We start from the raw sequence: 41312 nt of genomic DNA on the forward strand, positions 1-41312 counted from the left end.
CGGCTGCGGCCCTTTCCCAGTCCGTGTAACGCTGCCAGTGATAACGATGGGCCGAACCGGAGTACTCCTCGTACTCGCCCGGCAACCAGGTCATGCGGGGCTCCACGTTCGGGGTGAGACCGGTGATCACCGCCTGCCTGGCCGCCTTGCCTTTCCGGCGCCACGGCGGGGTCACCAGGGGCGCGGGCAGGGACTCCGGGGGTGCTTGCGGCATCCGGGCCACGGCTTCGGGTCCGAGCACGTGGGCCGCGAGCGCGGGATCGGCCAGTTTGAGATCGGCGAGCAACTGCGCGGCCGTCCCCGTTTTACCGGCCGCTGCCGCGGCTGACAACCGCCGCAGCGCGTCGGCGGGGTCGGTGTTCAGCAGTTCGAGCGCGGCCTCGTGATATTCGTGGGTGTAACCGGCCAGCAGCAGTTCGAAGGCTTTGGGGCGATCCAGCACCGCGAGCAGCCTCAGCAGGTCCTTCACCGGCTTCCGGTCGAACGCGGCGACCGCATGCGGCACCAAGGCGGGCCCCACCCGCTCGGCCAGAGTCCACAAGGTGCTCGGGTCACGCAGGTTGCGCGAGATGCCCGGTTTGGCCCGCAGCAACTTTTTGAGCTGTTCGTGAGAATCCAGAGAGTGCAGCAGCATGGCCCACAGGCATTCGTAGGGAGCCATGGCTTCGTTGGCGAGCAGGCGTTCGATGGCTTCGTCGACCCAGTCCTGACGGTGCGGCATCAGGTACGACACGATGACCCGGCAAGCGTCGTGGTCGCGACGCCGGGCGAGCACCCGTTCGGCTTCGTCGTACTCGGCCTCGGAGGCCACCGCGAGCAACGCACGCACCCGTTTGGCCGGTCTTTCATAGGCCCACGGGCGGAACTGCCAGCGTCCGAACGGCGGCGCGTGCGGCTCCACCACTCGCAGTTCATGGTTGACCTGGTTGCCAGGCGCATACTTGTCCCAATGGGCGTGGACCGCCACCGCGCCGAGCGCGGCGATCGCGTCGGCGGCGAAGACAAGCCCGTGCTCGACTACCAGGCCGTCCGCGATTTCGGCCTCGCACTCCCCTTGGCCCGGCAACAGGGAGACCAGCGCCGCCGCGCCGACCGCATCCGGCTTGCCCGAGCGAAAGTCCTGAACAGCGCTGACGCGCTCCGGCGCGCTGCGCGGGTTGGCCAGCGCGAAGTCCACAATGGACTCTCTCTCGGCACATCTGGCCCGCAGGACCGCGTCAGTCCCCCTCTCCACCCTCGGCACCGTGGGGCCGCCACGGCGGGCATGCACCAGATCCTGGTACTCGACGGGGATATCGAAACTTCTTTCGACAGCCATGCACACGCCTCACAATCCGGATCGCGTCGCGGCCCACCTTAGCCGCCCGGCATGACGGTCGGTTGCCGGGCTTCGCAGGATGGTCAGGCTCGACGATCATTCATGGTGGGCACCAGACGAGATTGCTTGCCGGCATCATGAACCGGCGCATTGGCCGCTCTCGGCCTACCTGGCCGCGCGAATGGTCCGTTCGCTCGGCTTAATTGTACCCGAAAGTGTGTAAAACATCAGTTCGATACGCCGGTAGACTGTGGACATGGCGGATTGACTCCGGAGCACGTGTCCTCGCTGAGTGACACGGCGGGGCTGGATGCGTTGCGGGAGGCGGAGTTCCGGCGGCGCCGGATCTACCGGGATGAGTTGGTGCTGGTGGCCGAAACGAGGCCCGGGGTATCGCGACCAGCCGGGGTCTCCATCACCACACGGTCGCGCTGCTACGAGACATCCTCAACCTCAACTCCAAAGAGGCACAGCGGATGGCTGGGCACGCCGAAGCGTTGTGCGGCACGGTCACGCCTACGGGCGCCCGCTCAAACTCGACCGTGGTACTCCGTCTCGATCCAGGACACGATCGCCGGCCGCGAGACCGGATCACGAAGCCACTGGTAGTAGGCCTGCCGGGTGATACCCAGCACTCTGCACGTCACCGCGGCCGGCACCCGCACGGAGGCGCCGGCCACGAGGCCAAGCCTCATACATCAGGTGCCGACCAAACCCTGGGCAGACCTCGGCCATATTAACCAGGGTCGAGCCCGGGCAAGCAGGAAACCACGCCTGCCTTCGCCAAACCGGCTCAGCGATCTCCGGCGGCCCTCTCAGCCGCTTTTTCGGCCCGCCATTCCTCGTCGGTGGCGCCGCGGCGCCAGTAACCGGAGATCGAGAGCAGGTCCTTACGCATTCCGCGTTCGTCGAGCAGATGGCGGCGCAGTTCACGGACGAAACCGGCCTCGCCGTGCACGAACGCCTGCACGGTACCGGGGAGGAATTCCATTTCCCGCACGGCGCGGACCAGACCGGAGCCCGCCGATCGGTGCAGCCAGCGAATCTGCGCGTCCGCTTTGGTGGCCAGGACCTGTTCCTCCGAAGCGTCGGCGACCTCGATGAACGCATAGGCCGGAACGCCGGGCCGCAACGCTTCCAGGGACGCCGCGATGGCGGGAAGGGCGGATTCGTCGCCCGCGAACAGGTGCCAGTCGGCCTCGTCACCGGGGGCGTAAGCCCCGCCGGGACCGGAAATCAGCAGTTCGTCGCCGGGCTTCGCGGTCGCCGCCCACGGGCCCGCCACGCCCTGGTCACCGTGGTGCACGAAGTCGATGGACAGTTCACCCGCGTGGCGATCGTACTGCCGCACCGTGTAGCTGCGCATCTTCGGCCACTGCTCCCGCGGCAGCTCGGCGCGGATCGTGCCGAGGTCCAACGGCTCCGAATAGGCCACGCCCGGCACCAGGAAGTGCACTTTGACGTAGGCATCGGTGAACTCGTTGGGCGTGAACGACGCCAAGCCGTCGCCCCCGGCCACGATTCTGATCATGTGCGGCGTCAGCCGCTCCGTGCGCAGGACCCGCAAACGGGTCACCGGCCTGGCCTTTCCCGGCATGCGAACTCCTGTCGACTCCTGTGCCGTCCCGGACACCTCGTGAGTAAGGCTACCCTAAGAGTCTGCGAAAGTCGCGCAGGGCGGAGATCAACGCGTTACCACCCCTTCACGCGAAGAAGTTGCGAAGAAGCCCCGGTTGAACACGGGTCAGCCATGTAAGTTTCACCATCGCGACCGAAACCACCTGCCGGTTCGGGGTGGCACGTTGAACCGGGACACCGGCGCCATCACCATCGTCGCCCGTGCCGCGAACAGGAAGCAGTGGAGCGATGCGAGAGGAAAACCCGGGGGTGACCCACCGCCGGATACCCGCCAAAAGCGATCACATGATCGCTACCAGTCGGTCGGCAGACCGGCAACCCGGTGACGGCCGGGTGAAACTTGCAGTGCGGTTTTGTGCGGGATCGGACGAGACCTTCGCCAAACGTTCTGCCGCGTCCTTTGCACGATAGGCTGTAAAAGCACGGTCACAAACCGTGTATTTCGTATGAATATTTTTCGTGTTGGAGGTGGGCGTGACCACTGTTGAGCTGCCCGACACCCGGCCCACCCTGGCCGATGTCGCGCGCACTGCCGGCGTGTCGTCGGCAACGGCATCCCGGGTGCTCAACGGGTTTCCGCGAGTTCGGCCCGAAACCCGCAAGCAGGTCGAGTCCGCGATGGCGGAGCTGGGTTATGTGCGACGACGCGCGGCCAGGATGACCAGCACACCACCACGGACGCGTTCCGTGGCGTTCGTGGTGTGCGAGGAAGGGCTGCGATTGTTCGCCGACCCGTATTTCGCGCGCGTGGTGTTCGGCGCGACCCGCGAGCTGACCGCGGCGGGCATGCAACTCGTCCTGTTGACCGTTCCGTCCACAAAGGACTATCAGGCGTCCGCGGTGCACTACCTCAGCAGCGGGCACGTCGACGGCGCGTTGTGCGTGAGCATGCACGGCAGGCGCCCGCTCGACCTGGAAAACGTGGGCATTCCCGTGGTACTGGGCGGAAGGCCCGTCTTCGGTGAAGGCGAAGGCCGTTTCTCCTACGTCGACGCCGACAACTGCGGCGGAGCGCAGACCGCGGTGCAGTACCTGATCCAGAAGGGGCGGCGCACCATCGGCACCGTCGCCGGTCCCCGCGACATGCCCGCCGGTGCGGACCGGCTCAAGGGTTACCGGCAGGTCATGGCCGCGGCCGACCGGTCCGACCACGGGCTCGTGGTCTTCGGTGACTTCGGCCAGGCCTCGGGCGAGCACGCGACGAGGAGGCTGCTGGAACGAAGACCGGACGTGGACGCCATCTTCGCCGCTTCGGACCTGATGGCCCTCGGTGTACTGCGCGCGCTGCGCCGCGCCGGGCGCAAGGTTCCCGACGACGTGGCGGTGGTCGGCTTCGACGATTCCCCCATCGGCAGGCACACCGATCCGCCGTTGACCACGATCCGCCAGCCCATCGAGGAAATGGGCGCGCGGATGACGCGGGAACTCCTGGCCATGATCGCCGGAAGCCCCGCCCCTCCGCGTTGCGTCATCCTCGACACCGACCTGGTGATCCGCGACTCCGCCTGAACCCGTTCACCGGCCTTCCCCAGCAAGGAGCGTGACCGGCGCGGGCCTCGTCGCCGACAGTGCGGTGAGCACGCTGGTCACGCTCACGGTCAGGACGGTGCCCGCCAGAATGAGCAGGAACGGCACCCACGGCACGAAGAACACCTGCGTGCCGCTCATCCGGTTCATCGCCCGCCCGATCCCGGTGAGCGGGCCCGCCGCCGCGAGCGTGCCGAGCCCCACGCCGATCGCGGCGACCACGCCGGATTCCACGAGCGCCATCCGCACCACCTGACCGCGGTACAGACCGGAGGCGCGGGCCGCCGCGAACTCGGCCCGCCGCTGGGCACCCGCGATCACGATCGCGTTGATCACCGCGACCACCGCGTACCCGCCGGAAAGGCCCAACAGGACGGCCATGATCCGGGTGTTCATGGCCTCCTGGGCCGAGGCCGAGGCCTCGAGCCAGTCGGCGATGGTCGTCACTCGGGCCCCGGCGGTGCGGTAGGTGGCGGCGACGGCCGTGGCATCGGCGCCGGGCACGAGACGCACCAGCGTCTCCGTCGAGGCGCCGTCGTCGGAAGAAGCAGCCACCTCGCGAGGGATGAGCACACCCGGGCCGCCGTTCACCTGATCCGGCAGGATCGCGGCAACCCGCAGTCGCAGATCACGTCCGCCGACAGTGGCCTGGACCAGGTCTCCGAGTGAATCGTCATGGCTCTCGGTCATGGCCATCGTCATTCCGCGCAGGTCGGCGAGCGACGATGGCGTGAGCGGATGGACCTTCGCGTAGGACTCCGGGTCGACCGCGAGCGCCCGGACGTTCTTGGTCTTGGCCTTTTGTTTGGCGTCGTAGCTCGTGATCGTCATCGTCACGGGCGTCTCCGCCGACGCCACGGCGACGCCTGGCACGTCGTGCGGCACCGGCCCGGCCGACTCCACCACGAGGTCGGCCGCCGTGTTCTGTGCTTGGGCGGCCCGCGATGCCGCCGAGATCGTCCCCAGCGTCCCGGAAAGGCTCAGCACGAGCGCGACCAGGACGAGCAGCGGCGCGGCGGTGGAGGCGCTACGCCGCACACCGTCGCGTAGGTTCGCCTGGGCGAGCATCCCCAGCGTCGAACGGCGCAGGAAAAGACCGAGTACCCGGCCTGCCAACGGAACCACCAGCGGGCTCAGCACACTCAGCCCCACCGCCGCGGCGATCGCCCCGTTGACGGCCAACGGTATCGCGGCTTCGTCGGACGAGGCCGGTGTGAGGATCACCAAGGCGAGGGCGCCCCCGAGAAATAGAATTCCGGAGAACCAGCGGGGACCGGTCATCACCTTGGCCGCCTCGCCCAGATCCCGTAGTGCCTCCAGCGGTAGTACCTTGGACGCTCGCCGCGCCGCGGCGAGCACACCGAGCACGGCGATCCCCACGCCGATACCGGCCGAGACCGCCAGGATCCAGCCCTGCCAGCGCACCGAGAAGTCCGGGGGCAGGAAGTCCAGGCCGACCAGCAACGCCGCCTGCCACCGCTGGACCACGAGGCCGGCCGGCACCCCCGCGAGCGTCCCGATCAGGCCGAGCAGTATCGCTTCGGACAGCAGCAGGCGCCGGACCTGGCCACGGCCGGCGCCGGTCAGGCGCAACAGTGCGAGGTCGCGACGCCGCTGCGCGACGGTGAACGCGAAGGTGGAGGCGACGATGAAGACCGCCAGGAAAGTCGCGATCGCGAGCATCATCGCCAGCAGGGCGACCGCGGCCGAATAGCCGTCGCGCAGCCGCTCCGCGTCCTGGAGCGAGAGGCCCGGCGGCAGTACCGGGGACGCGGCGGAGACCAGGATCAGCAGCGAGGACTGGACCAGTGCCACGCCAAGGGTCACGATCAGGACGGCACCGGCGAACAGGCTGCGGCGCTCACGAAAGGTCGCCAGGGACAGCTGGAACATCGCTCAGACCCCCGTGCCGTTCTCGATCCGCGCAAGGCGGGCGGCGACTTCGTGCGCGGTGGAGCGGGCGATCTGGTCGACGACGCGGCCGTCCGAGAGGAAGACCACCGAGTCCGCGCTCGCCGCGGCGGCCGGATCGTGGGTGACCATCACGATGGTCTGCCCGGCCTCGACCAGGTTCCGCATCAGTCCCAGTACCGTCCGCGCCGCCTTCGAATCGAGCGCGCCGGTGGGTTCGTCGGCGAACAGCACGGCGGGCCGGGTGATCATGGCGCGTGCGATGGCCACCCGCTGCTGCTGGCCACCGGAAAGCTCGCGAGGACGGTGCCGCGCCCGGTCGCCGAGGCCGACGCTCGCCAGCACCGCACGAACGTCCTTTGTGGACACCCGCCGCCCACCGAGGCGGAGCGGGAGCGCGACGTTCTGTTCGGCGGTGAGCGAACCGATCAGGTTGAAGCTCTGGAACACGAACCCGATGTCCCGCCTGCGGAGCGCGGTGAGCTCGGCATCCCCGGCCGCGGTGATGTCCGTGGTGGTGTCACGGCCCGCCAGCAGAATCTGGCCGCTGGTGCACCGCTCCAGCCCGGCGGCGCAGTGCAACAGGGTCGACTTTCCCGAGCCCGACGGGCCCATCACGGCCGTCCACGATCCGGCGGCGAAGCCGAGGCTGACCCCGTCGAGCGCCCGGATTCGTTCCCCCTTGGTGCCGTATTCCCTGGTCACCGCCCGCAGCGCGACCGCTGTCGCGCTGCGTACCGAGATTGCCTTCGTCATGGCGGAAAGCTCACCAGCCGGGTGCGGCGGGGTCACCGGTACAGCCCCCCGGATCCCGGGTGGGGCCCGCCCTACCCGGCCACGGCGGCGAGCAGGTCGTCCACGGCGTCGAGGCGGTGTGCGCTGACCACCGCGTCGCAGTAGGGCCACACGGCCGCCATTCCACCGGCCAGTGGCCGGTATCCGGGCTTGGCGGTCCGTGGGTTGACCCACACGATCCGGTACGCCAGGCGGGACAGACGGGCCATCTGCGCACCGAGCACGGCCGGATCGCCGGTTTCCCAGCCGTCCGAGACGATCACCACGACCGCGCCGCGGGCCATCCCCCGCGCGCCGTGGACATCGAGGAACTCGCGGAGGGTTTCGCCGATCCTGGTGCCCCCGGACCAGTCCGGTGCCTGGTCACCGGCCCGCCGCAGCGCGGTGACCGGGTCGGTGGCCAGCGCACGGGTGAGCCGGGTCAGCCGGGTGGCGAAGGTGAACACCTCGGCGCGCGCGCCGCCAGCCGCGCACACCAGCAGTTGCAGCATGGCGCGCGCCTGCGCCTGCATCGAACCCGAAATGTCGCACAGCACAACGAGTTTCCGCGGTTTCTCGCGGGGCACCCACCGGCGCAGCGCCGCCGGTTCACCACCGGACCGGCGGGCCCGCCGCAGCGTCTCGCGCAGGTCCACACGACGGCCGGACGCCGAGGGCCGTTTGCGCCGGGACCGGCGCATCGGCGTGACCAGCCGGAATCTCCGCATCAGCTCGATCAACCGGGCGAGTTCGCCGGCGTCCAGATCCGCGAATTCCCGCGCGGCCAGTCTTTCCACGCCACTCGCCAGCTCCCCCACCTCGCGGCGGGAGCTCTCCGCTCCGGTGTCCGGGCCCGGCGCGCCGACTGCGGCGGGGGCGGCTCGCGCGGCCGCGTAGGCGAGGTTCTGCTGCTCCCCGAAAACGGTGATGAACACCTGGGTGAGCGTGGCGATCTGGTCAGGTGAGGAGACGAGCGTGGCCAGCGCGCACCAGTACAGCTCCTCCGGGCGTGTGGGCGAGAGCAGGGTGATCGCACGCGCGAAACGGGCCGATCGGTCGGCACCGACGGCCAGACCCTGTGCTCGCAACGCCTCGCCGAAGCGTGCCGCGAGCGTGGCGAGGTCACTCACCGGCGACCTCGGCCAGTGACCCCTCCGCGCGTGCCCGGTCCTCCTCGTACTTGAGTACCGCGCTCATCGTCAGGCGCGCGGAGTCGGCGTCCAATGTGGACACACCGAGCGCGTGGAGCGCCCCCGCCCAGTTGATCGCCTCCGCGACGCCGGGAGGCTTGTACAGTTCGAGCCCGCGTAACCGCCCTACCGACCGAGCCACGCGGCTCGCCAGCCAGTCCGCGACGCCCGGCACGCGCAGCCGGATGATCGCGGCGACCCGTTCGGTGTCCGGGTGCGTGATCCAGTGGTAGAGGCAACGCCGTTTCAGCGCGTCGTGCAACTCGCGGGTGCGGTTGGAGGTCAGGACGGTCAGCGGCCGGAACCGCGCTCGCCGCGTGCCCAGTTCCGGGATCGTCACCGTCGCTTCCGCGAGCAGTTCGAGCAGGAACGCCTCGAACTCGTCGTCGGCGCGGTCCACCTCGTCGATGAGCAGCACCGCCGGTCCGGGCCCGGGGTACTCGATCGCCGACAACAACGGCCGGGCCAGCAGGTAGTCCTCGCTGAACAGGTCGGCCTCCGAGGGTTTTTCGCCTCGGGCCTCGGCGAGCCGGATGCCGAGCAACTGCCGGGGATAGTTCCACTCGTAGAGCGCGTCCGCCGACGACAGCCCTTCGTAGCACTGCAACCGGATCAGCTCCGTGTCGAGCGCGCGGGCCAGTGATTTCGCCGCCTCGGTCTTGCCGACGCCGGGCTCTCCTTCGAGCAGGATCGGCTGGGCCATCGCGACCGCGAGGAACAGCGCGGTCGCCAGGGCCTCGTCGGTCAGGTAGCCGACCGTCTCCAGGCGCCCGGCCAGTTCCGCGGGCGTGGCGACCCCGCTCACGGTGTCTCCGGGGCCGGACGGGTCCCGATCAGTTCGGCGAACACCGAAACCGCGATCTCGGCCGGGGTCCGGGCGCCGATGTCCAGGCCCGCCGGGGTGTGCAGCCGACTTCTGTCCTCTTCGGACACTCCGAGTGCCGCCAGCACGGCCGCGCCACGGCGTCTGCTCGCGATCAGGCCGATGTACCGGACACCGGCCGAAAGCGCCGCGCGCAGCACGGTGTCCTCGTCGCGTCCGTGGGTCGCGACCACGACCGCCTCGGTGTCCTCGGGCAGATCCACGTCCGTGCCGGTGACGCGACCGGCCCGCACGTCGTAGCCCAGTTCACGGCCGACCGAGGTGATCGCCCGCGCCACCGGGGAAGCGCCGAAGACCACCACCATCGCCGGCGGCAACTGCGCCTCCAGGAAGATCTCCAGCGCGCCTCCCGACAGGCATGGATTCCCGACGGTGAGCACTCCTTCCTCGCACCGCTCTCGCGTGGCGTCGGGGGTGATCCGCAGCAACAACGGCACCGCCGAATGCCCGCTGCCGAGCAACCGCACCCCCTGCGAGCGCACGGTCTCCTCCGCGCAGTCACCGCCGACGAACCCCTCGATCGTCCCGTCGGGCAGTACCAGCGCGCAGTCGCCGGGCTTCGCGCTGGTGGGCCGTTGCGCACGCACGACCGTCGCGAGCACGAACGGCCTGCGACCGGCCCGCAACGAGTCGGCGTGCGCGAGCAGTTCCGTACTGGCCATCAGACCCCGCCCTGTCAAGAGAGTGCCAGATCCGTCCGAAGTGGACTTCCTTGGACCGCGCACCACACGGCCGCCGGGGTCAGCGGCATGTCCGCGTGCCGCACGCCGTAGGGCTTGAGCGCGTCGAGCACCGCGTTGACCACGGCGGCGGGCGAGCCCACCGTCGCCGACTCGCCGATCCCCTTCGCGCCGATCGGATGGTGCGGTGACGGCGTGCAGGTTTCGCCGAGTTCCCACGACGGGCACTCCATCGAGGTCGGCAGCAGATAGTCCATAAAGGACCCACCCAGATGGTTGCCGTCCTCGTCGAACGCCATCACCTGCATCAGTGCCATCCCGACGCCGTCGGCGAGGCCGCCGTGCACCTGCCCTTCGACGATCATCGGGTTGATCCGCACCCCGCAGTCGTCCACCGCGACGAACCGCCGCACCTTGACCTGGCCGGTCTCCGCGTCCACGTCGACCACGCAGAGGTAGGCACCGAACGGGTAGGTCAGGTTCGGCGGGTTGTACACACAGGCGGCATCGAGGTGCCCTTCCACCCCCTCGGGCAGTTCGAGACTCGAATGTGCCGCCATCGCGATGTCCTGAATGGACTTCCCGGCCTCCGGGTCGCCTTTGACGAACCAGCGGCCCTTCTCCCATTCCAGGTCGACCGGGTTCACTTCGAGCATCGCGGAGGCGACGATCCTCGCTCGCTCACGCACCCGCCGCGCCACCACGGCGGTCGCCGCGCCGGACACCGGCGTCGAGCGCGACCCGTAGGTCCCGAGCCCGAACGGTGTCTGGTCGGTGTCGCCGTGCACCACGTCGATGTCGTCCGGTGAGATGCCGAGTTCTTCGGCCACGATCTGGGCGAAGGTCGTCTCGTGTCCCTGTCCCTGGCTCTGGCAGGACAGCCGCAGGACGGCCTTTCCGGTCGGGTGCACGCGCAGTTCGGCACCATCGGCCATGCCGAGGCCGAGAATGTCCATGTGCTTGCGTGGCCCCGCGCCGACGGCCTCGGTGAAGAACGCCACGCCGATGCCCATGAGATCCTTGCTGCGGCCCGAGGCGTTCAGCTCTCGCCGCTGCGCCTGTTCCGAGCGCAACTCGTCGTAGCCCGCCTTCTCCAGTGCCAGCCGCAACGTCCGGGGGTAGTCACCGGAGTCGTACTCCCAGCCCGTCTTGCTGTGATAAGGGAACTGCTCCGGCCGCAGAAGGTTCCGCATCCTCAGCTCGGCCGGATCCATGCCGAGGTCGTAGGCGAGCACGTCGACCATGCGCTCCACGAGATAGACCGCTTCGGTGATCCGGAACGAGCAGGCGTAGGCGACGCCACCGGGCGCCTTGTTCGTGTAGACGCCGGTGACCGAACAGTGCGCGGCCTCGATGTCGTAGGAGCCGGTGAACACGCCGAAAAACCCGGCGGGGAACTTCGTCGGCTGCGCGGTGCCGTTGAACGCCCCGTGATCGGCCAGCACGCGGACCCGGATGCCGAGGATCTTACCGTCCGATGTGGACGCTATCTCGCCGTGCATGTGATAGTCACGGGCGAAGGACGTGCTCATCAGGTTTTCGGAGCGGTCCTCCACCCACTTCACCGGCTTGCCCGTCACGATCGACCCGACCACCGCGCAGACGTAACCCGGATAGATGCCGACCTTGTTGCCGAACCCGCCGCCGATGTCCGGCGACACCACGCGGATCTTGTGTTCGGGCAGCCCGGCGACCAGCGCGTAGATCGTGCGGTGCGCGTGCGGTGCCTGCGTCGTGGTCCACACGGTGAGCTTGCCGGTGATCGGGTCCATGTCGGCGATCGCGCCACAGGTCTCCATCGGTGCCGGATGCACCCGTGGGTACAGCATGTCCTGTTCGGCGACCACGTCCGCGGCGGCGAACACCTCGTCGGTGCGCTCGCGATCACCGCTTTCCCAGTCGAAGATGTGGTTGTCCGTGCGGCCTTCCAGGTCGTCGCGGATCACCGGGGCGTCCGCGTCCAGCGCCTTGCGGGCGTCCACCACGGGTGGCAACGGTTCGTAGTCGACGTCGATCAGTTCGAGCGCGTCCCGCGCCGAATACCGGTCCTCGGCGATGACGAACGCCACCTCCTGGCCCTGGAACCGCACCTTGTCGGTGGCCAGCACGGCCTGCACGTCATGCGAGAGCGTGGGCATCCAGGCCAGGCCGAGCCCGGCGAGGGTCTCGCCGGTGATCACGGCCCTGACCTTCGGGTGCGCCTCCGCCGACGTCGTGTCGATCGAGGTGATTTTCGCGTGGGCGAACGGGCTGCGCAGCACCGCGCCGTGCAGCATCCCGGACAAGGTGATGTCGTCCACGTAGTTGCCGTGGCCCCGGATGAATCGCGCGTCTTCCTTGCGATGCATCCTGCCGTAGCCCACCGGCGTCCCAGCCTGCTGGGCGTGTTCTTCGATCGCGGTCACGCCGGCACCTCACTCTCAGAGGTTTCGGAGGTCTCAGAGGAAACCTCGGCCCTGGCCGCCTCGTGTTCGGCGGCCCAGCGGACCGAGCGCACGATGTTCTCGTAGCCGGTGCACCGGCAGATCTGTCCGGAGATCGCCTCGCGAATGTCCTCTTCGGACGGATCGGGATTGTGGTCGATCAGCCACCGCGCGGTCATCATCATGCCGGGCGTGCAGAATCCACATTGGAGTCCGTGGCACTGGATGAAACCCTGCTGCACGGCGTCCAGTCCGTCGGAGTCCGCGAGCCCTTCCACGGTCCGGACCCGGTGCCCGTCCGCCATCACCGCGAGCACCGTGCACGACTTCACCGGCACCTCGTCCAGCCACACCACGCACGTGCCGCAGTTGGACGTGTCACATCCCCAGTGCGTGCCGGTCAGGCCCAGCGTGTCACGAAGGAAGTGCACCAGCAGCAGCCGCGGCTCGATGTCCCGCCGATACTCCCGGCCGTTCACGGTCACGCTGATTTCCATGCTCACCCCTCCGTTCCCGCGTCCGTTCCGTGCTGTCCCCGCCAGCGTTGCCTGGCTTGCCGTAACGCCCGGGTGGTGAGTGTCGCGGCGAGGTGCCGCTTGTAGCCGGCCGGGCCGCGCTGGTCCGCGACCGGCTCGCAGTGCTCGGCGGCGATCGCGCCGGCTCGCTCGAACCGCTCGTCCGTAGCCGGGCCACCGACGAGGAACTCTTCGGCCTCCGGCGCGTGGAATCCCCGTGCCCCCACCGCGGTCAGGCCGATCCCGGCCTCGGCAACCTGGTCACCGTCCAGCCGTAGCTCCGCGCCCGCGGCGGCCACCGCCCAGTCCCCCGCGCGCCGTTCGACCTTCTGGTAGGCCGACGCCGACGAGCGGATCGGCACGCGAAGCGCGACCAGGATCTCGTCGTCGCCGACCACCGTCTCGTACGGCCCGGTGAAGAACTCGCGGACCGGCACGACCCGTTGCCCGTCGGCGCCTTGGATCACCGCCTCGCCGCGAAGGGCCGTGAAGACCGCCGACAGGTCCTCGGACGGATCGGCCTGGCACAGCGAACCGCCGACCGTGCCACGGTTGCGGACGACCGGATCGGCGATCAGGCGCTCGGCGTCGTGGAAGATCGGGAAATGCTCACCGGCCACCGCCGAGGCGAGCAGGTCGGCGTGCCGGACCATCGCCCCGATGGTCAGCGTGTTCTCCTGGATACCGATCGTGGCCAACTCGGCGAGGTCGTTGATGTCGATCAGGGCCTGCGGCTGGGCGAGACGCAGCTTCATCATCGGGATGAGACTGTGGCCGCCTGCCACCAGCCTGCTTTCGGGCCCATACCGGCTGAGCAGGCTCAGTGCGTGCTCGACACTGGTCGCCTTCTCGTACTGGAACTGCGCGGGAACCTGCATCTTTCACAAGCTGCCGCCGTACCGGCGAGGGGACAACGGCTGGTTAACCCTTCCCTTATGGGCCCTGGTCACCGAACCCGCAGGACCCGGTGAACCGGAAGAGATGGACGAGAATTCTCTGCGCTACTCTTCGCCGTCCAGACTCGCGCGACCGGCACCGAGATGGACCGGTCAGAGGCACTGAGCGCGGTTCGAGCCCGTCGGCGTGTGAGACAAGAGAAAGGAGTTCACGATGCCCACCCCCGGTTTCCCGCCCCACACCCTCGATGACGACGGATGCCCGATCTGGATCACCGAACTGGCCAACGACGATCCGAACCACACCCTGCACGTGGTCCGCGGCCTCGAACCGGCCGCCGCACTGGAGGCCGTCGGCGCCAAACCCCACTTGTTCCAGCCCTGCGAACTGCCCGAGCGGAAGCCGGACGAGTGGAGCTCACTTCCTGCCGCGGCACTCGGGATCACACCAGGCGACTGCGCCGCGCTGCTCGCGGGACGCGTCGGGGAATGGACTTTCGTCTACGACGACGCCGGAGCCACGGCCGGCGATGAGACGGTGGTGCTTTCTTTGTCCGAAGACGGACGTACCGCGGCGACCAGCACCTACACCATCAACGCGGACGCCAGCCTCACTTACGCCGTCAACGGCGAACAACTCGCCTGGATCGACGTCGACAGCCTCGACCTCGAAACCGATCTCGCGGACCTGCCCGACGAACTACGCGCCGCCTTCGAAGCGGCCGGCGTCGTGGAGGACGAGGATCTCGAACCCGGGCAAGCCGACTACGACATCACCATGCGCGCCATCTGCGCCTTGGCGGGCCTGCAGACGACCCTCGAAGACCTGCGCAAGCTCCCCCTGCTGGGCACACCGCTCGGGTGAGTTCGTGCCCCTGCGCCGACCAGCGAAAACGCTGGTACCCGCGCAGCTGTCGGCAACTGTGCCGATCGTTACCAATCCGACCACAGCCACGGCGGAAATGGATCTATACAAGCAGATTGGCTGCGGAGAGTCTCCGCCTGCTTTTGGCCGGATTGGTAAGCTGGAGGGTCATGACCCTGGGCCAGCTCAGTGCCTTCGTGATGGTCGCCCGGCTCGGCTCGGTGACCGACGCGGCGCGGGCGCTGGGGGTCAGTGAACCCGCGGTGTCACAGGCGCTGGGAGCGCTGCGGCAGCACCACGGCGACAAGCTGATCGTGCGCACCGCCGAGGGCATGACCCTCACCCCGGGCGGAAGCAGGCTCCTGCCGATCGCGTCCCAGATGATCGCTCTCGGCGCCGATGCCGACGCCGCGGTCCGCGAGGCCAACGGCGTCGCGGAGCGGCTCCAGATCGCGGTCACCAGCACCATCGGCGAGTTCGTCGCGAACCCGCTTCTGGCGGCGTTCAGCACGCGGTCCGGACAGGCCGTCGACGCCTCCGCCGGGCTCGCGCGCGTCGCCGAAATGCCGGTACTGGTGAGCAACCGGCTCGCCGACGCCGCGCTGGGCCCGTGCCTGCCGGGCGCGCTGGAGTCCACCCCGGTCTTCCGCTGCACGCTGGTCGCGGTGGGCTCGCCGCGCGACCGCCACCGTGGTCCCCCCGCACGGTGGCGGTGGCTGGTCGGTCCCTCGGGTGCCGATGCCGAGAGCGATGTCGCGCAGATCCTGCACCGGCTGGGCGTGCCCGATTCCGAAATCAGCGTGTTCCCCAACCAGACCGCCGCCTGGGCCGCCGCGGCCGGCGGAGAGGGGGTGTCGATCGCGGTCGAGCACCTGGTCGCGCCGCAGTTGCGGCGCCACGAACTCGCGATCGTGCCGACTCCCACCACCCCGGCGACGGTCTGCTGGCATCTCACCACCCTGCCCAGGGATCGCCGGTCGGTCGCGGCCGGATCCCTGCTGCATTTCCTGGGCACACCGGCCGCGATGCAGGTCATGCGCTCGCCGGGCAGCGGCGTGCCGCCCTCGCGGTTCCGGCCCCCGGTCTACGTCACGATCTGGAGCTGAGCGTCCGGGTCAGCCGTGCCGCAACCAGATCTCCTCGGCGCGACGGCCGGCCTCCGGGTCGAAGTAGTCGCCGGTCTCGAGGTTCTCCAGCAACGTCGGGTGTTCCGGCACCCAGCCCAGCAATGCCTGGGTGTGCTCGCTGGAGACGGGCACGTCGAGAGAGAAAAACCTGGCCAGGAAAGGGTTTCCGAGATGCTCGGCGGCCTGCTCGAGGGTCAGTGAGACAGTGGGAATGCCGAGTGACCGCGCGATCCGCTCGGCGATGCTCCTGATCGTGACAGCGCTTTCTCCGACGCCGTGCAGCACGCTTCCGGCGGGAGCTTTTTCCAACGCCAGGCGGAAAACCCGGGCGGCGTCCAGACGGTGGACGGCGGGCCAGCGGTTGGCGCCGTCACCGATGTAGGCCGAGACACCCGCCCTGCGCGCGGCCGCGATGAGAGCCGGGATGAACCCGTGGTCACCCGGGCCGTGCACGGTCGGTGCGAGCCGCACGACGCCGGCTCGGACTCCGCGATCCGCGAAGGCCAGACAGGCGCGCTCGCCCGCGATGCGAAAGGCGGCGACCGAATCCGGATCCGGCGCCTCCCGCTCGCTGCCGACCCGGCCCGCCCTGGTGACCAACGTGCCCGACGTGCTGACGAACGGTTTGCCGGACCCGGCCAGCGCCTGGCCGAGAGCCTCGATCGCGGCGCGGTCGCGACGCGCGAGGCCGTCCGGATCGGCGAAGTCGCCGCCGTAGGCCATGTGCAGGACACCGTCGGCGGCTTCGGCGCCGCGGCGCAGACCGTCGAGATCATCCAGGGATCCGCGATGTGGTGTGGCACCCAGCGCCTCCAGCTTGGCGGCGGCGGCATCCGAGCGGGCAAGGCCGGTGACGGTGTGGCCCGCCGCGACGAGCTCGGAGACGACGGCGGGGCCGGTCTGGCCCGTGCCCCCGGTGACGAAGACATGCATGGAACGCTCCCGTTTTACGCCAGTTGATGGCACTACTTAGCGCCAGTGACTGACTCTACGCGTAGTGTCAGTCACTGGCGCAAGGTGAGGCCAGTCACTGGCGCAACACGGTAAGGTCGGGGGGTGCCACGGAGCGGAGCAGAAGCGCGCCGCCGCCTTCGGCAGGCGGCGCTGGAGTTGTACCGGGAACGCGGGTTCGACCAGACCACAGCGGCGGAGATCGCCACCCGGGCCGGGGTCAACGAGCGCACCTTCTTCCGGCACTTCCCGGACAAGCGCGAGGTGCTCTTCGATGGCGAAGCCGACTTACGCGCCGGCCTGATGCGGGCGGTCATTGAAGCGCCCGAGAGGCTGGAGCCGTTCGAGGTACTGCTGTGTGCCTTCCGGAAATCCGCGCGGAACCTGGAGGAAAGCCGCCCGTTCTCCGAACCGAGATGGAAGATCATCGCCGTGACGCCGGCGCTCCGCGAACGCGAGTTGGCCAAGCACGCGTGGCTCACTGAAGCCGTGGCGGAGGCGCTGCGGCAGCGCGGCGCCGGTGCCGGATTGGCCGACCTCGCCGCCCGGACCGGTTGGGCCGCCTATCAGCACGCGGTCCAAGCCTGGATCGACGACCCTTCGAAGAGCTTGGACGCGCACCTCATCCGCGCCTTCGACAATCTCCACGCACTCTCCGCGACCGTCCTTTCCGGACAGAAGCGGGAGCGGGAAGTCAGTTCATGACCACGGAAGCGGCGACCGCGGGCAGCACCGAGGGGTCGCCCTCCAGTTCCATGACCTGAAGCGACCGGCCGGGGAACTGGCGAACCACGGACCGTCCATCCCCCGATACGGAAAGGTCGATCCCGTCGACCACCGCGTGCCGCCCCGGTGACGGCTCGGTAGTCCCGGTGGGCGACCGTTGCGGCACCGAGACACCTCTGGACGCCGTGACGACCACACAGTTCGGCATCTTGCCGGCGACGCTGCCGGCGATTGCGCCCGCGCCGGCGCCGGAACCGGTGGGACACAGGGTCACCGTGTCCTGGGAGGCCGTGCCACGCCTGGTTGCCACGCTCAGCCCGGCGGGAACCCGCAACGAATGGATCAAGGTCGGTACCGGGGCCGGCGCGAGGCGCACGGTATCCGCGAAGACCAGCAGCTGATCGGGAGTCACGTACTTCACCTCAGCGCTGACGGCGACCCATTTACCCGGCGTCAACGGCCAGCTGACCTGTGTCGTGGAGTTTCCCAACCACCGCAAGGACGCCCGGGTACCGTTGACCGAGACGGTGGTCGGCGGAGTGTCGTAGCCCGTTTCGGGATCGTTGTCGGAGGTGACGACCGTGTACTCCAGGCCGCCCCAGTCATAGGCCGCCAACGTACCGCGTTCGCTGATCGTCCAGCTGGTGAGCTGGGCATCGCCGGCCTTGACGACGGTGAACGGCAGCGAGGACGCCGGCACCACGAGGGGATCGGACGGCGGGGCGGCCGCCTGCACCTGCGGCGCGGGCGCGGGGGAACCGTGCTGGCGCGCCAGCCCGAGCCCGACCGAGAGCCCCGCGGTGATGACCACGACGGCGGCCGCCGCGCCGACCACGCGCCGACGGGTCCGCACCCGCCGGTACCGCCGCTCGGCACCGGAGAAGACCTCTCCGGGTTCCGGCGCCAGAGGTTCGCGTGCACGCAGGATCTCTCGCAGGTCGTCCAGTTCGACCATGGTCACGCCACCTCCAGTTCGTTCCTCAAGCGGATCCGCAGGGCGGACAGGCCCCGGGAAATGTGGCTGCGGACCGTGCCCACCGCGCAGCCCAGCACGGCCGCGATCTCGTTGTCGTCACGGTCCTCGTAGAACCGCAGCACGATCGCCGCCTGCTGGGCGCGGGACAGGCCGGAAAGCAGCCCCGCCAGCTGGTCGTGGTCGGCGATGCGGGTGGCGGGATCGGCGGTGGCGGGCTCGGCGACCCAGCTCGTGTCCGCTATCGGCCGAACTGAGCGCTGATACCAGCGACGCCGCCAGGACAGATAACCGTTGACGACCATTTTGCGCAGATAGAGGTCGGGGCGGTCCGCGGCCGAAACACGTGACCAGCGCAGATGCGCGCGCACCAGCGCGTCCTGCACGATGTCCTGCGCCAGGTCACGATCCCCGGTCAGCACGGCCGCGAACCGCACCAGCCCCGGCAGTTGTTCTCGGGAGAACTCCTCGAACTGCACATCAACAGGATGCGCGGACCCCCGGATGAGTTGCGCTGTCGTCCCGGCTTTTTGTTTCGAAACTTCTCCGGCGGGTCCGGGGAAGGGAAAGCGCTTTCAGCATCCCGGGCGATAACCTCGGCAATATGGCCGGCAACAGACCTTCGGTGAGGGCACCCGCGCCGGGGCCGCCGCGCCTTGCCGCCCGCACAGACCGTGCCGTACAGTTGTTTCACAAATTTCTGAACACTCTGTACGGGGGCCTGAACGATGATGGCTGGGAAGGTCGACTTCACCGGCGTGCAGTCCACGATGCTCGTCACCTTGTTCCTCAGGGCGCTGGACGCCAAGGACCCGCATCCCGTCCTAGGCGACCGCTTCGCCGCCGACGCCGTGGACCGGATCGCCTACGACTGGTCCAAGCTCGACAAGCCGAACATGGCCCGCAACCGGTTTCCCGTCGTGCTGAGGGCCACGCGGTTCGACGAGTGGACCATCGACTTCCTGCGCCGCCACCCCGACGCGACCGTGCTGCACCTGGCCTGCGGTCTGGACAGCCGGGCGTTCCGGCTCGACCTGCCCGCCGGGGTGCGCTGGTTCGACGTCGACCTGCCCGACGTCATCGCCCTTCGCCGCCGGCTCTACCAGGAGACCGACGGCTACCACATGATCGCCGCGTCGGTGACCGATGAGGCGTGGCTGGCCGAAATCCCCGCCGGCCGGCCGACCCTGATCATCGCCGAAGGCCTGCTGATGTACCTGCACGAAGCCGAAGTACGGCAACTGCTCCGGCGACTCACCGACCGCTTCCCGAGCGGTGAGCTCATCTTCGACAGCGTGTTGCCCTGGGCCGCCAAAATGACCCATCTACTGAAGAAATACCTGAGCCGTTGGTACCCCTACCCGGCCTACTGGACGGCCATCCGCGGCGGCTCGGACATCGAGCGCTGGGACCCGCGGCTGCGTCACCGCGACAACGTCGCCGTGATGACCGCCTACCAGCAGATCCCCAACCCCGGCCTGCGCCGGTTCTACCGTGTGAGCAGCCGGATCGGCTGGTTCAGGGACAGCCTGCGCATCTTCCGCGCCGAGTTCTGAACGGCCGACGCGTCACGACTTGACTTGAAGCGCTTCAAGTCCCGCACACTGGCCGCATGGCAACGACCGGCAACGCCGAGGACACCGCTCACCTCACGATCCAGGAGGTATCGAGACTGAGCGGGTTGTCCGAGCCGACTCTGCGGTACTACGAGAAAATCGGCTTGATCGACGCCGTCGACCGCGACGCGACCAGCGGCCACCGCCGCTACGGTCCGGCCGTCGTGGAGAAGGTCGAAGCACTGGCCTGCCTGCGTTCGAGCGGGATGAGCGTGAAAGACATGCGCGCCTACCTCCGTCACCTGGACACGCGCGATGCCTCGCAGCTACACGAACTGTTCCAACGCAACGCCGAGCGTGTGGCCGGGGAGATCGAGCGATTGCGGGTCCGGCTGCGTTACCTGCGACTCAAGGCCGACATGTGGGCCGCACGGGACCGTGACGACGCCTCGGCCGAGCATCGCGCCATCACCGAAATCATGCCGGTCATTCTCGAAATGCGTTGACGACCTCGAGGGCGAGAAGACATGACAACGAAATCCCCACACGACGACCTCGTGCTCGTGACCGGAGGCAACGGCTTCGCCGGATCGCACATGGTCGCTCGGCTCCTGGACGGGGGCTACCGAGTGCGCACGACAATCCGCTCACTCGACCGGCGCGCGGAGGTCCGGGCGATGGTGTCCGACCCCGCCGGCAGGCTCGACATTGTCAGCGCCGACCTGTCCATGGACAGGGGATGGGCGGACGCCGTCGACGGGTGCGCCTACGTCATCCACGTCGCGTCACCGTTCCCGGCCACCCAGCCGGACAACGCCGACGACCTGATCGTCCCGGCGCGCGACGGTGCGCTCCGTGTCCTGCGCGCAGCGCGTGACGGCGGTGTGAAGCGGGTCGTGCTGACGTCCTCGTTCGCCGCGGTGGGGTACAGCCGCAAGCCCGGCGACGAGTACGACGAGACCGACTGGACCGACCCGGCCGACGACAACACGCCCTATGTACGGTCGAAGACGATCGCGGAACGATCGGCCTGGGATTTCGTCCGGAGCGAGGGCGGCGACCTGGAACTTTCGGTGATCAACCCGAGCGGGATCTTCGGCCCGCCGCTCGGACCGCACCTCTCCGCGTCGACCGGCCTGGTCAAAGCGATGCTGGACGGTTCGATGCCGGTTGTGCCGCCGCTGTACTTCGTCGTGGTGGATGTCCGCGACGTCGCGGACATCCACCTGCGGGCCATGACCCATCCCGCCGCCGCGGGGCAACGGTTCCTCGCCGGCGGCGAAACGATCAGCTTCCTCCGCCTGGCCCGGATACTGGCCAAGCATCTCGGTGCTGCCGCGGCCAAGGTCCCGACCGTCGAACTGACCCCCGAGCAGGTGCGCGAAGCGGCCCGGTCGAATCCGGCCCTGCGTGATTCGGTCGGCCAACTGGGCCGGATACCCGTCCTGCACACCGAAAAGGCCCGCAACGTACTCGGATGGGCGCCCCGCGACACGGAAGCCACGATCGTCGACACCGCGCGCAGCCTGATCCGCCTCGGCCTCGTCGCACCCTGACCAGCCAGGCAACCGATCAACCCGTGCCTTCGGGCTGGAGTTCAGAGCCTGCGACGGTCTTCTCGATCGTCTCGAAGATGTCCGCGTCGGTTTCTTGTTGCCACGGGGGCAGATCGTCCCAGTCGGCCACGTAAGCCGGCTTCGGATCGGGAATACGCCGGTAGATCTGGGCGATCCAGCACAACGCCACGAACCGGCCCTTCTGGGCGCGAGTCAGTTTCGCCGTGCTACCACCGGAAATCTCGACGAACTGCCGCACCTGCTCGCACACTGCCGCGGCACTCGCCCGCTCCCACTCCGACGTTTGGGACCACGGCACGATGTAGCTCGCCTTGGGCTCACCGGGATAGTGCCGCTTGACACCCGCGATCCAGGCCTCACGAAAGATCCGCCCGGGTTCCTCGGACAACGATGACAACACGCACTCCTTCGCTTCACTCTGCCGCAACGGCCTTGAGCCGGGCAATCTGCTGATCGAGATGGCGAACATGGCCGTCCACCAAGAACGGCTTGAGCTGGGGCCGAAGACCGTGCAGCTTCCGGCCGAGGTAGCCGGCCGATCCAGTTTGTAACGCGGCGTCGAGCGCAGCGTTGCCGTACATGACAATCTGGTCGGCATCGCGACGCTGGATCCCGACTCCTGTCAGCCCGGTGAGAACGCCACCACGACGGCGAGCCGAGAGGCCGGACTTCAGAGCACCGGTGAGTGCCGGTTCCGCCAGCTCCGGCCGTTGCAGATCGACGTAGCACATTCCACGGTTCTCGGCGAGCCGTGAACTCCCGAAACGAAGCCAGCCACCGGTATGCGCCGGCTGGCTGCTTCCCGCAACCTCGTCTGCCCTGTCCAAAGCCCGTTCGCAGCCGCCCAAATCTCCGATCCCGGCATAGGTTTCGGCCTGTACCGCGGCGACCCAATGCCGGGTAGCCAGGCCCGGATCACCTCGTTCCGCAAGGCCCGCCGCCGCGTCGAGAAGTGGCACGGCCGCGTCGAATCGCCGTTCGTAGACCGCGACGTAAGCATGGCGGGTCATCGCGCACGCCCAAAGATCGAAGGTGCTGGCCTCCTTGCTCGCGTTGGCGGCCAGCGAATAACAGGAGGCGGCGTCGGTGTACTGATCGCCGTCGAAGAAGATCTCCCCACACAGCTGGAAGAGGTCTCCGGCCAACGCGCACAGGCGCTGGCGCACGGCCGGGGATTGGGGTGACCGCAAGGCGTTCGTGAGCGCATCGAGTTGTCCGCGAACCAGAGGGAAGGTCAGGCGCTTGGACTTCGACTGCGCGAACGTATGCCAGAGCCGCACGTTCAACCGCTCGTACTCGTCGATCGTGGCCCGATCGAGGCTCGCTGGACGTTCCGCGGCCGCGGCCAGACGATCATGATCAAGCTGATCGATCGCCGGGACGGCCAGCAAGCTGCCGGACAGACTCAACAGGCGCAGTACTTCGCGGCGGTTCATGTCCTCACCCCTGTCCTCCGGAGCCAGGGCTCCCTCCGCATCGGCGGCGACAAGCGCGCCCGGCAGCTTGAACCACAGGAGTTGAGTGGGCACGTGAAGGACACGCGCCCACTGTATGAGCTTGGTGAGATCCTGGGGTGGCGCACCATTCTCCATCCGGCTGAGCTGCGTCTGGGTGAGCCCGCACCACCCGGCCACCACACCTTGCGGCAAGGGACGGCCGTGCCAGGGGTGGTAGCGGTACGCCTGAACCACCCGGCCCATATGCCAGGCGTCGAGCGCGTCCCGCATCCGGTCTGTCTGCCAGAACTCATGCGGTACCTGCGGCGCACCGATCAGGACGTTCCGGCGCCGCTCCTGGCAGGCCCCACACAGCCGACCTCGATGGTCATGAGCAAGCCGCGTCCCACAGCGGCAGTAGTCCACGGACCCGCGCATTTCCGTCCCCTGATGAAACTTACAGTGAGTAGTAATCCACTAGCTCATTGTGCATCAAGCTTAGGCCTCACTGCTGCAGCGACATATGCATCCGACGCATGGTTTCCAGTCGAAACCCGTGATAGCCGCCTTCCATCGGCGCACCGAAGCTTCTCGCATGCACCCGAGGCACCCCACGCCCGGTGCCAGCCGACACGAATTCCGTAACGAGGAAGGGAGCGCCCATGCACAAGCTGGTCGTATTCGCACTGCTGATGCTGAGCCCACCCACACTCTTCGGCGTCGCGTTGCTCTGCCGTGTCCTCTTGAAGCGGCGAACCGAAAGCCGCGTGGAGCAGGAATCCAGGAACCTATGACCAACTATCACCTTGACGATGACCCCCGCACCTACCTGTACCAGAAGATGGCCGAACACCTGGCCCAGCGGATCGCCGCCGGAGACCTCCCCCCGAACACACCGCTTCCGGCCGAGCGCCGCTTGGCCAAGAGTTACGGTGTCTCGCTCGGTACCGCCCGGCACGCTACGCGGATTCTCCGGTCTCGCGGCCTGGTCGTGACGCTGCGCTGCAAAGGCACGTTCATCGCCCAGCGGGACGCCTGAGCCTCACGCGGCGAGGCGGCGGACGACCGCGTCGGCCAGGAGGCGGCCTCGGGATGTCAGGATCGCGCGGTCGCCGACGAGGCTCAGCAAGCCGTCATCGGCGGCGACCCGGGCTTCCCGCTCACCGTCCGCTTCGAGCGCCTCCAACGGCAGTCCCTCGGCGAGCCGCAGTTCGAGCATGATCCGCTCCAGCCTCACGTCGGCGGGCGTCAGTACCTCACGACCGGCCTCCGGGGACTGGCCCTCGGCGAGCAACGCGGCGTAGCGGGCCGGGTGCTTCACGTTCCACCAGCGGACGCCCGCGAGGTGGCTGTGCGCGCCCGGGCCCGCGCCCCACCAGTCGCCGCCGAGCCAGTAGCCGAGGTTGTGCCGGCACCGCGCTTCCGGCGAGGAAGCCCAGTTCGATACCTCGTACCAGGTCAGGCCCGCCCCCCTCAAAGTCCGGTCGATCAGTTCGTAGTCGGCCGCGAGCACGTCGTCGTCCGGGGCGGGCAGTTCGCCGCGTCGCACCCTGCGCGCCAAAGCGGTGCCGTCCTCCACGATCAGTGAGTACGCCGACACGTGATCGACTCCCGCGTCGAGCACCGTCTCCAGTGAGGCGCGCAGATCCCCGGTCCGCTCCCCCGGCGTGCCGTAGATGAGATCGAGATTCACGTGATCGAACCCGGCCGCGCGGGCCTCGCGGGCCGCGGCCGGTGGCCGGCCCGGGGTGTGCACCCGGTCGAGCACCTTCAGCACGTGCGGCGCCGCCGACTGCATGCCCAGCGACACCCTCGTGTAGCCGGCGTCACGGATTCCCGCGAAGAACTCCGGTGAGGTCGACTCCGGGTTGGACTCGGTGGTCACCTCCGCGCCGGGCGCCAGCCCGAAGGAGTCACGGACCGCGTCCAGAACCTCACCCAGCCCGCCCGCGCCCAGCAGCGACGGCGTCCCGCCGCCGACGAAGACCGTCTCGGCGGGCCGGTTCCCGGCCGTGCGCACGCCGAATTCCAGCTCGCGCTTCAGCGCCTCCAGCCACGTCCGGGTGGACGCGTCCGCGCCCAGTTCCTTGGCGGTGTAGGTATTGAAGTCGCAATAGCCGCACCGCGTCGCGCAGAACGGCACATGCACATAAACCCCGAACACCCCTCAAGTGTCCCCGATGCTCCCCATTACCAGAGAACCGCGTGGGTTCCCAGGATCTGGGCGAGGCTGGACCACATCATGAGCATTTGGCACGCTCTGAAACGTGACTTGTGCCGGTGTCCCGCTCGTCGTGCGTCGCCACGTCGACTACCGGCGCGTCGCGAGCGCGCTCTGCCGCCGCGACGGCTGACTCCGCCCCACCCCCATCCGCCACCGGGGTCGCGCGATGCTCCCTGCCTTCGGCACGTCGCACGCGCACCCGGGACGAGCAGCAAACCCGGAGGACACTCATGGCCCCGCCCGCGCGCGAAACCCGCGCCCACGCCCCGCGCGCCCAACAGCGCAGGGGCGAAGGGCAATGGGCGCTCGGCTACCGCGAGCCGCTCAACCCCAACGAACGCTCGAAGAAGGACGACCACCCGCTCAACGTCCGCGCCCGCATCGAGAACATCTACGCGCCGCAGGGCTTCGACGCGATCGACCCGGGCGATCTGCGTGGCCGGTTCCGCTGGTACGGCCTCTACACCCAGCGCAAGCCCGGCATCGACGGCGGCCGCACCGCAACCCTGGACCCGGAAGAACTCGACGACGAGTACTTCATGCTGCGGGTACGGATCGACGGTGGCGCCCTCACCACCGAACAGCTTTCGCTGATCGGTGAGATCTCGAACACCTACGCGCGCGACACCGCGGACGTCACCGACCGGCAGAACATCCAGTACCACTGGATCCGCATCGAGGACATGCCCGAGATCTGGGAGAAACTCGAAGGCGCGGGTCTGACCACGATGACCGCCTGCGGGGACAGCCCGCGCGTCATCCTGGGCTCCCCGCTGGCCGGTATCGCCGCCGACGAGGTGATCGACGGCACCCCGGCGATCGACGAGATCAAGCGCCGCTACCTCGGCAAACCCGAGTACGCGAACCTGCCGCGCAAGTTCAAGACCGCGATCTCGGGGCTGCCGGACGTGGCACACGAGGTGCACGACGTGGCCTTCGTCGGCGTGCGGCACCCGGACCACGGCCCCGGCTTCGACCTGCAGGTGGGCGGTGGCCTGTCCACCAACCCGATGCTCGCGCAGCGCCTGGGCGCCTGGGTTCCCCTGGCTGAGGTGCCCGAGGTCTGGGCGGCCGTGATCAGCGTGTTCCGCGACTACGGTTACCGGCGGCTGCGCTCGCGGGCGCGGCTGAAGTTCCTGGTCAAGGACTGGGGTGCGGAGAAGTTCCGCCAGGTGCTGGAGGAGGAGTACCTCGGCAGGCCTCTGGTCGACGGGCCCGCGCCCGAGGTGCCGGAGCGGCAGCACGATCACGTCGGGGTGCATCGGCAGAAGGACGGCCGGTTCTCCGTCGGCGTGGCACCGGTCGCCGGCCGGGTCACCGGGTCGACCCTGGTCGCGCTGGCCAAGGCGGCCGAGCGCGCCGGCTCGTCCCGGGTACGGCTGACCCCGCTCCAGAAGATCCTGATCCTCGACGTGCCGGAATCCGAACTGGCCGGCCTGCGCGCCGAGCTGGACGACCTCGGCCTGCCCAGCGACGTGAGCCCGTGGCGACGCGGGGTGATGGCCTGCACCGGGATCGAGTTCTGCAAGCTCGCCATCGTGGAGACCAAGGCTCGCGCCCGTGACCTGGTCTCCGAGCTGGAACGGCGGCTCGCCGACGTCCAGTCCGAAGTGGACAATCCGGTGACCGTGCACCTCAACGGCTGCCCGAACTCGTGTGCCCGGATCCAGACCGCCGACATCGGGCTCAAGGGCCAGATCGTCACCGACGCCGACGGCAACCAGGTCGAGGGTTTCCAGGTGCACCTCGGCGGCGGCCTCGGCCTCGACGCCGGGTTCGGCCGCAAACTGCGGGGCCACAAGGTGATCGGAGACGAACTGGTCGACTACGTGGAGCGCGTGGTGCGCGCCTACCTGGCCCAGCGCGAAGAAGGCGAGCGGTTCCCGCAATGGGTGGCACGGGCCGCGGAGGACGATCTGCGATGAAACCATCTGCGCTGACACGCGGCTGTCAAGCCGACCATAACGCGCGCCCCGGCGAAGCCCCGCTATCGGGGCGGCAGGACGCCGTTCGTGGCTACGCGACCCGAACTCGTCAGCAGCGCCCAGGCGATCCGATCGCGGTCGCGCGCAGACTCGCGGAGGAACAGCGATGAGCGAGCGTGCCACGCCGTTTTACTGCCCCTTCTGCGGCGACGAAGATCTCCGTCCGGCCGAGGACTCCGGATGGCTGTGCTTTTCCTGCCGGAGGGTGTTCACCGTGACGTTTTCCGGCCTTCGGCCACCGGAGGGAGCGAAATGAGTGTCGGTTCGAAGATCACGCGGGATGCGACGGAACTGAAAGCACTGGCGGAACGGGCTTCCGAGGAACTCGCGGAGGCGAGCGCGATCGAAGCCCTGCGCTGGACGGTGGAAACCTTCGGCGACGACTTCATCGTCGCCTCCAACATGCAGGATGCCGTGCTCATCGACCTGGTCACCGGTATCAAGTCCGATGTGGACGTGCTGTTCCTGGAGACCGGTTACCACTTCGCGGAAACCATCGGCACCCGGGACGCGGTCGCCACGGTCTATCCGGACATCCGCGTGATCAACGCGGTCCCCCGGCAGACCGTCGCCGAACAGGACGCCGAATACGGGCCGAGGCTCTACGAGCGCGACCCGAACCTCTGCTGCCAACTGCGTAAGGTGGTTCCGCTCCGGGAGACCCTGGCGCGGTATCCGGCGTGGGTGACCGGGGTGCGCCGGGTCGACGCGCCGACCAGGGCCGGCACGCCGATCGTCGGATGGGACGAGCGCAACGGCCTGGTCAAGATCAACCCGATCGCGCCGTGGACCGACGAGGAGTTCCGCGCCTACATCGACGAGCACGGTGTCCTGGAGAACACGCTGGTGTCCGAGGGTTACCTGTCCATCGGCTGCGCGCCGTGCACGGCGAAGGTGGCGCCGGGCGCGGACCCGCGCAGCGGCCGCTGGGCGGGTCAGGCGAAGACCGAATGCGGGTTGCACGGCTGATGCGAACGAGATGGGGAACGAGATGACGACTGTTGCCGAGGTGGCCGCGACCGACAACCTGACCGCGCTGGAGTCGGAGGCCATCCACATCTTCCGGGAGGTGGCCGGCGAGTTCGACCGGCCGGTGATCCTGTTCTCCGGTGGCAAGGACTCCACGCTGTTGCTGCACCTGGCGATCAAGGCGTTCTGGCCGGCGCCGGTGCCGTTCCCGCTGCTCCACGTGGACACCGGGCACAACTTCGACGAGGTCATCGCCTTCCGTGACGAAGTGGTGGCGCGCCACGGGCTGCGGCTGATCGTGGCGAACGTCCAGGACTGGATCGACGACGGGCGCCTGACCGAACGCCCCGACGGCACCCGGAACCCGTTGCAGACCCAGCCTTTGCTGGACACGATCGCCGAGCACCGGTTCGACGCGGTGTTCGGTGGCGGCCGGCGCGACGAGGAGCGGGCACGGGCGAAGGAACGGATTTTCAGTCTGCGCAACGCCTTCGGGCAGTGGGACCCGCGCCGTCAGCGACCCGAGTTGTGGAGCCTCTACAACGGCAGGCACCGGCCCGGCGAGCACGTGCGCGTCTTCCCGCTGTCCAACTGGACGGAGGCCGACGTGTGGAACTACATCGCCCGTGAGCGGGTGGACCTGCCGTCGATCTACTACGCGCATCGGCGCGAGGTCTACCGCCGCGACGGCATGTTACTCACCGAGGGTCCTTGGGGCGGCCCGCGTGAAGGCGAGCAGGTGCGGGAACTGAACGTGCGCTACCGCACCGTGGGCGACGGTTCCTGCACCGGCGCCGTGGAGTCCACGGCGTCCACTGTGGACGAAGTGATCGCGGAGGTGCTGGCCAGCAGGCTCACCGAGCGGGGCGCCACCCGCGCGGACGACCGGTTGTCCGAGGCCGCGATGGAGGACCGCAAACGGGAGGGATACTTCTGATGTCGAGCCTCCTGCGACTCGCCACGGCGGGCAGCGTGGACGACGGCAAGTCCACTTTGGTCGGACGACTGCTCTACGACACCAAGTCCGTGCTGGCCGACCAGCTCGACGCGGTGACCCGCGCCAGCGTCGACCGCGGGCTGTCCACCCCCGACCTGTCACTGCTGGTGGACGGCCTGCGTTCCGAGCGCGAACAGGGCATCACCATCGACGTGGCGTACCGCTACTTCGCCACGCCCAAACGGTCCTTCGTGCTGGCCGACACTCCCGGTCACGTGCAGTACACGCGGAACACCGTCACCGGAGCCTCCACCGCCCAGCTCGCCATCCTGCTGGTCGACGCGCGCAAGGGCGTCGTGGAACAGACCCGGCGGCACGCCGCCGTGCTCGCGCTGCTGGGCGTGCCACGCCTCGTGCTGGCGGTGAACAAGGTCGACCTCGTCGACTACGACGAGGAGACGTTCCGGGTCATCGCCAAGGAGTTCGCCGCCCACGCCACCTCACTCGGCTATCCGCGGGGGTCGGTGCTGAGCATCCCGGTCTCGGCGCTGGTCGGTGACAACGTGGTGGAGCGCTCGGCCGAAACCCCGTGGTACAGCGGGCCGACCCTGCTGGAACACCTGGAATCCGTGCCGGCCGCCCCGGATCCGCACGACGCGCCCTTCCGGTTCCCGGTGCAGTACGTGATCCGTCCCCGCACCCCCGAGCACCCCGACTACCGCGGCTACGCGGGGCAGGTCGCGGCAGGCACGGTGCGCCGTGGTGACGAGGTGCTCGTCCTGCCCGCCGGGCTGCGGAGCACGGTGGAACGCATCGACACCGCGGACGGCGAGCTGGCCGAGGCCGCGGCCGGGCGTTCGGTGACGCTCCTGCTGACCGACGATCTCGACATCGGCCGGGGTGATCTCATCGTGGCGGCCGGTCAGGCCCCGGTACCGACCGACGAGCTCGACGCGACGCTGGCCTGGCTGTCGGAGAAGCCCCTGCGGCCCGGCGCGCGCGTGCTGGTCAAGCACGGCACCCGCACCGTGCCTGCCTTCGTCGAGGAACTGACCTCTCGCTTCGACGAGCAGAAACTGTCCAGTGTGGACTATCCGGAAACGTTGTCCCTCAACGAGATCGGCCGCGTACGGGTCCGGACCGCCGAACCGCTTCCGGTGGACGACTACACGATCAACCGGCGCACCGGCGCCTTCCTGGTGATCGACTCCGCCGACGGCACCACCCTGGCCGCCGGGCTCGTCGGCGCACCACTGGCCATCCTGCAGCCCGATCAGGACGTGGATCGCGCGACCGGCACCGCGCCTGGAGTAGCCGGAGGCACCGAGCGCGGTTCAAGCCCGCCGGCGTCTGAGGCATGAGGCGAGCACCGATGCCGCCACCCGGTCCTGCTCTCGTCACGGTCGCGCACGGCAGCCGTGATCCGCGGTCGTCGGCGGCGATCCGAGCACTGGTGGACCGGATTCCCGGCGCGCGAGTGTCCTTTCTGGATCTTTCGCGTCCGCTGCTGACCGACGAGCTGCGGGCCGTTCACGCCGAGGGCCACACCTCGGCCGTGGTGGTACCTCTGCTGCTCGGCAGCGCCTACCACGCCCGCGTCGACCTGCCCGCCCTCGTGACTCAGGCACCACGCGGCCTCGAAGTGTCCATTTCGGACATCCTGGGACACGGACCGGTGCTGGAGGAGGTCGCCCTCGACCGGCTCGCCGCCACCGGGGCCGACCTCGATGACGCGTCGCTCGGCGTGGTCGTGGCCGCCGTCGGATCGTCGCATGCGCCGGCCAACGCGGCCGTCGCCAGGCTCGCGCGCCGATGGGAGGCACGGCACGGTTTCCTGACCGCGCCGGCCTTCGCCGGTCGCACGGCAGGCGACCGGCCCGACGTCCTCGCGGCCGTCGCGAGGCTGCGTGCCCGGGGCGCCCGGAAGATCGCCGTGGCGTCCTGGTTCCTCGCCCCCGGTCTCCTGCCCGACCAGGTGGCCGCCGAAGCCGACCGGGCCGCCCAAGCGCCCGTCGCCGCGCCACTGGCGCCGGACGCGCGCATCGCGGCCCTGGTTTCGCGCCGCTACTCCGAAGCCGTCCGAACGTCGGTCGCGGCTCGAAGTGCGTGAACGACGATGCGCCCGTTGCCCCCGCGTTGCCCGATCGCTTCACGGTCGCGGCGGATCGCCGTAGCGTGGGCGAGGTGAAGGTCAGGTTCGGAGTCGGGCTCGGCGCGGAAACCGGCCCCGCCGAGTTCGCCCGCATCGTCGACCTCCTGGAGGAGGCCGGCGTCGATTCCCTGTGGCTGTCCGAGCACGTCTACGGCCCTTCCGTCGAGCCGTTCATCGGGATGGCGCACGCGCTCTCCCGCACGCGGCGCCTCAAGGCCGGCACCTCCGTGGCCGTGCTACCGGGACGGCATCCGGTGCTCGTCGCCAAACAACTGGCTTCGCTGGCCGCGCTCGCGCCCAAGCGTGTGCTGCCGGTCTTCGGCCTTCGGCCCGCCCGGCGCGCCGAACGCGAGGTTTTCGAGGTGCCGGACGGACGCCGCGCCGACGTGTTCGACGAGTCGCTGAGGCTGCTGCGGACGTTGCTGTCCCAGGAGACCGTGGACTTCGCGGGTGAGTTCTACAAGATCGACGGCGCCGGGGTCGGCCCGCTCCCCCGCGTCCCGATGGACATCTGGCTGGGCGGCAGCGCCCCGGCCGCGCTGAGGCGGATCGGGCGACTCGCCGACGGCTGGCTCGGCAGCTTTCTGCCCGCCGAGGACGCCCGCCGCGCCCGGCAGAGCATCGAGGCGGCCGCGGAGGAGGCAGGCCGCGAGATCGAGCCCGACCACTACGGGATCACTCTGCTGCTGGCCGAAGGCGGTATCACGCCGGAACTCGCCGGGGTCGCGCGGCAACGGCGGCCGGGAGTGGACCCGACACGGCTCATCGCGGACAGCTGGCCCAGCCTGCGCCGTCTGCTCGACGGCTACCTCGCCGTGGGACTGACCAAGTTCGTGATCCATCACCGCGGTCCCGGCACCTTCGACGAGTTCCTCGACCGTTTCAGCACGGAACTGCTGCCCCTTCAGAACTGACGCACTTCCGGTCGTGGCAGGGTGTGCCCATGACCGACGAACTGGTGCACTACTCGGTGACCAACGGCGCGGCGACGATCACGCTCGACTCGCCGCACAACCGCAACGCGCTGTCCGCTCAGCTCCGCCGCGAACTGCGCGACAGCCTGCTCCGCGCCCGCGACGACGACGGCGTCCGGGTGATCGTGCTGACCCACACCGGTCCGGTGTTCTGCGCCGGAATGGACCTCAAGGAGGCTCGCGGCGCCGAGGCGGGCGCGCAGGGGGTCAACGAGTTCCCCGAAATCCTGGAACGGATCTGGGCCAGTCCCAAGCCGGTGGTCGCACGCCTGGCGGGCCCCGCACGCGCCGGCGGGGTCGGCATGGTGGCGGCCGCGGACATCGTGGTCGCCGTCCGCGAGGCCACGTTCGCCTTCTCGGAGGTGCGCATCGGCGTGGTGCCCGCCGTCATTTCCCTGACCGTGCTGCCCCGCATCACGCCACGCGCCGCCCAGGAACTCTTCCTCACCGGAAACGTGTTCGACGCCGAGAAGGCCGCCCGGATCGGATTGATCACCTCCGCCGTCGACGCCGCCGAACTGGACGACGAGGTCGACCGCTACGTGCGCGCCCTGGCGCTCGGCGGCCCGCGGGCGCTCGCCGCCACGAAGGAACTCCTGGCCGGCCCCCGGCACGCGGGCCCCTCCAAGGAGGGTTTCGCCGAGATGAACGAACTCTCCGCAGGGTTCTTCGCCTCGGAGGAAGGTCAGGAGGGCATCACCGCCTTCGCCCAGAAACGCAAGCCCAGCTGGGTGCCGGCGGAATAGCCGGGCGCCGGAGGAGAGGGCTCAGTCTTCGGGCAGAGCGACGGTCAGGCGGCGGCTGTCGGCACGGTCGCCGCCTGGGGCCAGTGCGCGCTCGGCATCGGAGAGCACGCCGCGGATCGCGAGGTAGGCCTTCGGATCGGCCTGCTTGAGCAGGTCCGAACCGCCCCAGATCAGCACGTGTTCCCCCGAGGGGAGCCACGACAGGTCGGTCAGGCAGTCGTAGAGCGCGTCCAGGTTGTGCCCGAAGTAGTCGGGAAACGACAGTGCGGTGGCAATGGCGTCCATTGTGGACGTCTTGTCCACCGGGTGACCGTCCACCAGGTGTGCGTACGCGCCGCGAGCGTGGGCCTGTTCGGCGGCGGTCTTCTTCGTGTACTCCATGTGCCTTCTATTTCGTCGGGTCGACCGCGACAAAGGTCTGGTAGTGATCACCGGTGTAGTACAGCTCCGTCCCGTCACCGGTGATCAACCGTCTCGGTCCCCGGTCTGCGCTGCCCGGTGCCGGCACTGTGTACTCATGGTAGTAACCGGCGGGCTTGGAGGGCAGACGTTTCTCGCGATTGTCGAACACGGTCCCGTCATTGCGGGGATACGGGAACGGGCCGCCTGCCTCGATCAGCCGCCAGGTGCGCGCCGCCTCGGGGGGCAGGGCGGACAACGCCTGGGTAGGTATCACCGGTGCGGCGGAGTGCCCGGTGACGTCCTTGATGAGCCACCCGCCGAGCACGAGCACGATCAGCCCGGCCAGCGCGGCGGTGATCCGCCTTCTGCTCGTCGCCTGTCTCACCGTGCCGGGTAGTCCTCGTCCCGGCCGGGCCGGAACCAGGCGGCCACCTGGTCGACGATCCGGTCGATCAACCACGCCGCGCCCAGGCACGCCGGCCCGAGCACGGCGATAACCAGGACGAACTGGAGCGGGAACCACAACTGCGCGAGCCAAAGCTCGGCCTTGTCCCACCAGTTGGCCACTCCGTCGAACACGGATCACAGCGTACGCCCCCGGCGGCGAGGTAGTTTGCAGGCATGTTCGCCGTCTACGCGCAAGAACCGAACCGGGACAAGCCACTCGACTCGCTGGTCGTCGGAGAACGCCCGGAGCCCGAAGTGCCCGACGGCTGGGTCAAGGTCTCCGTCAAAGCGGCCAGCCTCAACATGCACGACATCTGGACGCTGCGGGGCGTCGGGATCAAGGAAGACCAGTTCCCGATGATCCTCGGCTGCGACGGTGCGGGCGTGCTCGACGACGGCACCGAGGTCGTGCTGCACTCGGTGGTCAACGCGGCGGGCTGGCAGGGCGACGACACCCTGGACCCGCGGCGGACCCTGCTCACCGAGAAGCACCAGGGCACCTTCGCCGACTTCGTCGTGGTGCCCTCGCGCAACGTGCTGCCCAAGCCGGCCGGCCTTTCCTTCTCGGAGGCGGCGACGATGGGCACGGCATGGCTGACCGCGTACCGGATGCTGTTCGTCAAGTCCGGCCTGCGGCCTGGCCAGACCTTGCTCGTCCAGGGCTCGTCGGGCGGCGTTTCGACCGCGCTGATCCAACTCGGCCGCGCGTCCGGATTCCGGGTGTGGGCGACAGGGCGCAGCGAGGAGAAGCGGGCTCTGGCCGAAGAACTGGGGGCGCACCAGACCTTCGAGCCGGGCGCACGCCTGCCCGAACGGGTGGACGCGGTGTTCGAGACCGTCGGCAAGGCGACCTGGTCGCACTCGGTGAAATCGCTCAAACCGGGCGGGATCATCGTCGTCTCCGGTGCGACCAGCGGCGGGGATCCGGGCGCCGAACTCCAGCGTGTGTTCTTCCTTCAACTGCGCGTGACCGGTTCGACCATGGGAACCCGTGACGAACTGGCGGATCTCCTCTCCTACGTGGCGCTGACGGGGATTCGTCCGCAGATCGGAGCCGAGCTCCCGCTGGCCGAGGCCGCCGAAGGCTTCCGGAACATGCTGGACGGAGCCACCGCCGGCAAAATCGTTTTCACCCGCTAACCAGCCCTGACCTGGGAGAACTCCGTTCGGTACGCCGTCGACACCGCTTCGTGATCAACAAACCCCTCGGAAAGCGAGATATCCTCGCTAATCTGGGTACATGACCGCAATGGAGCGGGAAACGACGGTTCAGCTGGGCTCTCCAGCTGCCGCCGGCCCGGACGCGGTCCGGGTCGGCCAGCGAACCTTTGCCGGCAGCCGAACGAGGGTGCTCGAAGCCGGGCCCCGGGGGCGCCGCGCGAAGACAAGACTGATTCTCCTGCACGGTTACTGCGACAGTGCGGACACCTGGCGGCCCGCGCTGGCGGAGCTCGCGGCCTCCGGCGTCTCCGTCCTCGCGGTCGATCTCCCGGGATTCGGCGAGGCCGAACCGCTACGCCCTGGGTCCATGCTTCCGCAGCTCGACGCCTTTGTCGACGCGGTGCTCAAGGAACAGCGCGGTTACGGAAAGGTCGTCCTCGCGGGCAACTCGTTGGGCGGCACGATGAGCCTGCGCGCGGCGCAATCCCCCCGGATTCCGATCGCCGGGGTCGTGTCGATCGCCGCGCCCGGTTTCGTCGACTCGTGGCTCGTGCGCACCATCGGCCGGTACCCCCTGCCGCTCCGCCTGTGCGCGTCCCTTCCCCTGCCGGTGCCGTCCTTCGTGGTCCGGTCCATCGCCGAATACGTCGTGCCGAGGTTGCTCTACGCCGACCACGGCGTCGCCGCGGCCGACCAGGTACAGCGGTTCACCAGCCTCTTCCCCGACTACCGGTCGGCGACCAGCAGGCTGGACCAGGCACGGCAGCTGGTCGAGGAGCTCGCCGAGGCCTACCAGGGGCTCGACAGGCTCCAGGTGCCGTTACTGGTCGTCGCGTGTGGCAAGGACAGACTGGTGACGCCGGCGTCCGGTGAACGGCTGCACGCCCTGGTGCCGCACAGCCGTCTCCTCATCCGTGACGAATGGGGCCACTGCCCGCAGCTCGACGACCCGGCGGGGCTCGCCGAGATGATCACCTACTTCACCGCGGGCATCGGGCGGACGGCCCGGCGCCGCGCCGGTAAGCCGGTCGCCATTCCCAACGCCGCCGCCGGCTGAACAGTCAGACTGCCGTCACCGGAGCCGTCGTGCCGCACGGTCCATCGCGGCGGTGGCTTCGGCGCGCAGGTTTTCGAAGATCTCCGCGGCCGGGCCCGACGGTGCCAGCGCATAGGTCTGGCCCGCCCACAGGTTCGGCCCTTCCGGATCCCCGGCCGCGCCCGCCGCCGCTCGCACCGGTTTGGTCAGGTAATGGACCTGCGGGTACGCGGACGGCGCGGCCGCCGAGTGCTCGCGGGAAAACCGGTTGACCAGCCCACGTGCGGGCCTGCCGCTGAAGGCACGGGTGAACGCCGTGGCCCGGCCGGCGTCGGCCAGCGCCTGACGATGAACGGGCTGGGTGCCCGCTTCGTCCGCGCGCAGGAACGCGGTGCCCAGCTGAGCCGCGTCGGCACCGGCCACGAGCACGGCGGCGACGTCGGCCCCGTGCACCAGACCGCCCGCCGCGATCAGGGGGAGATCCGTCTCGGCGGCGGCCAGCCGGAGCGCGGAGAGCAACCCGTACACCTCTCCCCCGGCCGGATCCGCCGGATCGTCGGTGAACAGCCCGCGGTGCCCTCCCGCCTCGAAACCCTGCACACACAACGCGTCCGCGCCCACTTCGGCCGCCTGCGCCGCCTCGCCGGGACCCGTCACGGTCGCGATGACCTTGCTCCCGGCCTCGTGCAGGCGGGTGACGTCCTCGGCGGAGGGCAGCCCGAAGGTGAAGGACACCAGCGGAACCCGTTGCGCGACAACCAGATCCAGCTTGGCCGGATAGTCGTCATCGTCCCACCGTGGTTCGCCGGGCTCGGCCCCGTACCGCCGCGCCTCGGCTTCGATGCGCGGCAGGTAGGCGGAAAGACGTCCCGATTCATCCACTGTGGACTCTTCGGGCGGCGGGCCCGGCACGAACAGGTTGACCCCGAACGGGCCGCCGGTCAGCTCCCGGGTCCTGGCTATCTGGGTTTCGAGTGCGCCGGCCTTGAGATAGCCCGCGCCGAGGAACCCCGATCCACCGGCCTCGACCACCGCCGCGATCAGTTCCGGCGTCGACGGGCCGCCTGCCATCGGCGCCACCAGGACGGGAAAACGCAGATCATCGAACACGCTGACCAGCCTAGGATACGGGGATGGCTGATTTCGATCTCGTGCGCGGGCTCGCCGTCGAAGAGCACGGCCTCGCCACCGTCGCGATCGCACGTTCCGACGGCACCGTGCACTCCTCGGTGGTCAACGCCGGCCCGATCGACGACCCGGTGAGCGGCCGCCCCTCGGTCGGTTTCGTGGCGCGCGGCGGCACCCGCAAACTCGAACTGCTCCGCTACCGCCGTAACGCCACCATCACCTTCCGCCGCGGTTGGAACTGGGTCTCCGTACAGGGCCCGGTGCGGCTCGTCGGCCCGGACGACGCCGACCCGGACTTCGACGCCGCCACCCTGCCCAAGCTCCTGCGTGACGTCTTCATCGCCGCCACCGGCACGCACGACGACTGGGACGAATACGACCGTGTGATGGCGGCCGAACGCCGGTGCGCCGTCTTCATCGAAGCCGACCGCGTCCTCGGCAACGGCTGACGGCGCGGCTCGGTCAGCGCGCGAGCCTGCCGAGCAACTCCTTCACCACGATCCGCACCGCGAACGGCTTCACCGCCTCGAACGGCTCGTCATCGGCCACCTTCGCGACCAACTGGTAATGCCCGTCGTCATCGAGCTCGAACACGCGCATCGACTGCTTCTCAGGGTCGATCACCCAGTAGCTCGCGACGCCCATCTCCCCGTAGAGCGCCCGCTTCACGTTCACGTCGTAGATGGCGCTGCTCGGCGACAACACCTCAACCGCCAGCACCGGGGCGACGGGCAGGTCCTTCGCCGTGAAATCGTCGTAGCGACCGACGACGATATCCGGCTGCAACTCGTTTCGATCGTCGTCAGGCACATGCACCGCGAACGGCGCACCCAGAACATCGAACTCCTCGGGACAAGCTGCTTCAAGCACCCCATAAAGCCTGTAACCGATCTTCTGATGTGGTCTTCCGGGTGCGGGGCTCACGACAAGGCTCCCGGCAATGAGTTCGTAGCGACGGCCGTCATCGGGCATGCCCTCCAGGTCACGCACCGTGAACGGCTGTTCCGGGTCGGCCGGAGGCTGGATCGTCGCGGTCATGGCTGTCATGGTGCCCTCCTCTCTGTGGTTCCGCCACAGTTAAGCACCACCCACCGACAAAAATTTCACGGAACGCGCCGCACCTGAGCGCAGAGCGTAATGACGCGGAAGGCGCGGTAGACCGCCACCGAACGTGGGTGGATCCGGCCGAATCGCGGTCACGGCACCGTAGAATCTCGCGGCGTGACGAGCGAGGGAAACGGCAGCACGCTGGCCGAAGTAACCGACGGGGTCCACGCCTGGGTCCAGCCCGACGGCACGTGGTGGGTGAACAACGCGGGCTTCGTGCACCACGATGACGCGATCCTGCTCGTCGACACCTGCGCGACCAAGAACCGGACGAGCGCACTGCTCGCCGCCGCCTCGAAAGCGACCCGCGACGCGCCGATCAAGTGGGCGGTCAACACGCACCAGCACGGTGACCACACCTACGGCAACGGCCTGCTCCCCGGCTCGACTGTCCTCATCGGACACGAGAACATGCGCGCGGGACTGCGCGACGACCCCATCTTCGATGCCTGCCCGCCCATCTGGACGCCCGTTCCCGACTGGGGAGTCGAGCGTCGGCGCCTGCCCGAACTGGTCTTCGAGTCGACCCTCACCGTGCACCTCGGCGACCTTCGGGTCGACCTGCACCATCCGGGCCATCCGGCGCACACCAGCGGTGATGTCATCGTCCATGTGCCCGGCAAACAGGTTCTCTTCGCCGGAGACCTGCTCTTCAACGGCCTGACCCCCATGCTGCTCATGGGTTCGGTCGACGGGGCACGCAGGGCCTTGGAGTGGATCGCGTCCTTCGAGCCGAGGCATATCGTCCCCGGGCACGGCCCGGTCATCGGGTCCTCGGAACTCGACCGGGTCCTCGCCGAGCACGACCGCTACTACCGGCTGGTCGCCGCGACGGCGGCCGAGGGCCTGACTCGCGGACTCAGTCCCCTCGACGCGGCCCGGAACTGCGACCTCGGTGAGTTCACCGGCTGGGCGGACGCCGAACGGCTCGTCCTCAACGTGCACAAGGCCTACGCGGACCACCGAGGTGCCGAAGTCGACCTGGTGGCGGCCTTCTCCGATGCCATGACGTGGCACGGTGGACAACTGCCCACGACGGTGTAGGCGCGGACTACTTGCCCTTGCCCTTGGTGGGCTCCTGAGTGGACAGTGCGGCGACGAAGGCTTCCTGCGGGACCTCGACCCGGCCGACGGTCTTCATCCGCTTCTTGCCTTCCTTCTGCTTCTCCAGCAGCTTCCGCTTGCGCGAGATGTCACCGCCGTAGCACTTGGCGAGGACGTCCTTCCGGATCGCGCGAATCGTCTCCCTGGCGATGATCCGGGACCCGACCGCGGCCTGGATCGGGACCTCGAACTGCTGGCGCGGGATGAGTTCGCGCAGCCGCGAAGCCATCTTGTTGCCGTAGCCGTAGGCCGCGTCCTTGTGCACGATCGCCGAGAAGGCGTCCACCGGCTCGCCCTGGAGCAGGATGTCCACCTTCACCAGGTCCGACACCTGGGTGCCCGCCTCTTCGTAGTCCAGCGACGCGTAACCGCGGGTGCGGGATTTCAGCGAGTCGAAGAAATCGAAGATGATCTCCGCCAGCGGCAGGTGATACCGGAGCTCGACCCGGTCCTCGGACAGGTAGTCCATGCCCAGCAGCTGACCGCGCTTGCTCTGGCAGAGCTCCATGATCGCGCCGATGAACTCAGCGGGGGCGATCACGGTCACCTTGGACAGCGGCTCGTGCACCTCGGCGATCTTGAAGCCACCCGGCCAGTCCGACGGGTTGGTGACGATGTGCTCGGAGCCGTCCTCCAGGAGCACCTGGTACACCACGTTCGGCGCGGTCGAGATCAGGTCGAGGCCGAACTCGCGCTCCAGCCTGTCCCGGGTGATCTCCAGGTGGAGCAGGCCGAGGAACCCGCACCGGAAGCCGAACCCCAGCGCCACCGACGTCTCGGGCTCGAAGGTCAGCGCGGCGTCGTTGAGCTGGAGTTTCTCCAGCGCTTCACGGAGTTCCGGATAGTCCGAGCCGTCGACGGGATACAGTCCCGAATAGACCATCGGCTTCGGGTCACGGTAACCGGCCAGCGGCTCGGTGGCGCCCTTGCGCTCGCTGGTGACGGTGTCACCGACCCGGGACTGCCGGACGTCCTTCACCCCGGTGATCAGGTAACCCACCTCGCCCACGCCGAGCCCGGCGCTGGGCTTCGGTTCGGGCGAGATGATGCCGACCTCGAGCAGTTCGTGCGTGGCGCCGGTGGACATCATCCGGATCCGCTCGCGGGGGGTGATGCGGCCGTCCACCACCCGGATGTAGGTGACGACACCGCGGTAGGTGTCGTAGACCGAGTCGAAGATCATCGCGCGGGCCGGCGCGTCCGGATTCCCCTCCGGCGGAGGGACCTGCCGGACCGCCTCGTCGAGCAGCTCCCGGACACCCTGCCCGGTCTTCGCCGACACCCGCAGCACGTCACCGGGGTCACAGCCGATGATGTGCGCGAGTTCGGCGGCGTATTTGTCCGGATCGGCGGCGGGCAGGTCGATCTTGTTGAGGACCGGGATGATGTGCAGGTCCTTCTCGAGCGCGAGGTAGAGATTGGCCAGCGTCTGCGCCTCGATCCCCTGCGCCGCGTCGACCAGGAGGATCGCGCCCTCGCACGCCTCCAGGGCTCGCGAGACCTCGTAGGTGAAGTCCACGTGCCCGGGGGTGTCGATCAGGTGGAGGACGTGGTCGCGGCCGTCCACCCGCCACGGCAGGCGCACGTTCTGCGCCTTGATGGTGATCCCGCGCTCGCGCTCGATGTCCATCCGGTCCAGGTACTGGGCCCGCATGGCCCGCTCCTCGACCACGCCGGTGAGCTGCAGCATGCGGTCGGCCAGGGTGGACTTGCCGTGGTCGATGTGGGCGATGATGCAGAAGTTCCGGATCTGCTCCGGGGGCGTGAAGGTCTGGTCGGCGAAGGTCACTCGGGTCCTCGGCTTGACGGCGGGTTTTCCGCGCTGTCGGATGCGCGCACGCCCATTCTCCCATGCCCCTCCGGCACGATTTCCGGGTCATCCCCGATGCCGGGCCCGGCCTCGCGTGCTGACCTGGAGCAATGAGTTTCCTAAGTCAACCCCTGGTGCTTGTTGATCTTGGTGGTGGTGTGGTG

The 41312-nt window shown here is 68.9% G+C and carries 44 protein-coding genes (1 of these 44 only partly in view); 21 read left to right on the forward strand and 23 right to left on the reverse strand.

What is annotated here, in order from left to right; translation table 11 throughout:
• From ACFSXZ_RS27155 to ACFSXZ_RS27165, 3 genes are all read right to left on the reverse strand, one after another.
• Positions 1-1318, reverse strand: the start of a protein-coding gene (locus ACFSXZ_RS27155; RefSeq protein ID WP_378268031.1) for a DUF4132 domain-containing protein. It extends 1865 nt beyond the left edge of the window; 1318 of the gene's 3183 nt are visible here — the first part of the coding sequence; the start codon lies at positions 1316-1318; its stop codon lies off the left edge, out of view.
• Positions 1319-1848: 530 nt separating this feature from the next.
• The gene (locus tag ACFSXZ_RS27160) at positions 1849-1998 is read right to left on the reverse strand and encodes a hypothetical protein (protein WP_378268032.1); all 150 of its coding nucleotides are present in this window, start codon (positions 1996-1998) and stop codon (positions 1849-1851) included.
• Between the two features lie 113 nt (positions 1999-2111).
• Positions 2112-2915 carry a siderophore-interacting protein gene (locus tag ACFSXZ_RS27165; protein WP_378268033.1) on the reverse strand — a complete coding sequence of 268 codons (804 nt, stop codon included), beginning with the start codon at positions 2913-2915 and terminating at the stop codon, positions 2112-2114.
• Positions 2916-3430: 515 nt separating this feature from the next.
• On the opposite strand from ACFSXZ_RS27165, the gene ACFSXZ_RS27170 reads away from it, so the two are divergent.
• A complete protein-coding gene (locus tag ACFSXZ_RS27170) occupies positions 3431-4465 on the forward strand; it encodes a LacI family DNA-binding transcriptional regulator (protein ID WP_378268034.1) in 1035 nt (344 codons plus the stop codon).
• Between the two features lie 6 nt (positions 4466-4471).
• On the opposite strand, the gene ACFSXZ_RS27175 is transcribed toward ACFSXZ_RS27170, so the two are convergent.
• From ACFSXZ_RS27175 to ACFSXZ_RS27210, 8 genes are all read right to left on the reverse strand, one after another.
• Positions 4472-6376: an FtsX-like permease family protein gene (locus ACFSXZ_RS27175; RefSeq protein ID WP_378268035.1), complete on the reverse strand. Its 1905-nt coding sequence runs from the start codon at positions 6374-6376 to the stop codon at positions 4472-4474.
• 3 nt (positions 6377-6379) lie between these two features.
• On the reverse strand, positions 6380-7150 hold the full coding sequence (locus ACFSXZ_RS27180; protein ID WP_378268036.1) for an ABC transporter ATP-binding protein: 771 nt from the start codon (positions 7148-7150) through the stop codon (positions 6380-6382).
• A gap of 71 nt (positions 7151-7221) precedes the next feature.
• Complete coding sequence (locus ACFSXZ_RS27185) at positions 7222-8298, reverse strand: vWA domain-containing protein (protein ID WP_378268037.1); 1077 nt, start codon at positions 8296-8298, stop codon at positions 7222-7224.
• On the reverse strand, positions 8291-9163 hold the full coding sequence (locus tag ACFSXZ_RS27190) for an AAA family ATPase (RefSeq protein WP_378268038.1): 873 nt from the start codon (positions 9161-9163) through the stop codon (positions 8291-8293). Before ACFSXZ_RS27190 ends, ACFSXZ_RS27185 begins: the two co-directional genes overlap by 8 nt.
• A complete protein-coding gene (locus ACFSXZ_RS27195) occupies positions 9160-9903 on the reverse strand; it encodes an XdhC family protein (RefSeq protein ID WP_378268039.1) in 744 nt (247 codons plus the stop codon). The genes ACFSXZ_RS27190 and ACFSXZ_RS27195 overlap by 4 nt, the downstream gene beginning before the upstream one ends.
• A 14-nt stretch (positions 9904-9917) precedes the next feature.
• Positions 9918-12269 carry an aerobic carbon-monoxide dehydrogenase large subunit gene (locus tag ACFSXZ_RS27200; protein WP_378268085.1) on the reverse strand — a complete coding sequence of 784 codons (2352 nt, stop codon included), beginning with the start codon at positions 12267-12269 and terminating at the stop codon, positions 9918-9920.
• Positions 12270-12322: 53 nt separating this feature from the next.
• Positions 12323-12841 carry a (2Fe-2S)-binding protein gene (locus ACFSXZ_RS27205; protein WP_378268040.1) on the reverse strand — a complete coding sequence of 173 codons (519 nt, stop codon included), beginning with the start codon at positions 12839-12841 and terminating at the stop codon, positions 12323-12325.
• A 2-nt stretch (positions 12842-12843) separates the two neighbouring features.
• The gene (locus ACFSXZ_RS27210) at positions 12844-13737 is read right to left on the reverse strand and encodes an FAD binding domain-containing protein (RefSeq protein WP_378268041.1); all 894 of its coding nucleotides are present in this window, start codon (positions 13735-13737) and stop codon (positions 12844-12846) included.
• 232 nt (positions 13738-13969) lie between these two features.
• Between ACFSXZ_RS27210 and ACFSXZ_RS27215 the strand changes: the two genes are divergently transcribed.
• Positions 13970-14620, forward strand: coding sequence for a DUF6461 domain-containing protein (locus ACFSXZ_RS27215; protein WP_378268042.1), 651 nt, complete (start codon positions 13970-13972; stop codon positions 14618-14620).
• 170 nt (positions 14621-14790) lie between these two features.
• A complete protein-coding gene (locus ACFSXZ_RS27220; RefSeq protein WP_378268043.1) occupies positions 14791-15726 on the forward strand; it encodes a LysR family transcriptional regulator in 936 nt (311 codons plus the stop codon).
• Between the two features lie 9 nt (positions 15727-15735).
• Here the strand turns inward: ACFSXZ_RS27220 and ACFSXZ_RS27225 are convergent, their stop codons facing one another.
• Positions 15736-16680 carry an SDR family oxidoreductase gene (locus ACFSXZ_RS27225; protein WP_378268044.1) on the reverse strand — a complete coding sequence of 315 codons (945 nt, stop codon included), beginning with the start codon at positions 16678-16680 and terminating at the stop codon, positions 15736-15738.
• A gap of 123 nt (positions 16681-16803) precedes the next feature.
• Here ACFSXZ_RS27225 and ACFSXZ_RS27230 point away from each other — a divergent pair, with 123 nt between their 5' ends.
• Complete coding sequence (locus ACFSXZ_RS27230) at positions 16804-17403, forward strand: TetR/AcrR family transcriptional regulator (RefSeq protein ID WP_378268045.1); 600 nt, start codon at positions 16804-16806, stop codon at positions 17401-17403.
• Here ACFSXZ_RS27230 and ACFSXZ_RS27235 read toward each other — a convergent pair.
• Both ACFSXZ_RS27235 and ACFSXZ_RS27240 read right to left on the reverse strand, forming a co-directional pair.
• Positions 17393-18385: a hypothetical protein gene (locus tag ACFSXZ_RS27235; protein ID WP_378268046.1), complete on the reverse strand. Its 993-nt coding sequence runs from the start codon at positions 18383-18385 to the stop codon at positions 17393-17395. The genes ACFSXZ_RS27230 and ACFSXZ_RS27235 overlap by 11 nt on opposite strands.
• On the reverse strand, positions 18382-18876 hold the full coding sequence (locus ACFSXZ_RS27240; protein WP_378268047.1) for a SigE family RNA polymerase sigma factor: 495 nt from the start codon (positions 18874-18876) through the stop codon (positions 18382-18384). Before ACFSXZ_RS27240 ends, ACFSXZ_RS27235 begins: the two co-directional genes overlap by 4 nt.
• Before the next feature lie 249 nt (positions 18877-19125).
• Here ACFSXZ_RS27240 and ACFSXZ_RS27245 point away from each other — a divergent pair, with 249 nt between their 5' ends.
• From ACFSXZ_RS27245 to ACFSXZ_RS27255, 3 genes are read left to right on the forward strand one after another with little or no spacing between them, the layout of a single operon-like run.
• On the forward strand, positions 19126-19953 hold the full coding sequence (locus ACFSXZ_RS27245; protein ID WP_378268048.1) for a class I SAM-dependent methyltransferase: 828 nt from the start codon (positions 19126-19128) through the stop codon (positions 19951-19953).
• Positions 19954-20009: 56 nt separating this feature from the next.
• Positions 20010-20459: a MerR family transcriptional regulator gene (locus tag ACFSXZ_RS27250; RefSeq protein WP_378268049.1), complete on the forward strand. Its 450-nt coding sequence runs from the start codon at positions 20010-20012 to the stop codon at positions 20457-20459.
• 21 nt (positions 20460-20480) lie between these two features.
• Complete coding sequence (locus ACFSXZ_RS27255; RefSeq protein ID WP_378268050.1) at positions 20481-21509, forward strand: NAD-dependent epimerase/dehydratase family protein; 1029 nt, start codon at positions 20481-20483, stop codon at positions 21507-21509.
• A gap of 16 nt (positions 21510-21525) precedes the next feature.
• Here ACFSXZ_RS27255 and ACFSXZ_RS27260 read toward each other — a convergent pair whose 3' ends face one another.
• Both ACFSXZ_RS27260 and ACFSXZ_RS27265 read right to left on the reverse strand, forming a co-directional pair.
• Positions 21526-21918, reverse strand: coding sequence for a hypothetical protein (locus tag ACFSXZ_RS27260; RefSeq protein ID WP_378268086.1), 393 nt, complete (start codon positions 21916-21918; stop codon positions 21526-21528).
• 25 nt (positions 21919-21943) lie between these two features.
• Positions 21944-23257: a transcriptional regulator gene (locus ACFSXZ_RS27265; protein WP_378268051.1), complete on the reverse strand. Its 1314-nt coding sequence runs from the start codon at positions 23255-23257 to the stop codon at positions 21944-21946.
• 499 nt (positions 23258-23756) lie between these two features.
• On the opposite strand from ACFSXZ_RS27265, the gene ACFSXZ_RS27270 reads away from it, so the two are divergent.
• The gene (locus ACFSXZ_RS27270) at positions 23757-24005 is read left to right on the forward strand and encodes a winged helix-turn-helix domain-containing protein (protein WP_378268052.1); all 249 of its coding nucleotides are present in this window, start codon (positions 23757-23759) and stop codon (positions 24003-24005) included.
• Between the two features lie 3 nt (positions 24006-24008).
• On the opposite strand, the gene hemW is transcribed toward ACFSXZ_RS27270, so the two are convergent.
• Complete coding sequence (gene hemW / locus ACFSXZ_RS27275) at positions 24009-25130, reverse strand: radical SAM family heme chaperone HemW (RefSeq protein WP_378268053.1); 1122 nt, start codon at positions 25128-25130, stop codon at positions 24009-24011.
• Positions 25131-25233: 103 nt separating this feature from the next.
• On the opposite strand from hemW, the gene ACFSXZ_RS27280 reads away from it, so the two are divergent.
• The 9 genes from ACFSXZ_RS27280 (at position 25234) to ACFSXZ_RS27320 (ending at position 32953) form a co-directional block, all read left to right on the forward strand.
• Positions 25234-25320 carry a putative leader peptide gene (locus tag ACFSXZ_RS27280; RefSeq protein WP_378268087.1) on the forward strand — a complete coding sequence of 29 codons (87 nt, stop codon included), beginning with the start codon at positions 25234-25236 and terminating at the stop codon, positions 25318-25320.
• A gap of 100 nt (positions 25321-25420) precedes the next feature.
• Positions 25421-27115, forward strand: a complete 1695-nt coding sequence (locus ACFSXZ_RS27285; protein WP_378268054.1) for a nitrite/sulfite reductase — start codon at positions 25421-25423, stop codon at positions 27113-27115.
• Positions 27116-27281: 166 nt separating this feature from the next.
• Entirely contained in the window at positions 27282-27431 is a 150-nt protein-coding gene (locus ACFSXZ_RS27290) for an Insertion element protein (RefSeq protein WP_378268055.1), read from the forward strand.
• Positions 27428-28144: a phosphoadenylyl-sulfate reductase gene (locus ACFSXZ_RS27295; RefSeq protein ID WP_378268056.1), complete on the forward strand. Its 717-nt coding sequence runs from the start codon at positions 27428-27430 to the stop codon at positions 28142-28144. The genes ACFSXZ_RS27290 and ACFSXZ_RS27295 overlap by 4 nt, the downstream gene beginning before the upstream one ends.
• A 10-nt stretch (positions 28145-28154) precedes the next feature.
• Positions 28155-29081 carry a sulfate adenylyltransferase subunit CysD gene (gene cysD / locus ACFSXZ_RS27300; RefSeq protein ID WP_378268057.1) on the forward strand — a complete coding sequence of 309 codons (927 nt, stop codon included), beginning with the start codon at positions 28155-28157 and terminating at the stop codon, positions 29079-29081.
• The gene (locus ACFSXZ_RS27305) at positions 29081-30442 is read left to right on the forward strand and encodes a sulfate adenylyltransferase subunit 1 (protein WP_378268058.1); all 1362 of its coding nucleotides are present in this window, start codon (positions 29081-29083) and stop codon (positions 30440-30442) included. The genes cysD and ACFSXZ_RS27305 overlap by 1 nt, the downstream gene beginning before the upstream one ends.
• A complete protein-coding gene (locus ACFSXZ_RS27310) occupies positions 30439-31191 on the forward strand; it encodes a sirohydrochlorin chelatase (RefSeq protein ID WP_378268059.1) in 753 nt (250 codons plus the stop codon). Before ACFSXZ_RS27305 ends, ACFSXZ_RS27310 begins: the two co-directional genes overlap by 4 nt.
• Positions 31192-31265: 74 nt before the next feature.
• Positions 31266-32147: a TIGR03854 family LLM class F420-dependent oxidoreductase gene (locus ACFSXZ_RS27315; protein WP_378268060.1), complete on the forward strand. Its 882-nt coding sequence runs from the start codon at positions 31266-31268 to the stop codon at positions 32145-32147.
• A 29-nt stretch (positions 32148-32176) separates the two neighbouring features.
• The gene (locus ACFSXZ_RS27320; RefSeq protein WP_378268061.1) at positions 32177-32953 is read left to right on the forward strand and encodes an enoyl-CoA hydratase family protein; all 777 of its coding nucleotides are present in this window, start codon (positions 32177-32179) and stop codon (positions 32951-32953) included.
• Between the two features lie 21 nt (positions 32954-32974).
• Here ACFSXZ_RS27320 and ACFSXZ_RS27325 read toward each other — a convergent pair whose 3' ends face one another.
• Genes ACFSXZ_RS27325 through ACFSXZ_RS27335 form a run of 3 tightly spaced genes read right to left on the reverse strand, consistent with a single transcriptional unit; the run spans position 32975 to position 33934 of the window.
• On the reverse strand, positions 32975-33334 hold the full coding sequence (locus ACFSXZ_RS27325) for a barstar family protein (protein ID WP_378268062.1): 360 nt from the start codon (positions 33332-33334) through the stop codon (positions 32975-32977).
• Positions 33335-33341: 7 nt separating this feature from the next.
• Positions 33342-33740 (reverse strand): ribonuclease domain-containing protein, encoded by a 399-nt coding sequence (locus ACFSXZ_RS27330; RefSeq protein WP_378268063.1) that lies wholly within the window; start codon positions 33738-33740, stop codon positions 33342-33344.
• Entirely contained in the window at positions 33737-33934 is a 198-nt protein-coding gene (locus ACFSXZ_RS27335) for a hypothetical protein (protein WP_378268064.1), read from the reverse strand. The genes ACFSXZ_RS27330 and ACFSXZ_RS27335 overlap by 4 nt, the downstream gene beginning before the upstream one ends.
• Before the next feature lie 42 nt (positions 33935-33976).
• Between ACFSXZ_RS27335 and ACFSXZ_RS27340 the strand changes: the two genes are divergently transcribed.
• Both ACFSXZ_RS27340 and ACFSXZ_RS27345 read left to right on the forward strand, forming a co-directional pair.
• On the forward strand, positions 33977-34942 hold the full coding sequence (locus ACFSXZ_RS27340; RefSeq protein WP_378268065.1) for a zinc-binding dehydrogenase: 966 nt from the start codon (positions 33977-33979) through the stop codon (positions 34940-34942).
• 100 nt (positions 34943-35042) lie between these two features.
• Complete coding sequence (locus ACFSXZ_RS27345; protein ID WP_378268066.1) at positions 35043-36020, forward strand: alpha/beta fold hydrolase; 978 nt, start codon at positions 35043-35045, stop codon at positions 36018-36020.
• A gap of 15 nt (positions 36021-36035) precedes the next feature.
• Here the strand turns inward: ACFSXZ_RS27345 and ACFSXZ_RS27350 are convergent, their stop codons facing one another.
• A complete protein-coding gene (locus ACFSXZ_RS27350; RefSeq protein ID WP_378268067.1) occupies positions 36036-37109 on the reverse strand; it encodes an NAD(P)H-dependent flavin oxidoreductase in 1074 nt (357 codons plus the stop codon).
• Positions 37110-37132: 23 nt separating this feature from the next.
• On the opposite strand from ACFSXZ_RS27350, the gene ACFSXZ_RS27355 reads away from it, so the two are divergent.
• The gene (locus ACFSXZ_RS27355; protein WP_378268068.1) at positions 37133-37576 is read left to right on the forward strand and encodes a pyridoxamine 5'-phosphate oxidase; all 444 of its coding nucleotides are present in this window, start codon (positions 37133-37135) and stop codon (positions 37574-37576) included.
• Between the two features lie 13 nt (positions 37577-37589).
• Here the strand turns inward: ACFSXZ_RS27355 and ACFSXZ_RS27360 are convergent, their stop codons facing one another.
• Complete coding sequence (locus ACFSXZ_RS27360) at positions 37590-38165, reverse strand: Uma2 family endonuclease (RefSeq protein ID WP_449224293.1); 576 nt, start codon at positions 38163-38165, stop codon at positions 37590-37592.
• A gap of 183 nt (positions 38166-38348) precedes the next feature.
• On the opposite strand from ACFSXZ_RS27360, the gene ACFSXZ_RS27365 reads away from it, so the two are divergent.
• Complete coding sequence (locus ACFSXZ_RS27365; protein ID WP_378268070.1) at positions 38349-39278, forward strand: MBL fold metallo-hydrolase; 930 nt, start codon at positions 38349-38351, stop codon at positions 39276-39278.
• A 7-nt stretch (positions 39279-39285) separates the two neighbouring features.
• Here the strand turns inward: ACFSXZ_RS27365 and lepA are convergent, their stop codons facing one another.
• On the reverse strand, positions 39286-41127 hold the full coding sequence (gene lepA / locus ACFSXZ_RS27370) for a translation elongation factor 4 (RefSeq protein ID WP_378268071.1): 1842 nt from the start codon (positions 41125-41127) through the stop codon (positions 39286-39288).
• Positions 41128-41312 lie beyond the last annotated feature (185 nt).

Source organism: Amycolatopsis pigmentata, assembly GCF_042684065.1.
Classification (GTDB): domain Bacteria; phylum Actinomycetota; class Actinomycetes; order Mycobacteriales; family Pseudonocardiaceae; genus Amycolatopsis_E; species Amycolatopsis_E pigmentata.

Excerpts from the sequence above, each read along its gene's own strand:
- ACFSXZ_RS27180 (WP_378268036.1), bottom strand. The coding sequence starts at position 7,150 with ATGACGAAGGCAATCTCGGTACGCAGCGCGACAGCGGTCGCGCTGCGG.
- ACFSXZ_RS27225 (WP_378268044.1), bottom strand. The coding sequence starts at position 16,680 with ATGCATGTCTTCGTCACCGGGGGCACGGGCCAGACCGGCCCCGCCGTC.
- ACFSXZ_RS27245 (WP_378268048.1), top strand. The coding sequence starts at position 19,126 with ATGATGGCTGGGAAGGTCGACTTCACCGGCGTGCAGTCCACGATGCTC.
- ACFSXZ_RS27320 (WP_378268061.1), top strand. The coding sequence starts at position 32,177 with ATGACCGACGAACTGGTGCACTACTCGGTGACCAACGGCGCGGCGACG.
- ACFSXZ_RS27295 (WP_378268056.1), top strand. The coding sequence starts at position 27,428 with ATGAGTGTCGGTTCGAAGATCACGCGGGATGCGACGGAACTGAAAGCA.
- ACFSXZ_RS27195 (WP_378268039.1), bottom strand. The coding sequence starts at position 9,903 with ATGGCCAGTACGGAACTGCTCGCGCACGCCGACTCGTTGCGGGCCGGT.
- ACFSXZ_RS27215 (WP_378268042.1), top strand. The coding sequence starts at position 13,970 with ATGCCCACCCCCGGTTTCCCGCCCCACACCCTCGATGACGACGGATGC.
- ACFSXZ_RS27165 (WP_378268033.1), bottom strand. The coding sequence starts at position 2,915 with ATGCCGGGAAAGGCCAGGCCGGTGACCCGTTTGCGGGTCCTGCGCACG.
- ACFSXZ_RS27305 (WP_378268058.1), top strand. The coding sequence starts at position 29,081 with ATGTCGAGCCTCCTGCGACTCGCCACGGCGGGCAGCGTGGACGACGGC.
- ACFSXZ_RS27290 (WP_378268055.1), top strand. The coding sequence starts at position 27,282 with ATGAGCGAGCGTGCCACGCCGTTTTACTGCCCCTTCTGCGGCGACGAA.
- ACFSXZ_RS27265 (WP_378268051.1), bottom strand. The coding sequence starts at position 23,257 with ATGCGGGACGCGCTCGACGCCTGGCATATGGGCCGGGTGGTTCAGGCG.
- ACFSXZ_RS27270 (WP_378268052.1), top strand. The coding sequence starts at position 23,757 with ATGACCAACTATCACCTTGACGATGACCCCCGCACCTACCTGTACCAG.
- ACFSXZ_RS27360 (WP_449224293.1), bottom strand. The coding sequence starts at position 38,165 with ATGACCGCGACGATCCAGCCTCCGGCCGACCCGGAACAGCCGTTCACG.
- ACFSXZ_RS27285 (WP_378268054.1), top strand. The coding sequence starts at position 25,421 with ATGGCCCCGCCCGCGCGCGAAACCCGCGCCCACGCCCCGCGCGCCCAA.
- ACFSXZ_RS27220 (WP_378268043.1), top strand. The coding sequence starts at position 14,791 with ATGACCCTGGGCCAGCTCAGTGCCTTCGTGATGGTCGCCCGGCTCGGC.
- cysD (WP_378268057.1), top strand. The coding sequence starts at position 28,155 with ATGGGGAACGAGATGACGACTGTTGCCGAGGTGGCCGCGACCGACAAC.
- ACFSXZ_RS27325 (WP_378268062.1), bottom strand. The coding sequence starts at position 33,334 with ATGGAGTACACGAAGAAGACCGCCGCCGAACAGGCCCACGCTCGCGGC.
- ACFSXZ_RS27205 (WP_378268040.1), bottom strand. The coding sequence starts at position 12,841 with ATGGAAATCAGCGTGACCGTGAACGGCCGGGAGTATCGGCGGGACATC.
- ACFSXZ_RS27355 (WP_378268068.1), top strand. The coding sequence starts at position 37,133 with ATGGCTGATTTCGATCTCGTGCGCGGGCTCGCCGTCGAAGAGCACGGC.
- ACFSXZ_RS27175 (WP_378268035.1), bottom strand. The coding sequence starts at position 6,376 with ATGTTCCAGCTGTCCCTGGCGACCTTTCGTGAGCGCCGCAGCCTGTTC.
- ACFSXZ_RS27210 (WP_378268041.1), bottom strand. The coding sequence starts at position 13,737 with ATGCAGGTTCCCGCGCAGTTCCAGTACGAGAAGGCGACCAGTGTCGAG.
- ACFSXZ_RS27310 (WP_378268059.1), top strand. The coding sequence starts at position 30,439 with ATGAGGCGAGCACCGATGCCGCCACCCGGTCCTGCTCTCGTCACGGTC.
- ACFSXZ_RS27200 (WP_378268085.1), bottom strand. The coding sequence starts at position 12,269 with ATGCATCGCAAGGAAGACGCGCGATTCATCCGGGGCCACGGCAACTAC.
- ACFSXZ_RS27250 (WP_378268049.1), top strand. The coding sequence starts at position 20,010 with ATGGCAACGACCGGCAACGCCGAGGACACCGCTCACCTCACGATCCAG.
- ACFSXZ_RS27255 (WP_378268050.1), top strand. The coding sequence starts at position 20,481 with ATGACAACGAAATCCCCACACGACGACCTCGTGCTCGTGACCGGAGGC.
- ACFSXZ_RS27340 (WP_378268065.1), top strand. The coding sequence starts at position 33,977 with ATGTTCGCCGTCTACGCGCAAGAACCGAACCGGGACAAGCCACTCGAC.
- ACFSXZ_RS27345 (WP_378268066.1), top strand. The coding sequence starts at position 35,043 with ATGACCGCAATGGAGCGGGAAACGACGGTTCAGCTGGGCTCTCCAGCT.